At 64.2% G+C, this 56,351-nt stretch carries 48 protein-coding genes, 2 tRNA genes and 2 pseudogenes (1 of these 52 running past the window's edge); 18 read left to right on the top strand and 34 right to left on the bottom strand.

Translation table 11 applies throughout. From position 1 onward, the window contains the following. From A7A08_RS05390 to glnT (A7A08_RS05380), 3 genes are all read right to left on the bottom strand, one after another. A protein-coding gene (locus A7A08_RS05390) for an aldo/keto reductase (RefSeq protein WP_069094492.1) crosses the window boundary here: on the bottom strand, positions 1 to 689 show its 5' portion. Its footprint begins 187 nt before the window's first position; the window shows 689 of its 876 coding nt (coding positions 1-689); its start codon is at positions 687 to 689; its stop codon lies beyond the left edge, outside the window. 269 nt (positions 690 to 958) lie between these two features. After that, positions 959 to 2,305, bottom strand: coding sequence for a type III glutamate--ammonia ligase (glnT, locus tag A7A08_RS05385; protein WP_208430574.1), 1,347 nt, complete (start codon positions 2,303 to 2,305; stop codon positions 959 to 961). Positions 2,306 to 2,354: 49 nt separating this feature from the next. Continuing rightward, positions 2,355 to 3,710 (bottom strand): type III glutamate--ammonia ligase, encoded by a 1,356-nt coding sequence (gene glnT, locus A7A08_RS05380; RefSeq protein ID WP_069094490.1) that lies wholly within the window; start codon positions 3,708 to 3,710, stop codon positions 2,355 to 2,357. Between the two features lie 231 nt (positions 3,711 to 3,941). Between glnT (A7A08_RS05380) and A7A08_RS05375 the strand changes: the two genes are divergently transcribed. Further along, positions 3,942 to 4,799: a TetR/AcrR family transcriptional regulator gene (locus tag A7A08_RS05375; protein WP_083226482.1), complete on the top strand. Its 858-nt coding sequence runs from the start codon at positions 3,942 to 3,944 to the stop codon at positions 4,797 to 4,799. Positions 4,800 to 4,936: 137 nt separating this feature from the next. Here A7A08_RS05375 and A7A08_RS16155 read toward each other — a convergent pair whose 3' ends face one another. Beyond that, on the bottom strand, positions 4,937 to 6,541 hold the full coding sequence (locus tag A7A08_RS16155) for a L,D-transpeptidase family protein (RefSeq protein ID WP_069094489.1): 1,605 nt from the start codon (positions 6,539 to 6,541) through the stop codon (positions 4,937 to 4,939). 428 nt (positions 6,542 to 6,969) lie between these two features. Between A7A08_RS16155 and A7A08_RS05365 the strand changes: the two genes are divergently transcribed. The 4 genes from A7A08_RS05365 to A7A08_RS05350 all read left to right on the top strand — a co-directional run bounded on the left by A7A08_RS05365 (position 6,970) and on the right by A7A08_RS05350 (position 11,709). Continuing rightward, positions 6,970 to 8,109: a mechanosensitive ion channel family protein gene (locus tag A7A08_RS05365; protein WP_069094488.1), complete on the top strand. Its 1,140-nt coding sequence runs from the start codon at positions 6,970 to 6,972 to the stop codon at positions 8,107 to 8,109. Between the two features lie 149 nt (positions 8,110 to 8,258). Next, positions 8,259 to 8,870, top strand: coding sequence for a LemA family protein (locus A7A08_RS05360; protein ID WP_069094487.1), 612 nt, complete (start codon positions 8,259 to 8,261; stop codon positions 8,868 to 8,870). Between the two features lie 24 nt (positions 8,871 to 8,894). Continuing rightward, positions 8,895 to 9,674 (top strand): TPM domain-containing protein, encoded by a 780-nt coding sequence (locus A7A08_RS05355; protein WP_069094486.1) that lies wholly within the window; start codon positions 8,895 to 8,897, stop codon positions 9,672 to 9,674. Positions 9,675 to 9,705: 31 nt separating this feature from the next. Further along, positions 9,706 to 11,709, top strand: coding sequence for an MFS transporter (locus A7A08_RS05350; RefSeq protein ID WP_245290823.1), 2,004 nt, complete (start codon positions 9,706 to 9,708; stop codon positions 11,707 to 11,709). Here the strand turns inward: A7A08_RS05350 and purH are convergent. The 4 genes from purH to htpX all read right to left on the bottom strand — a co-directional run bounded on the left by purH (position 11,706) and on the right by htpX (position 17,864). Further along, the gene (gene purH / locus A7A08_RS05345; protein ID WP_069094485.1) at positions 11,706 to 13,292 is read right to left on the bottom strand and encodes a bifunctional phosphoribosylaminoimidazolecarboxamide formyltransferase/IMP cyclohydrolase; all 1,587 of its coding nucleotides are present in this window, start codon (positions 13,290 to 13,292) and stop codon (positions 11,706 to 11,708) included. The genes A7A08_RS05350 and purH overlap by 4 nt on opposite strands. Positions 13,293 to 13,430: 138 nt before the next feature. Beyond that, positions 13,431 to 15,191, bottom strand: coding sequence for a heparinase II/III family protein (locus A7A08_RS05340; RefSeq protein WP_069094484.1), 1,761 nt, complete (start codon positions 15,189 to 15,191; stop codon positions 13,431 to 13,433). Positions 15,192 to 15,406: 215 nt separating this feature from the next. Further along, positions 15,407 to 16,774, bottom strand: a complete 1,368-nt coding sequence (locus A7A08_RS05335) for an RsmB/NOP family class I SAM-dependent RNA methyltransferase (protein WP_069094483.1) — start codon at positions 16,772 to 16,774, stop codon at positions 15,407 to 15,409. A gap of 118 nt (positions 16,775 to 16,892) precedes the next feature. Further along, the gene (gene htpX, locus A7A08_RS05330) at positions 16,893 to 17,864 is read right to left on the bottom strand and encodes a zinc metalloprotease HtpX (protein WP_069094482.1); all 972 of its coding nucleotides are present in this window, start codon (positions 17,862 to 17,864) and stop codon (positions 16,893 to 16,895) included. Between the two features lie 208 nt (positions 17,865 to 18,072). On the opposite strand from htpX, the gene A7A08_RS05325 reads away from it, so the two are divergent. Beyond that, positions 18,073 to 18,528, top strand: a complete 456-nt coding sequence (locus A7A08_RS05325) for a globin domain-containing protein (RefSeq protein ID WP_141693852.1) — start codon at positions 18,073 to 18,075, stop codon at positions 18,526 to 18,528. Here A7A08_RS05325 and A7A08_RS05320 read toward each other — a convergent pair. The 7 genes from A7A08_RS05320 to tsaD all read right to left on the bottom strand — a co-directional run bounded on the left by A7A08_RS05320 (position 18,525) and on the right by tsaD (position 25,065). Beyond that, positions 18,525 to 19,616, bottom strand: coding sequence for an acyltransferase family protein (locus A7A08_RS05320; RefSeq protein ID WP_069094480.1), 1,092 nt, complete (start codon positions 19,614 to 19,616; stop codon positions 18,525 to 18,527). The genes A7A08_RS05325 and A7A08_RS05320 overlap by 4 nt on opposite strands. A 53-nt stretch (positions 19,617 to 19,669) precedes the next feature. Further along, positions 19,670 to 21,628, bottom strand: coding sequence for an acetate--CoA ligase (acs, locus tag A7A08_RS05315; RefSeq protein WP_069094479.1), 1,959 nt, complete (start codon positions 21,626 to 21,628; stop codon positions 19,670 to 19,672). Between the two features lie 97 nt (positions 21,629 to 21,725). Continuing rightward, positions 21,726 to 22,115 (bottom strand): DUF1761 domain-containing protein, encoded by a 390-nt coding sequence (locus A7A08_RS05310; RefSeq protein ID WP_069094478.1) that lies wholly within the window; start codon positions 22,113 to 22,115, stop codon positions 21,726 to 21,728. Between the two features lie 38 nt (positions 22,116 to 22,153). Then, complete coding sequence (locus A7A08_RS05305; protein ID WP_069094477.1) at positions 22,154 to 22,585, bottom strand: EVE domain-containing protein; 432 nt, start codon at positions 22,583 to 22,585, stop codon at positions 22,154 to 22,156. A 4-nt stretch (positions 22,586 to 22,589) separates the two neighbouring features. Beyond that, on the bottom strand, positions 22,590 to 22,880 hold the full coding sequence (locus A7A08_RS05300; RefSeq protein ID WP_069094476.1) for a YciI family protein: 291 nt from the start codon (positions 22,878 to 22,880) through the stop codon (positions 22,590 to 22,592). Between the two features lie 37 nt (positions 22,881 to 22,917). Beyond that, a complete protein-coding gene (locus A7A08_RS05295) occupies positions 22,918 to 23,913 on the bottom strand; it encodes an NAD(P)H-dependent glycerol-3-phosphate dehydrogenase (protein WP_069094475.1) in 996 nt (331 codons plus the stop codon). An 84-nt stretch (positions 23,914 to 23,997) separates the two neighbouring features. Continuing rightward, positions 23,998 to 25,065 carry a tRNA (adenosine(37)-N6)-threonylcarbamoyltransferase complex transferase subunit TsaD gene (tsaD, locus tag A7A08_RS05290; RefSeq protein ID WP_208430584.1) on the bottom strand — a complete coding sequence of 356 codons (1,068 nt, stop codon included), beginning with the start codon at positions 25,063 to 25,065 and terminating at the stop codon, positions 23,998 to 24,000. 62 nt (positions 25,066 to 25,127) lie between these two features. On the opposite strand from tsaD, the gene hemC reads away from it, so the two are divergent. From hemC to A7A08_RS05270, 4 genes are read left to right on the top strand one after another with little or no spacing between them, the layout of a single operon-like run. After that, positions 25,128 to 26,051 (top strand): hydroxymethylbilane synthase, encoded by a 924-nt coding sequence (gene hemC, locus A7A08_RS05285; protein WP_069094473.1) that lies wholly within the window; start codon positions 25,128 to 25,130, stop codon positions 26,049 to 26,051. Continuing rightward, positions 26,051 to 26,767, top strand: coding sequence for a uroporphyrinogen-III synthase (locus tag A7A08_RS05280; RefSeq protein ID WP_069094472.1), 717 nt, complete (start codon positions 26,051 to 26,053; stop codon positions 26,765 to 26,767). The genes hemC and A7A08_RS05280 overlap by 1 nt, the downstream gene beginning before the upstream one ends. Before the next feature lie 42 nt (positions 26,768 to 26,809). Then, positions 26,810 to 28,210, top strand: a complete 1,401-nt coding sequence (locus tag A7A08_RS05275) for a COG4223 family protein (RefSeq protein ID WP_069094471.1) — start codon at positions 26,810 to 26,812, stop codon at positions 28,208 to 28,210. Between the two features lie 59 nt (positions 28,211 to 28,269). Beyond that, the gene (locus A7A08_RS05270; protein ID WP_069094470.1) at positions 28,270 to 30,138 is read left to right on the top strand and encodes a heme biosynthesis protein HemY; all 1,869 of its coding nucleotides are present in this window, start codon (positions 28,270 to 28,272) and stop codon (positions 30,136 to 30,138) included. Positions 30,139 to 30,161: 23 nt separating this feature from the next. On the opposite strand, the gene A7A08_RS05265 is transcribed toward A7A08_RS05270, so the two are convergent. Continuing rightward, positions 30,162 to 30,902: a DUF4336 domain-containing protein gene (locus tag A7A08_RS05265; RefSeq protein ID WP_069094679.1), complete on the bottom strand. Its 741-nt coding sequence runs from the start codon at positions 30,900 to 30,902 to the stop codon at positions 30,162 to 30,164. Positions 30,903 to 31,026: 124 nt separating this feature from the next. On the opposite strand from A7A08_RS05265, the gene A7A08_RS05260 reads away from it, so the two are divergent. Together A7A08_RS05260 and A7A08_RS05255 are read left to right on the top strand one after the other, a co-directional pair. Further along, positions 31,027 to 31,102, top strand: a tRNA-Thr gene (locus tag A7A08_RS05260). A 282-nt stretch (positions 31,103 to 31,384) separates the two neighbouring features. Then, entirely contained in the window at positions 31,385 to 35,005 is a 3,621-nt protein-coding gene (locus tag A7A08_RS05255) for an autotransporter outer membrane beta-barrel domain-containing protein (protein WP_069094469.1), read from the top strand. Between the two features lie 9 nt (positions 35,006 to 35,014). On the opposite strand, the gene A7A08_RS05250 is transcribed toward A7A08_RS05255, so the two are convergent. Both A7A08_RS05250 and A7A08_RS05245 read right to left on the bottom strand, forming a co-directional pair. Beyond that, a complete protein-coding gene (locus tag A7A08_RS05250; protein ID WP_069094468.1) occupies positions 35,015 to 35,893 on the bottom strand; it encodes a diacylglycerol/lipid kinase family protein in 879 nt (292 codons plus the stop codon). A gap of 49 nt (positions 35,894 to 35,942) precedes the next feature. Beyond that, complete coding sequence (locus tag A7A08_RS05245; protein WP_069094467.1) at positions 35,943 to 36,683, bottom strand: extensin-like domain-containing protein; 741 nt, start codon at positions 36,681 to 36,683, stop codon at positions 35,943 to 35,945. 123 nt (positions 36,684 to 36,806) lie between these two features. Here A7A08_RS05245 and A7A08_RS05240 point away from each other — a divergent pair, with 123 nt between their 5' ends. Then, a complete protein-coding gene (locus A7A08_RS05240) occupies positions 36,807 to 37,769 on the top strand; it encodes an NAD(P)/FAD-dependent oxidoreductase (RefSeq protein WP_069094466.1) in 963 nt (320 codons plus the stop codon). 5 nt (positions 37,770 to 37,774) lie between these two features. Here the strand turns inward: A7A08_RS05240 and ligD are convergent, their stop codons facing one another. The 4 genes from ligD to A7A08_RS05225 form a co-directional block, all read right to left on the bottom strand. Next, positions 37,775 to 39,802: a DNA ligase D gene (gene ligD, locus A7A08_RS05235; RefSeq protein WP_245290822.1), complete on the bottom strand. Its 2,028-nt coding sequence runs from the start codon at positions 39,800 to 39,802 to the stop codon at positions 37,775 to 37,777. Continuing rightward, the gene (locus A7A08_RS16735) at positions 39,787 to 40,362 is read right to left on the bottom strand and encodes a DNA polymerase ligase N-terminal domain-containing protein (protein ID WP_245290821.1); all 576 of its coding nucleotides are present in this window, start codon (positions 40,360 to 40,362) and stop codon (positions 39,787 to 39,789) included. Before A7A08_RS16735 ends, ligD begins: the two co-directional genes overlap by 16 nt. 6 nt (positions 40,363 to 40,368) lie before the next feature. Then, positions 40,369 to 41,253 (bottom strand): non-homologous end joining protein Ku, encoded by an 885-nt coding sequence (ku, locus tag A7A08_RS05230; RefSeq protein ID WP_069094465.1) that lies wholly within the window; start codon positions 41,251 to 41,253, stop codon positions 40,369 to 40,371. Positions 41,254 to 41,369: 116 nt separating this feature from the next. After that, on the bottom strand, positions 41,370 to 42,365 hold the full coding sequence (locus tag A7A08_RS05225; protein WP_141693850.1) for a hypothetical protein: 996 nt from the start codon (positions 42,363 to 42,365) through the stop codon (positions 41,370 to 41,372). Positions 42,366 to 42,522: 157 nt separating this feature from the next. On the opposite strand from A7A08_RS05225, the gene A7A08_RS05220 reads away from it, so the two are divergent. Together A7A08_RS05220 and A7A08_RS05215 are read left to right on the top strand one after the other, a co-directional pair. Next, entirely contained in the window at positions 42,523 to 43,416 is an 894-nt protein-coding gene (locus tag A7A08_RS05220) for an SDR family NAD(P)-dependent oxidoreductase (RefSeq protein ID WP_069094463.1), read from the top strand. 29 nt (positions 43,417 to 43,445) lie between these two features. After that, positions 43,446 to 43,789 (top strand): annotated as a pseudogene (locus A7A08_RS05215) (DMT family transporter). A gap of 139 nt (positions 43,790 to 43,928) precedes the next feature. Here the strand turns inward: A7A08_RS05215 and A7A08_RS05210 are convergent. After that, positions 43,929 to 44,003, bottom strand: a tRNA-Ala gene (locus tag A7A08_RS05210). Between the two features lie 304 nt (positions 44,004 to 44,307). Between A7A08_RS05210 and A7A08_RS05205 the strand changes: the two genes are divergently transcribed. Continuing rightward, on the top strand, positions 44,308 to 44,604 hold the full coding sequence (locus A7A08_RS05205) for a YggT family protein (RefSeq protein ID WP_069094462.1): 297 nt from the start codon (positions 44,308 to 44,310) through the stop codon (positions 44,602 to 44,604). A gap of 24 nt (positions 44,605 to 44,628) precedes the next feature. Beyond that, on the top strand, positions 44,629 to 44,943 hold the full coding sequence (locus A7A08_RS05200) for a DUF167 family protein (protein WP_069094461.1): 315 nt from the start codon (positions 44,629 to 44,631) through the stop codon (positions 44,941 to 44,943). Positions 44,944 to 44,951: 8 nt separating this feature from the next. On the opposite strand, the pseudogene pyrF reads toward A7A08_RS05200, so the two are convergent. The 7 genes and pseudogenes from pyrF to A7A08_RS05165 all read right to left on the bottom strand — a co-directional run bounded on the left by pyrF (position 44,952) and on the right by A7A08_RS05165 (position 51,855). Then, positions 44,952 to 45,682 (bottom strand): annotated as a pseudogene (gene pyrF / locus A7A08_RS05195) (orotidine-5'-phosphate decarboxylase). Then, positions 45,679 to 46,245 carry an NADPH-dependent FMN reductase gene (locus tag A7A08_RS05190; RefSeq protein WP_245290820.1) on the bottom strand — a complete coding sequence of 189 codons (567 nt, stop codon included), beginning with the start codon at positions 46,243 to 46,245 and terminating at the stop codon, positions 45,679 to 45,681. Before A7A08_RS05190 ends, pyrF begins: the two are co-directional and overlap by 4 nt. Before the next feature lie 103 nt (positions 46,246 to 46,348). Then, entirely contained in the window at positions 46,349 to 46,588 is a 240-nt protein-coding gene (locus A7A08_RS17100; protein WP_069094459.1) for an AI-2E family transporter, read from the bottom strand. Further along, positions 46,573 to 47,424 (bottom strand): AI-2E family transporter, encoded by an 852-nt coding sequence (locus tag A7A08_RS05180; RefSeq protein ID WP_069094458.1) that lies wholly within the window; start codon positions 47,422 to 47,424, stop codon positions 46,573 to 46,575. Before A7A08_RS05180 ends, A7A08_RS17100 begins: the two co-directional genes overlap by 16 nt. Before the next feature lie 71 nt (positions 47,425 to 47,495). Continuing rightward, on the bottom strand, positions 47,496 to 48,653 hold the full coding sequence (gene dnaJ / locus A7A08_RS05175) for a molecular chaperone DnaJ (RefSeq protein WP_069094457.1): 1,158 nt from the start codon (positions 48,651 to 48,653) through the stop codon (positions 47,496 to 47,498). A gap of 110 nt (positions 48,654 to 48,763) precedes the next feature. After that, a complete protein-coding gene (gene dnaK, locus A7A08_RS05170; protein ID WP_069094678.1) occupies positions 48,764 to 50,689 on the bottom strand; it encodes a molecular chaperone DnaK in 1,926 nt (641 codons plus the stop codon). A gap of 317 nt (positions 50,690 to 51,006) precedes the next feature. Continuing rightward, the gene (locus tag A7A08_RS05165) at positions 51,007 to 51,855 is read right to left on the bottom strand and encodes a methyltransferase domain-containing protein (protein ID WP_069094456.1); all 849 of its coding nucleotides are present in this window, start codon (positions 51,853 to 51,855) and stop codon (positions 51,007 to 51,009) included. Positions 51,856 to 51,944: 89 nt separating this feature from the next. Here A7A08_RS05165 and A7A08_RS05160 point away from each other — a divergent pair, with 89 nt between their 5' ends. Continuing rightward, positions 51,945 to 52,538 carry an alpha-ketoglutarate-dependent dioxygenase AlkB gene (locus A7A08_RS05160; RefSeq protein WP_425348998.1) on the top strand — a complete coding sequence of 198 codons (594 nt, stop codon included), beginning with the start codon at positions 51,945 to 51,947 and terminating at the stop codon, positions 52,536 to 52,538. A gap of 58 nt (positions 52,539 to 52,596) precedes the next feature. On the opposite strand, the gene pyrE is transcribed toward A7A08_RS05160, so the two are convergent. The 4 genes from pyrE to olsB all read right to left on the bottom strand — a co-directional run bounded on the left by pyrE (position 52,597) and on the right by olsB (position 56,026). Then, positions 52,597 to 53,130, bottom strand: coding sequence for an orotate phosphoribosyltransferase (pyrE, locus tag A7A08_RS05155; RefSeq protein WP_069094677.1), 534 nt, complete (start codon positions 53,128 to 53,130; stop codon positions 52,597 to 52,599). A gap of 93 nt (positions 53,131 to 53,223) precedes the next feature. Next, positions 53,224 to 53,895 (bottom strand): nucleotide exchange factor GrpE, encoded by a 672-nt coding sequence (gene grpE / locus A7A08_RS05150; RefSeq protein ID WP_069094454.1) that lies wholly within the window; start codon positions 53,893 to 53,895, stop codon positions 53,224 to 53,226. Between the two features lie 78 nt (positions 53,896 to 53,973). Further along, a complete protein-coding gene (hrcA, locus tag A7A08_RS05145) occupies positions 53,974 to 55,071 on the bottom strand; it encodes a heat-inducible transcriptional repressor HrcA (RefSeq protein WP_069094453.1) in 1,098 nt (365 codons plus the stop codon). Between the two features lie 97 nt (positions 55,072 to 55,168). Further along, positions 55,169 to 56,026 carry a l-ornithine N(alpha)-acyltransferase gene (olsB, locus tag A7A08_RS05140; protein WP_069094452.1) on the bottom strand — a complete coding sequence of 286 codons (858 nt, stop codon included), beginning with the start codon at positions 56,024 to 56,026 and terminating at the stop codon, positions 55,169 to 55,171. Positions 56,027 to 56,351: the final 325 nt, after the last annotated feature.

The raw sequence follows: 56,351 nt of genomic DNA, 5'->3' as shown, positions 1-56,351 counted from the left end.
CGCTTGGCGATGCCGTCCAGCACGGACCCGTCCTTGGCGAGATCGCCCGCGGCGAGCGGGAACCAGGGAATGAAGCCGATCCCCTGCTTCTCGCAGAAATCGAGGACGTCTTCGCTGCTCCGGTCCACGAGATTGTATTTGTTCTGGACCGTGACCACGGGGAAATGCTTCTGCGCCTGCTTGATCTCCTCGACGGAGACCTGGCTCAACCCCACATGGCGGATCCAGCCCTCTTTCTGCATTTCTGCGATCGCTTGGAATTGCTCTTCCGCCGGCACTTTCGGGTCGATGCGGTGGAGCTGCCAGAGGGCGATCTGCTCGACCCCCAGGCGGCGCATGCTCATCAGCACGCATTGCTTCAGATATTCCGGCCGGCCGAGTTGTTCCCAGATCGCCGGTCCGAGGCGCGTGAAGCCGCCCTTGGTGGCGATCACCATGTCTTTGTACGGATAGAGCGCCTCGTGAATGAGATCCTCGCTCACGAACGGGCCGTAGCTGTCCGCCGTATCGATGAAGTTGACGTCGAGTTCCGGCAGGCGCTTAAGCACGCGCTTGGCCTCTTCCGGATCTTGTGGATCGCCCCACACGCCTTGACCGGTGATGCGCATGGCGCCGAAGCCCAGGCGGTTGACCGTGGTGTCGCCGATTTTGAATTTGCCGGAAGCGGCCGCCGATAGTGTCGTCGACATGGGCTATCTCCTCGGAATACTCGGTGAACGATGCTGTTTGGGTGGGCGGTTGCCGCATGGCGCGGACCGGCTCTGCTCCACAGGTAGGCATCGGCCGGACGCCCCGCAATGGTGTTGCGGTCTTCCGGCGCGGCGCGAGGCGTTTGGCGGTGAGGAGTCCTTCCGAGGCTCTGACCCTTCCGCCTCACCAAGGGAGCGCGAGAGCGGAAGGGTCAGCCAAGCGGCGCCGTTCGGTGACGGCAATGAGGGCGCCGCCCAAAGCGAACCGATCAGAAGAACTTCAGGTAGCGCTCTTTCTCCCAGTCCGAGACGTGGTTCATGTAGGCGAGCCATTCCTGGCGCTTGAAATCGAGCCAGGAAGAGAACATCGCCTCGCCAAACACCTGTTTCGAAAGCGGGTCGGCCTCAAAGGCGTCGAGCGCCTCCTCCAGGGTCTTGGGCAGCATCTCCACGCCCATGGCGGCCAGCTCGGCTTCCGATTTCAGGTACATGTTCTCGGTGTGGGGCTCGCCTGGATCGAGATCGTTCGCGATACCGTCCAGCCCTGCGGCCAGGACCATCGCCCCGCCGAGATAGGGGTTGCAGGAGCCGTCCGCGGCGCGCAGCTCTACCCGCTTCCCCTCGAGAGGAATGCGCAGCGTGTTGGTCCGGTTGTTGTCGCCGTAGCAGCAGAAGATCGGCGCCCAGGTGAAGCCCGACATCGAACCCTGCTTCACCAGCCGCTTGTAGCTGTTCACCGTTGGCGCAACGACGGCGCAGATAGCCGGCAGATGCTTCATAACGCCGGCGATGAACTGGTAGCCGAGCTTGGAGAGATTATTGCCCCGCGGATCGTGGTCCGTGGCGAACAGGTTGTCGCCCGACTCAAGATCGTAGAGCGACATGTTGTAATGGGCGCCGCAGCCGCTCCGCTCGCTTAAGGGCTTGGGCATGAAGCTGGCGAAATAGCCGTGCTTCCGCGCGATCTCGTTCGCCATCATGCGCAGGAAGACGAAATTGTCCGCCATCTCCAGCACCGGGAAATAGGTGAAGTCGAGCTCCACCTGGGCGACGCCGTCCTCGTGGTCGAAGGAATAGAGGCCCCAGTCGAAACCTTCGACGGCTTCTACGATGTCCCGCAGCCATGCCTTGTTGTCGAGCAGCCGCACCAGGTCGTAGCAGGGCTTGTCGAGTTGGGGCCGCTTCGAGACAGGCTCGAACCCGCCGTCGGCGGTGTCCTCGAAGACGAAGAACTCCGCCTCCATGCCGAGATTCATGCCGAGTCCCCGCTCGGCGGCCTTCTCCAGGGTGCGCTTCAGGATGTTGCGGCTGCCCGCTTCGAAAGGCCGGCCTTCGCAGCGCAGGTCGGACGCGAACCAGGCCACCTCCGGATCCCACGGCAGAATCTTCACCGATGCCGGATCCGGCACCGCGGCGACTTCCTCGTCGCTGACCTCCTGGGGCACGCCATCGAGGGCCGCCCCGGTGAACAGCTCCGAGCCTTCCATCATCCGGTCGTAATGATGGATCGGCACCATTTTCGCTTTGGACACGCCGTGCATGTCAGCGAAGCTGGCGGCAAGATATTTCACGCCGGCTTTTTCGAGCGCGTCCTTTGTCGAGTAGGCTTTCGTCACACTGATCTCCCTCGGAATTGTCTGCCTCTGGCCCCCTAAAGAGCTCCGCCTAGAAGAATTTCAGATACCGCGCCCGCTCCCAGTCTGAGACGTGGTTCATGTAGGCGAGCCACTCCTGACGCTTGAAGCCGAGCCACGAAGCGTGCATCGCGTCCCCGAAAACCTCCTTGGTAAGGGGATCGGCCGCGAACGCATCCAGCGCGTCGTTGAGCGTCTTGGGCAGCATCTCGATTCCCGCCGCCTCCAGGTCCGCAGGCGTCTTGAGATACATGTTCTCCGTATGGGGCTCGCCGGGATCGAGTTCCTGCTCGATCCCCTCCAGCCCCGCCGCCAACACCAGCGCGGCGCCGAGATAGGGGTTGCATGCGCTATCTGCCGCTCGCAGCTCCACACGTTTTCCTTCCAGGGGAATGCGCACCGTGTTGGTCCGGTTGTTGTTGCCGTAGCAGCAGAAGATGGGCGCCCAGGTGAAGCCCGACATCGAGCCCTGCTTCACCAGCCGCTTGTAGCTATTCACAAACGGTGCCACGACGGCGCAGATCGCCGGCAGGTGCTTCAGGACCCCCGCCGTGAACTGGTAGCCGAGCGTGGAAAGGTGGTTGCCCCTGGGGTCGTCGTCAGACGCGAACAGGTTGGCGTCGGACTCCAGATCGTAGAGCGACATGTTGTAATGGGCGCCCGATCCCGCCCGGTCGTCAAAGGGCTTCGGCATGAAGCTGGCGAACGCCCCGTGCTGGCGCGCGATCTCGTTTGCCATCATGCGGAAGAAGATATAGTTGTCGGCCATCTCCAGGGCGGGGAAGAATTTGAAGTCGAATTCGACCTGTCCGATCCCGTCCTCGTGGTCGAACGAATAGAGTCCCCAGCCGAGGTTGTTCATCGCTTCGGCCAGAGGCCCGAACCACGCCTTGTTATCCAGCAGCCGTGCCAGATCGTAGGCCGGCTTCTCCAGGTGATGGCGCCGGGAGACCGGTGCGTAGCCGCCGTCCGGCGTGTCCTCCAGGACGAAGAACTCAGCCTCCATGCCGAGATTCAGCCCGTATCCCTGATCTTCGGCTTGCGCGAGCACGCGCTTCAGAATGTTTCGGCTGCCCGCTTCGAACGGCTTCCCTTCGCAGCGCAGATCAGACGCGAACCAGGCCACCTCCGGATCCCAGGGAAGGATCTTGGCGGACGCAGGATCCGGCACCGCGGCCACCTCTTCGTCGCTCACCTCCTGAGGTACGCCGTCCAGCGCTGCCCCGGTGAACAGCTCCGATCCTTCCATCATGCGGTCGTAATGATGGATCGGGACCATCTTGGCTTTCGACACGCCATGCATGTCGGCGAAGCTCGCCGCGAGGTACTTCACGCCCGCAGCTTCGAGCGCATCCTTGGTAAGCGGGGGAGTGGTTGTCTGGCTCATGGCATCCCTTCGTTTGCCGGGACCATCCCGGGGCTTGACGACCAAGGGCGTAGCAACCGGCGTGCCAGGAGCGAGATCAATTAATTCATTAATTAATGTCGCCTCCACCTCCGCTTTGCCCGGAATTTCGGCAGCAACTGCCCATTGAGCGGGCGGTGTGAATTTCGCAGTCACATTCGGTGGAAATTCGCCGTCGCTTCGCTAGGGTGGAGGCCAGTGGGCGGAAACGGAATGCACGGCAAGAACGTGAGAACGATCACAGGCGCCGGTCAGCCGGCGGCGACGGAAGCCGGACGCGCGTCGGCGAAGAAGCGTGACGGGCAGCCGCCGGCAAGTGGACAGGCGACAGCCACCAAGGCTCAAGTCTCGAAGCCTCAAGTCTCGAAGCCTCAAGTCTCGAAGCCTCAAGTCTCGAAGCCTCAAGGCTCGGAATCTCAGCCGAAACGACAGCCGGGCAAACCTGCGCCGCCGCCGGGCAAAGACAAATCCGCGGGCCGCAGCGGAGCGCGAGCCTCGAAGAACGCCGCCCGTATCCGCGATATCGCTCTGGATCTCTTTGCCCAGAAAAGCTTCTCGGCCGTGACCATCAAGGAAATCGGCCAGGCCGCCGGCCTGAACACGGCGATGATCTACTACTATTTCGACGACAAGGAAGATCTCTTCCGCGACACGGTCGAAACCGCCGTGCAGCGCGCCATGGAGGCCTTCGAGTCTCGCCGCGCTCCCGAGGGCGACCCCGAAGCCGTGGTGACGAATTGGCTCGAGACCCACATCGAGCAGATCGATCTAATCCGCAAATTCGTGAAGATCAGCGTGGACTATGCGAGCTCGGATGCCCGGGTCGACAGGATCGACGAAGCTATCAAGCGGTTCTACGAAGGCGAGCATCACATTCTTGCCGACGCCTTGCGAACGCGCACGGGCGAACGCTTCACCGATTCGGAAATCGATCGGCAGATCGAGCTCTTCTCCACCTATCTTGACGGCGTAATGGTCCGATCCATCATCGCACCGGGCTTCGATGCGGAAGCCGCCATCCGTAGCTTGCTGGACTACATTCTGACGATGATGCGCGGCTCGGGCGGATAGCATCGTCTCCGCGCCACCCGCCATTCTGCCCGTCGAGGCCATTTTTGCCCATCGAGATTGAGCGCCAACGAAAAAGGCCTGACGCGGAGCGCCAGGCCTTTTGAAGCTTCGGGGGCTCGCTGAGCCGAACCGGCCGCCTAGTAGCGGAACCAGAAGGGCCCGCCGGTCCTGCGGCGCTCGCGCCGCCGTGGCTCGTAGCGCGGTTCGTAATACCGGCGCTGTTCGTACTGATACTGGGGCCGCGGGCTGGCGCTGACCGGCCGGGCGGCTGGCTTGCCGGGATCTTCGGCGAGCACGACATAATCGGCGCCTTCCGGCAGGGCCGCCGTATTGATAGCGGTATCGGCGACGATCAGGGACGAGCCTGGCGTCAGACGCTCCGAAATCCACTGGCGGGCGTCTTCCGGAATCTCCACCCGGTCCAGAGCCGCATAGGGATCGCCGCCATTGGTGCTGACAGCCATCCAGCGGGTCTTGGTATCGCCGGACGAGAAATTCATCGCGGTGAACACATGGGTCCCCAGATCGGTAGCCGGCATTGTGATCTCGGCCGGCACGTCGTAGACCCGGTCGAATTCCCGGCGCACGAAGAGGTGGCCGTTGGGCGGCGTATCCTTGCCGTTGGCCTTGTAGATCGCGCTGACGACGTCATCAGTCACCGCGCCAGACGGCGGCATGTCGTGGTCGCGCTGGAATTCCTTGATCGCATCGATGGTCAGGCTGCCGAACGTGCCGTCGAACATCTGAGGCGTCAGATAGCCCAGATCGGCCAGCTGGAACTGCACACCGCGGATGCGGTCGCGCTTGGTGGCCTTGGTGATGAGGATGCGAAGCGGTGCCTCGTTGCGCGGCTCGGCCGCTGCGACCGCGGCGCCGAGACCGCCTTCGTTCAGCTTCTGAGCGGCGAACGACATCGGGCGGTCGACATCCACTGCGTGGTCGCTGTCGACGTCCTCCGCGGCGGCCTGATCGGCATTGGCGACCTGATAGGGATCGATGGCGTGAACGCTCGCCGGAGCCTTGTCGGCAGCACCGGCGGCATCGTCGGCCGGCATCTTGGCATTGGCGAGGATCACGGGGCTAGCCGCATTGGCGAAGCTTTCGTTGTCGCTGCGCTCCAGTCCGGCCTTCTGCTTGTCCCGGTCGGCCTTGGAGACGACGGGCGGGGTCGGCATGGGCATCGGCTGGAACAGCTTCGGATGCTCGATGATCTGCGGTTTCGGACGATCGCGCGAAACCACGACGTTCTCGCCCACTTCCGTCATTTCGAAGAGCTTGGGCGCGAAGCTATACGGCAGACGAATGCAGCCATGAGACGCCGGATAGCCCGGGAGCGCACCGGCATGAAGCGCCGTGCCCGACCAAGTCAGGCGCTGCATCCACGGCATCGGCGCGCCGTTATAGAGATTGGAATAATGCTTGCGCTTCTTCTCGAGCACGCTGAACACGCCGGCCTTCGTCGTATGGCCCCGCATGCCCGACGACACGCTCGAGCTCGTGATCAGCTCGGTGCCCCGATAGATGTCGACCTTCTGCGCGTCGAGGCCGACGATCAGGATCATCGGCTCGTTGCTCGCGGCGGCCTCTTCGACCGGGTCGGCCTTCTTGTCCGCCGCGAAAGCCTTGTCGTGCATCGGCACCAGCGAAATTGCGGCCGCCAGCATGCCCGCCGAGGCAAGGGAACCGATATTGCGATAGCTGCCGTTTCGGGCGGCCCGGATAGCCGCTTCAATCACCGTCATGCGTCCTAACACCCCAATCCCTCCAGACCCGCTTTGCGCGAGGGAAACTAAACTCGTGACTCATGGCTCGAATGTGAAGACCCATTCTGTCTTCAAGGAATCTGACGATTCCCGGATCTTTCCGGTCCAGACGCTTTCTCCACCCCTGCAGCGAGACGCAAGTTACGGAAAACTTTTACAATCTGGACACAATCGTTCCTCTAAACAATTGCATATCCATGTGAACGAGACCTGAACGGCACCGTTCCCCGAGCAAGAAACTTTCTCCTTGTTTCCTTCTAGCAACAGTTGTTGCGGCCCCGTCGGACCCGCACTGCCCGAATCGCATCCGCGGCGTTCGACCTCGCGCAACTTGCACCGACACGCCCTGCTGTGGGAGGAGAGAGCCAATCCGGGGCGGGGTTGCAGAGCGAACGCATAGGGAAGTCATGCTTCAGTTCCTGGAAAATGAGATCTACGGCAACATCATCACGCTCTGGATCATGGCGGCGATCATCATCGCCGTGACGGCCAGCGCCCTGATGGGCTTGCGGATCGTGCTGCTGAAGCGGCTCCCGAAGCCGCGCCCGGAGGCCGACATGGCCTGGGCGCACATCTTCGCGGACCTCGTCGAGCGGCTTTCTACGATCTTCATCGTGATCGCGTCGATCTATGCGGGCAGCACGGTGCTCGCGCTTCCGAACGCATCGGAAGACCTGATCGAGACCGTCTTCGTGATCGCGCTCTTCCTGCAATGCGCCCTGTGGGCCGACCGCATCGCGCGCGCAGGCCTTGTCTGGCGCTTCGCCTCCACCAGGACGAAGGCGCCGATCCGCAGTGCGATCTCCCTGATGCAGGCCCTGGCGCGGGTGACCATCTGGTCCCTGGCGCTGCTCCTCATCCTCGACAATGTCGGCTTCGATATCACTGCCCTGATCGCCGGTCTGGGTATCGGCGGTGTCGCCGTGGCGCTCGCCGCCCAGAACGTGCTCGGAGACCTGTTCTCGTCTCTTGCCATCGTGCTCGACCGCCCCTTTGAGGTGGGCGATTTCATCGTGTTTGGCGACCAGGCCGGCAATGTCGAGAAGATCGGCATCAAGACCACCCGCATCCGCAGCCTGTCCGGGGAGCAGATCGTCTGCGCCAACTCCGATCTCATCACCACGCGGATTCACAACTACAAGCGCATGGCGGAGCGTCGGATCGTGTTCGCGGTCGGCGTGGTCTACGACACCCCGCCGGATACTTTGGAAGCGATCCCCGGGATTATCGAGGAGGTCATCGAGAACGCCGACCGCGCCCGCTTCGACCGGGCTCATTTCGCCTCCTACGGCGATTCCTCCCTGAATTTCGAGGTGGTGTTCTACGTCCTGAGCGAGGACTACAACGTCTATATGGACGTGCAGCAGGCGATCAATTTCGGCATCTTCCGCGCATTCGGCGAACACGGGATCGATTTTGCCTTCCCGACCCGAACCCTGCATCTGCAGGCCCTCGATTCAGCGCTTCAGAAGGCGGGCGGCCGCGTTCCGGTCCATCTCCAGCCCGCCCTCGACGGCGCTGGCGAGAAGCGGCAATCGCGGGCCTGACAGGCTGTCCGCCCTCCGCAAAACCGCTTGCCTTGGCGGTTTTCGCCCCATACATCGGAAAAGGGCCGGGACGCCGCGAACGGCGCGCCCTAGGCCGGCTGGGTGATCGCGTAGACACGATCCCCACCGAATTCCGAGGGAGGGAATGGATGTTGGCTATCTCGCAGGCGCCGCGGCGCATTGGTCTTCGGGCGGCGGTTATCGGTCTTGCCGCGACGCTTCTCGCCGGTTGCGGCATCAACACCATCCCGACACTCGAAGAACAGGCCAAGGCCGCCTGGAGCCAGGTCGAGAACCAGTATCAGCGCCGGGCCGATCTCATCCCCAATCTCGTGGAGACAGTGAAGGGCTCCGCCGCCCATGAGCGCGACGTGTTGACCGACGTTGTCGAGGCCCGCGCCAAGGCGACCCAGATGCAGATCCCCGACGACATCACCACAAATCCGGAGGCCTTCCAGAAATTCCAGGAAGCCCAGGGCGAGCTTTCCTCCGCTCTCGGCCGGCTGCTGGTCGTGGTGGAGAACTACCCGGACCTGAAGGCCAACAAGAACTTCGTCCTGCTCCAGTCTCAGCTCGAAGGCACGGAGAACCGGATCGCCGTCGCCCGCCGGGATTATGTCGAGGCGGTCCGCGCCTACAACACCGAGCTTCGCACCATCCCAGGCCGCTGGTGGCGCGCTCTGATGTATCCCGACTCAGAGCCCATGCAGAACTTCTCCTCCGCGCCGGAAAGCAAAGAGGCTCCCAAGGTCAGCTTCTAGCGGAGGCGGAATCGGAGGGTCGCCATGCCGTATCGTGGCCGGCAGCTGTTCCCGAGAACGCTCCAGATCGCAGGCCTGCTCGCAGCGCTTCTTACGCTCGCTTGCCTCGTTCCGGCAGCAGCCCAGCAAGCCGGGATCGAGTTTCCGGCCCTGACCGGCCGTGTCGTGGATGACGCGAACCTGCTCGATCCTGCGCAGGAATCCTCTCTAACGGCCAAGCTGAAAGCCCTCGAGGACGAAACCACCGACCAGCTCGTGGTCGTCACCCTGCCGAGCCTGCAGGGTCAGAACATCGAAGACTACGGCTATCAGCTCGGCCGCCATTGGGGCATCGGCACCAAGAAGCTCGATAACGGGGCGTTGCTCATCGTGGCGCCCAACGAGCGCAAGGTGCGCATCGAGGTGGGCTACGGACTCGAAGGCAAGCTGACCGACATCCTCTCCCAGATCATCATCGACAACAGCATCCTGCCCCGCTTCAGGAATGGCGACTTCCCCGGCGGCATCGAGTCCGGCGTCGACGACATCACTCTCGCCCTCACCGGCCACAAGGATGAGCTCTATCAGCGCGCCGTTCCGCCGAGTCATGGCGACAACGAGGTGGACTGGATCAGTATCATCGTCTGGATCGTCATCATCCTCTATGTGATTTACATGCTCCGTGGCGGACCGGGGCTCGGCACAGGCGGCGGACGCCGGTCGAGCTGGGGCGGATCCAGCAGCGGCGGCGGGTTCTCCGGCGGGGGAGGCTTCTCCGGCGGTGGCGGCAGCTTCGGCGGTGGCGGCGCCTCGGGGGGCTGGTAGACATGAGACGGAAAGCGAAAGGGCGGCCGTCGTGGCGAAGCTAGACTTCACCCAGCAGGAACGGGCGGAGATCGCGCAAGCCATCTCCCGTGCCGAATCCCGCACCTCGGGCGAGATCGTCGTCATCGTCACCGATGCGTCCGACGGCTATCGCTCCTTCACGGTGCTCTGGTCCGCGCTGATCGCCCTGGCCGTGCCCCTGCCGTTGATGATCTTCACCGACTGGGGCCTCGATATCGTCTATTCAATTCAGCTTTTCACGTTCCTGGCGCTCCTGCCCATTACACAGGTCTTGCCGATCCGCATGGCCCTGGTTCCGCGCAGGATCAAGCACGCCCGCGCCCACGCCAAGGCGTTGGAGCAATTCCTTGCCCAGAACCTCCATACGACCATGGGGCGAACGGGCGTCCTGTTCTTCGTCTCGGTGGCCGAGCGTTTCGCCGAGGTGATCGCCGATGAAGCCGTCTACGAGAAGGTCGAGCCGCAGACCTGGAAAACCATCATCGATGGCTTCACCGCCCGCATCGGTCAGGGCGACCGGATCGATGCCTTCAATGAGGCGATATCAAGCTGCGGAGACGTCCTGGCCCGGCATTTCCCGCCGGGCGGCATGGAATGCGATGAACTGCCGAACCATCTGATCGTGCTCGATGGCGCAGCTCCGAGCAGTAGCGGCCCCGTCCGCGCAAGAGGACTGTTCGGCTGGGTCATGTTCGACTGGGCGACCCAGCCCTTCTACACCCTGGTCGTAACCTTCCTCTTTGCGCCCTATTTTGTGAACGGCTTCGCGGCGGAGCCGATCCTCGCGGCGAGCCTCTGGGGCTATGCCACCGGCTTCGGCCAATTGTTTGCGGCGCTCCTTGCCCCAATCCTGGGTGGCTACGCGGATAGCCATCATCAGCCGCGCAAGCCCTGGATCGCGCTCTTCTCCGCCGTGCTTATCGTCAGTCTTTGCGTTCTATGGCTTGCCGATCCCGTCCACCCCGATCGCGCTATTCTTATCCTTGTGGCGTTCGGCATAGCGCTGATGGCTGCCGAGCTCGCCACGGTCTTCAACAACGCCATGATGCCGGACCTCGTGACGGGCCGCAGCCTGGGCAAGCTCTCCGGCACCGGATGGGCCGTCGGATATGTGGGCGGCCTCGTGAGCCTGGTCATCGTCGCAGGCCTCCTCGTCTCCGATCCCGCGACAGACAAGACCCTACTTGGCCTCGATCCGCTCCTGCCCCTCGACGCGGCGTCACGAGAAGGCGACCGTCTCATCGGCCCATTCTCCGCCTTGTGGTATCTTGTCTTCGTCCTGCCGCTCTTCTTTTTCACGCCGGATCGTCCCCGCCGCGAACGGAAAGCCGCGCCCGTGCCGCAGCCCGGCCTTTACACCCGCCTGCGCCAGCTCGTGAAGGACCACCCCCAGACCGCTCTCTTCCTTCTGGCCCGCATGCTCTACGCCGATGGCCTGGGCGCCATATTCGCCTTTGGCGGGATCTATGCGGCCAGCGTGTTCGGCTGGCAGGCCGCCGAAATGGGCGTGTTCGGGATCATCCTGGTCGTCACCGCGGCGCTCGGCGCTTGGATCGGCGGGCATCTCGACGACCGCTTCGGGCCGAAGCGGGTCATCGCCGCCATGCTTCTTCTGCTGATCGTGGGTACCGTCGGTGTGCTCTCCATCGACAAGGACGAGATCCTGTTCGTCCTTCAGGTGCCGCCCAAGGAAACCGGTGCAGCCCTTTTCGCCTCGGCTGGCGAGAAGGCCTATCTCGTCTTCGCCATGCTCATCGGCATCGCATCCGGCCCCATCCAGGCCGCAAGCCGCACGCTCATGGTGCGCGTGACGCCAGCCGGTCAGATCACCGAATTCTTCGGCTTCTTCGCTTTCTCGGGAAAGGTCACCGCCTTTGCGGCCCCGCTCGCCATCGGCGCGGTGACCTATCTCGCCGACAGCCAGCGCGTTGGCATCGCCACCTCCGTGGCGTTCCTGCTCGCAGGCCTCTGGCTACTGATGAAGGTCAGGCTGCCGGCGAGTGCCGCGGGCTAATGGCGGAAGTGCCGCAGACCGGTGAACACCATGGCGAGGCCGAGCCGATCCGCCGCTTTGATCACCTCGTCATCGCGCATGGAGCCGCCCGGCTGAATGACCGCCGTGGCGCCGGCTTCAGCAAGCACCTCGATGCCGTCGGCGAAGGGGAAGAAGGCATCCGAGGCGACCACGGCGCCCTCGGTCAGTCCCTCTTTCAGGCCCAGCGCTTCCGCCGCGGCTTGCCCTTTGCGGAAGGCGACGCGGGTCGAATCCACCCGGCTCATCTGACCTGCACCGATCCCCACCGTTGCCCCGTCCTTGGCATAGACGATGGCGTTGGACTTCACATGCTTGGCGACCGTGAAGGCGAAGATCATGTCGGCGAGCTGCACCTCGCTCGGCTGCGCCTTGGTCACGACTTTCAGATTCGACGGATCGAGGGTCCGGTTGTCCCGGCCCTGCACCAGGAAGCCGCCGGCCAGCGACCGGAAGGTCAGCCCGGCCTCGCCCGGATCGGGGAGCCCGCCCGCCAGCAGGAGCCGTAGATTCTTCTTCTGGGAGATGATCTCCTTCGCTTCGTCGCTTGCATCGGGGGCGATGATCACCTCCGTGAAGATCTTTACGATCTCTTCTGCAGCGTCGGCGTCCAGCGGCCGGTTGGCGGCAACGATGCCGCCGAACGCGCTCACCGAGTCGCAGGCGAGCGCTTTCTCGTAGGCCTCATGGAGAGTGGCCGCCTGAGCCACGCCGCAAGGATTGGCGTGCTTGATGATGGCGATGGCGGCCGCCTTTTCCGGGTCGAACTCCGCCACCAGCTCGTAGGCTGCATCGGTGTCGTTGAGATTGTTGTAGGAGAGCGCCTTCCCCTGCACGAGCTCTGCACTCGCCACCCCGAACCGCTTCTCGCCGGTCTTGTAGAACGCGGCATCCTGATGGGGGTTCTCGCCATAGCGGAGCGCCGAAGAGAGCTGTCCCGAGAATGTGCGGGTTTGCGGGGTGTCGTCGCCGATCTGCTCGGCGAACCAGCGCGAAATGGCCGCATCATAGGCTGCTGTATGGGCATAGGCCTTGGCCGCCAGCTCCTTGCGCAGCGAGAGCGGCGTCGCGCCGTCGTTTTCGTCCAGCGCCGTCAGCAGCCGCGCGTAGTCGCCCGGCTCGACCACCACCGCGACTCCGTCGTGGTTTTTCGCCGCCGCCCTGATCATCGCCGGCCCGCCGATATCGATATTCTCCACTGCCGTATCGTAATCGGCGCCGCCCTCCACCGTCTTCACGAAGGGATAGAGATTGACCGCGAGCAGATCGATGGCGGGAATGTCGTGACTTTGCATGGCGGCCGCGTGGTCCGCATCGTCCCGCTTGGCCAGCAATCCGCCATGCACCTTCGGATGCAGGGTCTTCAACCGCCCGTCCATCATTTCCGGGAAGCCCGTGAGGTCTGAGACGTCCTGGACTTCCAGTCCGGCCTCCTTCAGCGCCCGGGCCGTGCCGCCGGTGGACACGAGTTGCACACCGCGCTCCGCGAGGCCGCGAGCAAGGTCGACAAGCCCCGTCTTGTCGCTGACGGAGAGAAGCGCGCGGGCGATCTTTCGCTGGTCCATATGGTGGATAGTCCCAGAAGGCTGGAAGGCAGAACCGGAGGCCGGAAAGGGGCGGTTATCACGAATCCGGGAAGCGGCAAAGCCGGGCGCGCTCCCGCGCCCGGACAAATCGGCTCACCGCCACAGCAGGCGTCGCCCTTAGACCAGCTCTGGAGTGCGTGCGGCTGTCTCTGCGGTCCGCCTTGCCGATGCGCTGACCCGCTCGATAGACCACGATATCCGCGTTTCCTTGTCGCCGACGGAGCCTGAGAGCACCACCTGCAGGCTGTCCCGTGGACCCCGCTCGTCGCCGAAATAGAGGCTGGATTCCAGCCCCACCTCCTTGGCATTTGAGGAAAGCTGCCAAACCTCGCCGTTCCGCAAGACGAGCTCGATGCTCCGCCCGCCCGGCATCAGGGAGGCGCGCACCTCCGGGTGCAGGTGGAAGCGGACCGCAAAGGTCAGCGGCCCCACGGGCACGCCCTTCGCGCGCGGACCGACCGGGCTCAGGGTGTCCCGCCCACTGACAAGGGCGCCAGTTGCCGCCAGCACGATCTGGCGCGAATGGGCCAGTCCGAAGGTCTTCTTGTAGCCTTCATGGCGGCCTTTCAGCTCCAGAGCCTCGCCTTCGTCGATCACTTCGCCCGAGACCTCCGGCGGACCGATCAGCGTGGCGTCGGCCCGCACCGGTGCGGATTGTCCGGCACGCTCGAACAGGCCCGAGGAGTCCTCTTCCACCGTCACCGTGGAGTGAGCGGACGTCGCCCGGGCCGTAGCGGCGAATTCGCTGTTTTCCGGACCGGGCGCGCCGCAATTGACGATGACGGGATGGCCGTCGACCACCAGCTCAAAGGACAGGCAACCGGCTGCTGCTTGGCGGCTCACGGTGATCGGCGGCGCGGCGCCGATATCCGCCAGCAGCACCGAGCTGCCCCGCTCGAGCCGACCATATTTCCCGACGGTCGCGGCGCGGGGCGGGTGGGCCTGTGCCTCGTCATAGGCCAGCAGGGTGGCCAGCGCGTCGGAAGGGGTCGCACCCGTCCCGTTGAACCGGCCGAGATCCCCGTCCCGGAACCGGAAGAAGCGCAACGCGGTCATGGCCCTGTCGATCGCGCTCGTGAGTTCCTCCGGCGGCGTGTAGTCCCGCGCGACGAAGCATTGCCGCAGCGGCAGGAGATCGAGCAGCAGCTCCACCAGAACGATGGGATTGCGTGAGATATGGCTGCCATCGGGGAGAATCTGCCGTTCCAGCTCCTTCGCAAGCGGGCGCGTGTATCGCTTGGTCACGGCCTGCTGCTCGGCGATGCAAAGCCCGCCATAGACCAGCGCCATGACCGAGACCAGCCGCGGCGCACCGTCCGGCGCCTCCCGATGGGTGGCAGACAGGTAGCGAAGATGGCTGGTCAGCTCCCGCATGAACCCGTGATAGGCGTCCGCATTTTCCGTATCCAGCACGACCATGCAGTTGGCGAGCCAGGAGATCACCCGGCGGGCCACAACGTCCGGCCGCCATGCGAGCCCCGTGAAGCTGCGATTCTGCTTCACCCACTCGGTGAACAGGGTTCGCGCCTGCTCCTGGGCCAAGGCGTTGCCGGCGGCCCTCAGATTGCGCAGCCAGCCGAAGCCGTGCAGCTCGCGCGCCCACGCCTCCGACGGCGCCATGATGGCGAACGGCGAATGGCTCCCGATCACCGCATGGGTGCCGGCCAATCCGAAATGTCCGTTGTAGATCTCGGTCGAAAAGCTGGGGTCAGCAGTGCGCAAATCTTGCGGCGCAAGCAGAAGTTGTTCCGCTTCGCTGCCCGGATACCGCAGCCTGGCAACCCCACTCAGCATGAGCCGGCGAAACGCGCCGGGTCCGCGATAGGATTGACCGCCGCTCACCATGCGCCCCTGCACGGCGAGAAGTTCAGCCCCCATCGTACGTCTTCCCTACTCGCTCCGGGACCCGCTACCCCTAGAGGTTCCCCGAAACTCGAGATGATTGTCGAAGCTTCCATGACGGTTATCAAGACTAAATTCCGTGCGCTCCAAAGACTTTCCGTTTCCAATAAGAAATAGGTATCGAACCCGGTACGAACCAGGGGAGATCCTGAGGAAAACCTGTGGATATAATCGGGATAAAGACTTGTCGTCTAGCTTGCGAGCACCAGCCGCGCGGCGAAAAAGCCATCCATGCCGCCGAGTTCGGGGGCATCCATCTTGAAGCTTGGGGGAAGAGTTCGGAGTGTGCCCGTCTGAGTTATCCAGGCGGAATGGCCGAAAACCTCATCGGGCTGGATCCGATCGATGTGCAGCCTGCCGTGGGTGCTTAGGAGGGAAGCGATCTGTCCCTCGCCCTCTTCCGGCTCCAGCGAGCAGGTCGAATAAACAAGCGTGCCGCCGGGCTTCAGCAGCTTCGCCGCGTTGTCTAGCAGCCGCCTCTGGAGGTTCACCATCGACGGCAGATCCTCTTCCGTCTTCAGATAGGCGATATCCGGATGGCGGCGGATCGTGCCGGTCGACGAGCAAGGCGCATCCAGCAGGATCGCGTCGAACCGCTCCTCCGAATACCAGGTGGCCGCGTCGCCGAGGGCCGTATCGCAAGGGAGGTCGAGGCGCTTCAGGTTTTCCTTCAGCACCTTCAGCCTGTTTTCGGAGATATCGAGCGCGAGCACCGATGCGCCGGCGGCGGCGAGTTGCGCGCTCTTTCCGCCTGGCGCGGCGCAAAGATCGAGCACCCTCTTGCCCGCGATGTCCTTGAACAGCTTCGCCGGGAGCGATGCGGCGAGGTCCTGCACCCACCAGGCGCCTTCGTCATAGCCCTCGATCGCCTCGATGCGGCCCTTGGGGATCAGCCGCACGCCGCCGCCTGGAAGCACGTGGCCGTCCAGGCGCTTCGCCCATCCCTCCGGATCGCTCTTGACGGTCAGGTCCAGCGGCGGCTCGAGCATGTTCAGCTCGGCGATAGCCCGGGTGTTCTCTTCCCCGTAATATCTCGACCAGCGCTCCCACAGCCAATCGGGCGTATTCACCTTGGCCGCGTCCATCTCGTCCGCCAGCGCCTTTCCCTGCTGGGAGACCTTGCGCAGTACGGCATTGGCCAGCTTGTCGAAGCGTTTCGCCTGGGCGTCGTACCGGGTGAGCGTCACCGCCAGATCGATCGCCGCGTGGGCCGGGGTCTCCAGCAAGACGAGCTGCGCCGCCGCCGAAAGCAGGATGGCATAGAGCGTGCCGGATTTCGGCGGAAAGCCTTTCTCCAGGAACCGCAGCAGGATGGCGTCGAGCTGTCCCTTATGGCGCAGGCTCGCCATGACGATGGCCCGGGTCAACGCCCGGTCTCGCGGCGGCAGATTGGCCATGTGCCCGGTCGAAAGCGATTTACCGAGTGTGAGATCCAGCGGCTGTTTCTTCACGAGGATCGCCGTCAGAACATCGGCCGCCGCCCGGCGGGCTGCCAAACCGACCTGGGCGTCGCTTGCGCGGGCCTCGCTTGCTCTGGAGGGTGCTGCTGGGGATGCCATCGGAATCGCTTTTTTTGAACTGCAAAGGAGAGGAGCGAACTGCTCCGCCATCGGGCCACCGCGGTCAACCCCCAAAGGGTCGCCCCTCCAAGGGTCCTCTCCCGTATGTCTGGGCCTGCTAACCCCAAGGACCGCGAGAGGAAGGACCACGAGAGGAAGGACCGCGGCCGCGGGTCTCGTTCCCCCAGGGGCCGGAATAAGTCTCGCCGGCCGGCGCATCGATCGGCTCCGCCGCGCGCGTTCCAGTGAGCCCCCATTCCCTTGCGTACTCGTTGAGACGGGCGATGCGGTTCTCGACATTCGGGTGGGTGGAGAAGAGATTGTCCATCCGCGCGCCGGAGAGCGGGTTCACGATAAAGAGCGAGGCGGAAGCCGGATTGCGCTCCGCCTCACGGTTCGGAATACGGTGGGCGGCACCCGCGATCTTCTGCAGCGCCGAAGCGAGCATCAGCGGCGCCTTGGAAATCTCGGCGCCCATCCGGTCCGCCTCGTATTCCCGGGTCCGGCTGATGGCCATCTGCACGATACCGGCAGCCAGCGGCGCCAGGAAGATCATGGCCAGGGTTCCGATCAGCCCCGCGCCGTTATTGTCCCGCCCACCGAAGAACAGGCCGAAATTCGCCAGCATGGAGATGGCACCGGCGATCGTCGCCGTGATGGTCATCACCAGCGTGTCGTGATTTTTGATATGCGCCAGCTCATGGGCCACCACGCCGGCAAGCTCCTCCCGCGACAGAGTCCGCAGGATGCCGGTGGTGACCGCCACCGTGGCATTCTGAGGATTGCGGCCCGTGGCGAACGCGTTCGGCTGCTCGTTCTGCATCACATAGACCTTGGGCATCGGAAGCCCGGCAGCCTGGGAAAGCTCCCGGACCATGCCGTAGAGCTCCGGCGCGGAGCCCGCATCTACCGGCTGCGCGCCATACATGCGCAGCACCATCTTGTCCGAATTCCAGTAGGCGAACAGGTTCATGCCCGCAGCCACCAGGAAGGCGATGACCATTCCGCCCTGACCGCCGATCAGGAAGCCCACTCCCATGAACAGCGCGGTGAGCGCCGCCAGAAGCATCGCCGTTCTCAAATAGCCCATCACAGCAGTGAATCTCCTCGAGAAACGCCGGAAAACGCCTGTTCCGGCACACCGATATGTTGGGTGGGCCGGTCGCGTTCTCAAGAGTTTACGAAGCGCCCAGCATTCTGAGTTCGCTCGGAAAAAATCGTTAGGGCCGCGCTTACCTTAACGGTTGGTCAAGGTGCGGCAGCGATAGTGATCCGAACAATTTACGGAGTTGCTGCTCATGTCCGCGTTAGCCCTTTCGTCCACGGTCACCGAAGTCGATTTCAGCGAATTCAGCCTCAGCACGTCCGAGCGCGAGCTCGTCCGGGCGAGCTTCAACCGGCTGGAGCCGGCAGCCGAGCTTGTCGGCATCCTGTTCTTCCTTCGCCTGTTCGATGTCGACCCGTCGATGCGCAATCAGTTCGAGGGCCCGATCAAGCCGCACGCCATCAAGATGATGTCCACGATGAGCCTGGCCGTCATTTCCCTGAAACAGCGCCAGGGCGCCAAGTCGGCCCTGCGCCTGCTCGGCACGCGCCTGCGCCAGAAGGGACTGAAGGCGGACGACTACAACACCATGGCCGACGCGCTGATCTGGACCCTCGAGAAGTCCCTGGACGACGAGTTCACCTATAGCGTCCGCCGCGCCTGGAAGGTCTATCTCTCCCAGATCACCAGCGTCATGGCTGCGGCCTAAACAGTCTGCCGTGCCTCGGTGTCCTCAAGCGGGGGCGCCGGCGGCGCCGCGCTGTGCCGGGGCCGCAGGCGCCGGGAGAGCAGCAAAGCGGGCTTCTCGATCAGCCGGAAGTAGATAAACGCCGCGACGATCGAGGCTGCGAGCGAGACCGCAAGCGTCACCAGATCGCCCGCCAGGCCCGGAACCCGACCGCCTAAGAGCTTCGCCACCACGGCGAGGCTCAACACATGGGTGAGATAGAGCGAATAGGAGATCGTGCCGAGGAAGCTCAGCGCGCGACTCGTCACCCAACGTCCATCCGCTTCCAGGAACATCAGCCCGGCGACGAGTGCCGTCGCCGGCAGGCCGTAGAGCAGCGTCCGCGCGGGCTCGAACGCCTCCGGCGGATGCAAGCCCACGATGCCGACGCTCACAACGGCCACCCCCGCGAGCGCCGCCGCCCAGATCCCGGGCATCCTGAAGCCCGACAGGTAGAAATGGGCGATCAGGATGCCGAAGCAGAACTCCAGCAGGATCGGCTGGGTGAAGAACCACGCCACGCTCTGGCCCTGGGGCAGGTCCAGCAGGAACCCGACGATCACTAGGGAGGCGAGGGCGCAGCAGATCAGGGCGGACCGGCTCGCCGGCAGGATCACCAGCGCGATCGCCATCACAACGTAGAACAGCATCTCCAGGCACAGGGTCCAGCCGGGCTCCAGCATCGGAAAGATCGATCCGTCCCGCAGGATCGTGGGGACGAAGGCAAGCGAGAAGAAGAGGTCGCTGCCCTCCCAGGCGAAGCTCCGGAAGGCGGAAGGCATCACGATCGTCGCTACGGCGAGCGTCAGGATGATGGACCAATATGGCACGCCCACCCGCGCGAACCGTCCCAGCATGAAATCCGACCCTGAAGTCGGCTTCTGGGTCGCGATGGTCAGAATGAACCCGCTGATCACGAAGAAGATGTCGACGCCGGCCTCGCCGATTCGCACGGCTTCCGGGGAAATTCGGCCGCTGCCATAGCCCGCGACGAACCCGCAGGCGTGAAACACGAGCACGCCGAGCGCCGCAATGCCGCGCAGGTAATGGATCGACAGGAAGGTTTTCATGCCTGTTACTTGGCAAGATATGCGCCAAGCACGGAGGCGCAGAAAGCCGCTCCTTACGCCTTGTGTTGCCGGTTCTCGACCAGATCGTCGACCACGCCCGGATCCGCAAGCGTCGAGGTGTCGCCGAGATTCGAGAAATCGTCCTCGGCGATCTTGCGCAGGATACGCCGCATGATCTTTCCGGACCGGGTCTTGGGCAGGCCTGGCGCGAACTGGATCTTATCCGGCGAGGCGATCGGCCCGATTTCCTCGCGCACCCATTTGCGGAGCTCCAGCCGAAGCTCGTCGGAGCTCACTTCGCCCTCCATCAGGGTCACATAGCAATAGATGCCTTGCCCCTTGATATCGTGGGGGTAGCCCACGACCGCGGCTTCGGAGACTTTTGGATGGGACACCAGCGCGGATTCCACCTCGGCCGTTCCCATCCGGTGGCCGGAGACGTTGATCACGTCGTCCACGCGCCCGGTGATCCAGTAATAGCCGTCGTCGTCGCGCCGGCAGCCGTCGCCCGTGAAGTATTTGCCCTTATAGGCCGAGAAGTAGGTCTCCACGAACCGCTCGTGGTCGCCGAAGATCGTGCGCATCTGGCCCGGCCAGGAGTCGAGGATCACGAGGTTTCCGGAAGCCGGACCATCCAGGACGTTGCCGTCCGCATCCATCAGCGCAGGTTGCACGCCGAAGAAGGGCAGGGTGGCGGAGCCCGCTTTCAGATCCGTGGCGCCGGGGAGTGGCGTGATGAGGATGCCGCCGGTTTCCGTCTGCCACCACGTATCGACGATGGGGCAGCGCTCCTCGCCGACCTTCTCGTAATACCAATCCCAAGCTTCCGGATTGATCGGCTCGCCCACGGACCCAAGCAGCCGGAGCGACTTGCGGGAGGTGCCGTCAAGGAACTTGTCCCCCGCGCCCATGAGCGCGCGGATGGCGGTCGGCGCCGTGTAGAAGATGTTGACGTCGTGCTTGTCGACGACCTGCCAGAAGCGGGCCGCATCGGGATAGCTCGGAACGCCTTCGAACATCAGCGTGGTCGCGCCATTGGCGAGCGGCCCATAGACGATGTAGCTGTGGCCCGTGACCCAGCCGACATCGGCCGTGCACCAGTAGACGTCGCCGTCGTGATAATCGAAGACGTATTGGTGGGTCATCGACGCATAGACGAGATAGCCGCCCGTCGTGTGCAGCACGCCCTTGGGCTTACCTGTCGATCCTGACGTGTAGAGGATGAACAGCGGATCCTCCGCGTTCATCTCCTCAGGCGCGCAGGTTGGCGCCACCTCTTCGCGGGCGCGGGAGTAATCCACGTCGATCCCCGGATTGCTCGCCATCTCCGGATCGAGACCGCCCGTGTGGCGGACGATGATCACTTTCTCCACCACCGGCGCGTGCTTGAGCGCCGTGTCGACATTCTTCTTCAGGGACACCCGCTTGCCGCCGCGCAGACCCTCGTCGGCGGTGATCACCACCTTGGAGCCGCAATCCTCGATGCGTCCGGCCAGGCTTTCGGCCGAGAAACCGGCGAAGACGATCGAGTGGACCGCGCCGATCCGCGCGCAGGCCAGCATGGCGTAGGCCACCTCAGGGATCATGGGGAGGTAGATTGTGACCGTGTCGCCCTTCTTCACGCCGTTGGCGAGCAGCACGTTGGCGAACCGGCAGACCTCCTCGTGGAGCTGCTTGTAGGTGATGTGCTTCGCGGGCGTCTCCGGATCGTCCGGCTCCCAGATGATCGCCGTTTGGTCGCCGCGGGTCTCCAGATGCCGGTCGACGCAATTCTGGGAGACGTTCAGCACCCCGTCCTCGTACCATTTGATCGAGACGTCGGGGTACTCGAAGCTGGTGTTCTTCACCTTGGAGTAGGGCTTGATCCAGTGCAGCCGCTTACCGTGCTCGCCCCAGAACCCCTCCGGGTTCTCGACGCTTTCCTGGTACATCGACTGGTAGGCGTGCTTGTCGATGAAGCTGCGTTGCTTCACCTCGTCAGGCACGGTGTAGATCTTGTTCGCCGTCGTCATTTTGGCGCCTCCCTAAAGCCACCTTACGCTACGCGGCACGGATTTTTTGTTCTTCCGCTTCCCGCTACTCGCTCTCCCGCGGATGCTTCTCCGCATCTTAGGCTGGGCCGAACCCGCCGAGGATCCCGCCGATCGCCACCATCACCACGAGCCAGTGGCCGGCATCGATCGCTATGACGGAGGCCGGCCGGCCCTGGAAACTCTGATTGACGGTCACCGTCGTGAGCACGAAGCCGGCCCATAGCAGGGCCGCGCTGATGATGCCGCCACGTATCGTCCACATTCCGGTATGGAACAGAACGCCCGAGAAGATCACCGCCATCAGCAGATTGGCGACAGCCGCGAAGACATAGGGAGCCGGCCTGTGCTGCAGCTCGAGATCGCCGACGCCGCGCTGCCAGACCTTGCCGAATAGGGCGTACCAGCCCCATCCGATCAGAAAGCCGGCGACCGCGGCGCTCACAACCGCGAGGATGTTCACCGACATAGTATCCTCCCTCGTCTCCTTGTGCCCCTACCGCGGGCTCACGACTTCGGCAGCTTCTTCAGGCCGCCCATCCGGCAGACGATCTCCCATTCTTGAGCCGAAACGGGCTGGACTGAAAGCCTAGAATTGTTCACGAGCACCATTTCTTGGAGTTTCGGCTCGTTCTTGATCTCGTCGAGATGCACCGGGTTGGCGAGATCGCAGACCTCGACGAGGTCGACGCACTCCCATTTTCCCGTGTCGTCGGTCGAATCCGGATGCGCCTCCGCGCTCACTTTCACGATGCCGACCACCTGCTTCTCCTTCACCGAGTGATAGAAGAATCCGAGATCGCCGACCTTCATGTCGCGCATGAAATTGCGCGCCTGATAGTTCCGGACTCCATCCCATTCCGTGCCCTTTGCGCCAGCCGCCTTCTGGTCGTCCCAAGACCAGGTGCCCGGCTCCGATTTGAAAAGCCAATATGCCATCGGGTCAGCCGTTCGGATTGTTGAGCGTCCACTTCCAGGGACGGATCTCGATCTTCTCGAACACGCCGTGCACGAAGAACGGATCTTTTTCGGCCAGCGCTCGCGCTTCTTCTGCCGACTCTGCCTCGATCACCACCAGGCTGCCGTTCATGGTGACACCGTCGTCCTCGGTGAAAGGGCCCGCCAGCGCCAGCTTGTCTCCCAGGCCTTGCAGATGGGCCAGATGGTCGGGGCGCTTTTCCTGCCGCAGCGGCAGGCTCCCCGGCTTGTCGGTGCAGATCACTGCGTAGAGCATCGGCTCTCGTCTCCTCTTCTTATCGTTCCTTGCGAGCTTATCCTTCCGACCGCAACGGCCGTGACAGCAGCCCTTCGATCGCTTCGTCCACGGTCTGCAGCCCGGCGATCACCCCATGCACCGAATGGCAGATCGGCATGTCGATCCCCTTGGCGGCGGCGATCTCGACCACCGCACCGGCGGTGAACACCCCCTCCGTCACCGAACTCCGGCTTTTCAGCACGTCGCCCAGAGTGCGGCCTTGCCCGAGTGCGATGCCGAGCGACATATTGCGCGACGCGGCGCTTCCGCAGGTCAGGATCAGATCGCCGAGCCCCGAAAGCCCGGCCATGGTCTCCCGCTTCGCCCCGAGGGCGATGCCGAGCCGGGTCAGCTCCGCAAATCCCCGGGTCACCAGCGCCGCATGGGCCGAAGCGCCGAGTCCTTTGCCCTGAACGATGCCCGCCGCGATCGCCAGCACGTTCTTCACGGCGCCGCCGAGCTGCGCCCCGATCACGTCTGCGCTGGCATAGCACCGGAAGGAGGGATGGCTGAAGGTCTGCGCGAGCTCTGCCGCCTCATTCTCGCCCGCCATGGCGAGAGTGACGGCGGAGGGAAGGCCGCGGGCGATCTCGTCGGCGAAGCCAGGCCCGGAAAGCGCGCCGATCTCGGCAGCGGGCGCCACTTCGCCGACCACCTCCGACAAAAGCTTGCCTGTCTGCTGTTCCAGCCCCTTGGCGCAGATGATGAGGATCTGGTCGGGCCGCAGGTGAAAAGCGAGCTCGCCGGCGATCGAGCGCACGTGCTGGGCCGGCGTCACCAGCAGGATCACGTCGCACGCCGCAACGTCCTTCAAGCTCGTCGTGGCGCGGATGTCATCGTCCAGCACGACGTCCGGGAGATAGGCGCTGTTCCGGTGGCTCTCGTTGATCTCGTCGACGACGCTCGGCTCGTAGCCCCAGATCGTCACGTCCCGCCCGGCGCGCCGCGCCGTCTGGGCCAGAGCGCAGCCCCAGGCGCCCGCCCCCACGATGCCGGCTGACTGAAGGTTCATTCTGCTCCTTGCCCTGCTTGCATATTTGGCGCGTTCCTCGCAGCCGAGTGTAGCGGTCGCGTCCGTCCGGGACCAGAGGCGGCGCTACGCCTTGACCCCGGCGCCGATGGCCGGCGGCGCGTCGGGATCGAGCGGCCATCGCGCCCGTGCTTCGGCCGTCATGTCGTCGCGCTCGCCCCGGGCGAAATGCTCCAGCCCCGCCCAGGCGATCATCGCTCCGTTGTCGGAGCACAGCGCAAGCGGCGGCGCATGGAGCGTGAAGCCTTGCGCATGGCACAGCCGGTCCAGCGCCTCCCGCAGCCGTTGATTGGCTGCGACGCCGCCGGCCACCACGAGCTGCCGTGGTGCGTCCTCGCCGAACTGATCCAGATAGAGCGCCATGCCGCGCCCGGTCCGGTCGACCATGATCTCCGCCACCGCCTCTTGGAAGCTTGCGCACAGATCCGCAACCACCTGGTCGGAAAGCGGCGCCCGCTGCTGCGCGGCCTGACGCACGGCGGTCTTCAGCCCGGCCAGGGAGAAATGCGGCTCTGCCCGTCCGAGCATCGGCCGGGGTAGGGGAATGCTCGCATCGCCGTCTTTCGCGAGCTTCTCCACTTCCGGGCCGCCCGGATAGGGCAACCCCAGCAGCTTCGCCGTCTTGTCGAAGGCCTCGCCCAGCGCATCGTCCAGTGTGGTCCCGAGCCTGCGATAGCGCCCGACACCCTCCACTGCGAGCAGCTGGGTATGTCCTCCGGAGACAAGCAGCAGCAGATAGGGAAAGCCGATCCCGTCCGTGAGCCGCGCGGTGAGCGCATGGGCTTCCAGGTGATTGACCGCGACGAAAGGCAGCCCCCGGGCGAGCGCGATGGCCTTGCCCGTCACCACGCCGACGATCAGCCCGCCGATCAGCCCGGGCCCCGCCGTGGCCGCCACCGCATCGATCTCTTCGAAAGTCAGCCCGGCGTCGTCCAGGGCCTGGGCGATAGCGGCGTCCAGCAGCTCCACATGGGCGCGCGCCGCGATCTCCGGGACCACGCCGCCGTACCGCCGGTGGAGATCCAGCTGGTCGCGCACCACATTGGAGAGGATGGCCGCGCTGCCGTCGCTCTCCCGCCGCACCACCGCGGCTGCGGTTTCGTCACAGCTCGTCTCGATGCCCAGCACCGTCAATTGGTTCACGCTTTTCGTCATAGGCCTCTTTACACCGCAGCCGCGTTTCGATTGAAGAACGAATGACCCATCGCACCCTTCATATCGGCACCCGCGGAAGCCCGCTCGCTCTGTGGCAGGCGGAGCATGTGCGCGATCTGCTCAAGTCCGGCGGTTTTTCCGGCGACATCGACGTCGACGTTTTCTCCACCGCCGGCGATCGCATCAAGGACAAGCCTCTGCGCGAATTCGGTGGCAAGGGCCTGTTCACCAAGGAAATCGACGACGCTTTGCTTACAGGCGCCATCGATCTTGCAGTTCATTCCATGAAGGACCTGCCGACCGAGCTGCCTGCCGGCACCATCATCGCCGCCATCCCAGAGCGCGGCGATGTGCGCGACGCGTTCATCAGCCATAAGGCCAGGACTCTTCAGGATCTGCCCGAAGGCGCGCTGGTCGGCACGGCGAGCCTTCGGCGCCAGGCCCAGGTCAAGCGCATACGGCCCGATCTGAGGGTCGAGACGTTCCGGGGCAACGTCCAGACCAGGCTGCGCAAGCTGGAGGAGGAGAAGGCGGACGCCACCCTCCTTGCCTATGCCGGCCTGACGCGCTTGGAGCTGACCCGGCATGCCACCGCCGTCATCGAGCCTGAAGAGATGCTCCCCGCCGTCGGACAGGGGGCGCTCGGTGTCGCCTGCCGCAGCGAAGATCAGGAGGTGATCGACTGGTTGAAGCCGCTTCACCACCGGCCGACCGAGATCGCGATATCCTGCGAGCGTGCCTTTCTGGCAAGGCTCGACGGCTCATGCCGCACGCCGATCGCCGGTCTCGCCGAGCTGGATGGAGATCGGATCACCTTTCGGGGCATGATCCTGAAGCCTGACGGCTCCGAGTGGTTCGAAACCTCCCGGGAAGGCGAGCACATCCATGCCGCTGCCCTCGGCACCGACGCCGCGGCGGAGCTTCTGGAGCGGGCTGGGCCGGACTTCCTGGTAGACCTCGACTGATGCGCCTGCTCGTGACCAGGCCGGAATCGGACGCCGAGATTCAGGCGGCTCTCTTGCGGGAACATGGGCACCAGCCCGTCGTCTCTCCGCTGCTCGAAATCGAGTTTCTGGGCCCTCCGATGGATCTGTACCGGGCGCAGGCGCTGATCGCCACCAGCCGCAACGGCCTGCGCGCGCTGGCCAGGCTCTCCCAGCGCGATGTCGCCCTGCGGCTTCCGCTCCTTGCGGTGGGAGCCGGCACGGCCGCTATGGCGCGCGACATGGGGTTCGAGCAGGTCACGGAAGGTCCGGGCACCGGCGAAGAGCTCGCCCGCATCATCGTCGACAATCTCGATCCCGCCGGCGGAAAGCTCATCCACCTCGCCGGCGAGACCCTCGCCTTCGATCTGAAGCGGGCGCTTGAGCGCTACGACTTCGATATTGAGGCGCCTGTGCTCTATCGCTCGGTGCCGGCCAAGAGCCTCACGCCGGAAGCCGCCGAGGCCCTCGCCGGCCGGACCATGGACGGCGTCATCCTCATGTCGCCCCGCACGGCGCAGATATTTGCGCGCCTGAACAGGAACAATGCCGCCGAGCTGGCGTCTCTTTACTGTTTTTGCCTTTCGTCCGCCGTCGCAACCAATGTGGAAGGTTTTGGCCTGAAGCTGCGCGTGGCCGCGAAGCCGAGCCAGGAAGAACTCCTTGCGCTCATTGCGGCGGAGGCGGCATCCTCCTGATTGAACGAGATCGAAGGCGCGGGGCAAGTAGCGGGTAGGGTTATGGCCGATCCTTTTGGCGACAAGAGCAAAGAGACCGACGCCGACAAGCGTCCTGCTCACACCATAGAAGGCACGGCGGAAGAGGTGCCCTCCGAAGCGGAGGCGCCCAACGACGATCAAGCGGCCGCCGCCTCTGACGAGACCTCCGAGACGGAGCCCGTGGGAGATGCGGGCGATGCCGTCTCCGACGATCCCGAATTGAAAGAACTGGACGAACTGTCCGACCATGAGCGGGAAGCCGTGCCGCCTTCCGCGCGTTCCGGCGGCGGATTTCTCAGCCACGTCCTCGCCGGCGTGATCGGCGGCGTCATCGGCGTTGTCGCTCTTTTCCTCGCCGTGACCTACTACCCCTCTCTCGCCACGAGGTCCGCACCTGAACTGGAAGCGCGGGTGGCTGAGCTGGAAAATCGGAAGCCGCCCGCCGCGGAAGTCACCCGGAACGATCTCTCGGGCCTCGAAGATCGCGTGGCCAAGCTGGAATCGACGATCGATTCCATGGCCGACCAGGCCCAGAAAGGCGGCTCTGTCGCCGATGCCGCAGCCGTCAGCCAGCAGATCGGCGATGCCGAGAAGCGGTTGGAGAACAAGATCGACGAGCGTCTGGCCGAGCTTCCCGAGGCCGGCAGCGACGGAGCGGAGAGTGGCGCGGCCAAGAAACAGGTCGCCGATCTTCGCCAGCAGATCGACGGCTTGAAGAGCGAAGTGGCGACCCTGTCCCAGACTCAGGCGAAGGTGAATGCCGCCGATGCCGTTGGCGAAGCGGATCTCGATGCCGTGAAGACGCGGGTGGCCAAGCTGGAAGACCAGCTGCCCGACATCTCCTCAGCGGTGAAGCAGTCCGCCTCCGAAGCGCGCAGTGCCGCCATGACCGCCTCGCTTGCCGATCTTCGCACTGCCGTTCAGAGCGGCGGGCCGTATAAGTCCGAGCTCGATGAGTTCAAGGGGATCGCTCCCGCCAGCACGGAGCTCACGCCGTTGCCGGCCCATGCCGCGGACGGCATCGCGACCATGCCCGAGCTCATCACGGCCTTCGAGCCGGCACGCGACAAGGCGCTCGCGACCGAGGTCGAGCCCGCAGAAGAAGGCTTCTTCGATACGCTTCTCTCCAGCGCCGGCTCGGTGGTGAAGGTTCGCCGTCTCGATGGGGCGGGCAAGGGCAACAGCACCGAAGCGATCCTGACCCGCGCCCGGGCCGCTCTCGATGAGGGCGATCTCGCCAAGGCGATAAGCGAGGTCGAAAGCCTGAAATCCGAGCCCAAGCAGGCCATGGAGGACTGGCTCGCCGCAGCCCAGGCGCGCGCCGACGCCCAGTCCACCCTGAAACGTCTGTCCGCCGCCGAGGCGGGTAATGCCTCCGACACTGAGACCGGGGCCGACAGCGCCGGCTCTTCCGGCCTTTGAGTGTGTGATCCCATGCCGAAGGTCCCCGTCATCGATCCAGCGCAAACGATCCTTAGCCAATGATCCGAGTTCTCGTCTTCATCGTTGTCGTCGCGCTGGCCGCTCTCGGTCTTGCATGGCTCGCCGATCAGCCCGGCACCATACAGCTGCAGTGGTTCGGTTATCAGATCGAGACGTCGGCCTTCGTGGGAGCCCTCGGCGTCATTCTGGCGGCTGTGCTGCTCATCGCCATCTGGGCTTTGTTCTCGTTCCTGATCACGAGGCCCGGCGCCATCGCCGCCCGCATGAAGCAGCGCCGCCGCCGCCACGGTTTCGAGGCGCTGACCGGCGGCTTGCTCGCCATCGGCATCGGCGACCGGGCAGGCGCGGAGCACAACGCCGCCACCGCCCGCCGTCTCCTGCCCAACGAGCCGCTCACCGCGCTCCTGCGTGCCCAGACGGCGCAGCTGAAAGACGATCGGGAATCGGCCCGCCGCGCCTTCGAGGCCATGCTCGACAATCCCGACACGGAGCTTCTCGGTCTTCGCGGGCTGTTCCTCGAGGCCAAGCGCCGCAACGATCCGGAGGCCGCACGCCATTTCGTCGAGCAGGCCGTCGAGCGCAATCCGAACCTCGCCTGGAGCGTCAACGCCCTGTTCGATCTTCAGGCCCGCAGCGCCGACTGGGAGGGCGCGCTGGGCACGCTTGCCGTCGCCCGCAAGCACGATCACATCAATGCCAAGGACGCGCTTCGCCGCCGCGCGGTGCTGCTCACTGCCGAGGCCCGCGAGCTCGAATCCGTCGATCCCGACCAAGCTCTCGCTCTGGCGACCGAGGCCCACCGTCTCGCATCCGACCTTATCCCCGCGGCGGAGATCGCCGGCCGGATCCTCGCGTCCAAGGGCGACGCCAAGCGGGCCGGCAAGGTGATTGCCAAAACCTGGAAGCTTTCACCCCATCCGGATCTGGCGCTGGTCTACGCCTATGCCGATCCGGGCGCGTCCCCGAAGGAACGCCTCAAGCGGGTGAAGTATCTCACCACCTATAATCCGGAAGATATCGAGGCCCCCCTCGCCATCGCCAACGCGGCCATCGAGGCGCAAGGGTGGGAGGAAGCCCGCCTGTGCCTGCAGCCCTATCTCGAGGACCGGCCCTCCGCCCGCATCTGTGCCCTCATGGCGCGCATCGAAGCCGGCGAGTTCGGCGACCGCGGCCGCGAGCGCGAATGGCTCGCCCGCGCCATGCGCGCGCCCCGCGACCGTGCCTGGGTGGCCGACGGCTACATTTCCGACCGTTGGATGCCCGTCTCGCCCGTCACCGGCCAGGTCGATGCGTTCCAGTGGCGCCAGCCCGTCGACGCCATCGGCAAGGTCGACGAGAGCTTCGTCATTGAGGAGCGCCCGGCGCCGGCCGAGGAAGCGCCCGGAGATACGGTGCATCAGACGGCCGCCGCGCCGGACCCGAAGCCCGTGGTGGACCGCCCAGCCCGGGAGCCCGTCGAGCCTGCCGAGCCGGAACACCCCCATGCCGAGATCCTGCCCCCCGAGGGCCGCGAGGATCAGGTTCGGACGGGATCCTTCGCCCAGCCGGTCGTAACGCCGCCCCCGCCGACAGAGGAAGAGCTGCGCGCCGAAGAGGAGGAGAAGCGGAAGGATGCCGGGTCTCAGTCCAGGCCCGTCGAGCCCGAACCCATCGTCGCCCAGTGGGCCGGCGTCAGCGACCGCGAGCCCGAGCCGACGGCGGAGAATGCCGACCCGGAGCCTGCCGCCGAGACCAAACCTCCGGAGCTGAGCAGAGACCTGCCCGCCCAGGGTATGGTCGATCGGGGCGATCGGAATACGCCGGGGGAGGAATATGTCCCTTCGCGGCCGCCCGACGATCCGGGTATTGCCGATGACGAGGACGACGAGACCGATCTGGACCGTTACCGGCGCGCCCATATCCGATGAGGCTACGGCCCGCCCCGGCGCCTCTAGAGCACCCAGCGAAACGCCCGCTTCAGTTCGCTCACGGCATCCATGTCGTAGCAGCGCCCGTGAGCGATGACGATCTGCTCCGGCGCCCAGGCGATCATCTGCTCCGCGGCCTTCCGCACCTCTTTCCGGTGGCGCAGGAAGCTGAGCTGCATATCGTAGGGCGCCTTCCCGTCCGGATCTGCCGCGCCGAACGTCTTCAGTAGCCAGCGATACATTCTTGAACGCACCCGCTCCGGCTCGAAATTCTCGATCAGATCGGTGAGCACCAGGGTGCGCGAGGCGTGATGGAAAAAGTCTGCCTCGGTGATCAGATCGCCCGGCACCAGCACTTGCGCGATATGGCCGTCCCAGGCCGCGGGAGCCGTCTCGCCCAGTGTATGGTCCACCCGCAACGCGCGTTTGGCGGATTTCTCCAGCCCCGGCACCGCCCAGACGTGCGCTTCGGGAAACAGCTCCGCCCAGTCCGGAATCCACCAGTAATGGATCGTGTTGGGCGCGATGAGATGCCGGACCGCGCCCAGGCTGCGGATCTCATCCAGCAATCCCTCCTCCGGCTCCGTGGGCGAATGGATCCACAGGCTGCGATCCGGAAATCGCACCACGGTCATTCGCGTCGGGAAAGGCAGCTTCATGCCGAGATAACCGAACTCGATCTCCGGCCCGTCGACGATCCAGATATCCGGACCGAACGGCTTCAGCCGGTTCAGCGGCAGGTAGGGCGCGTAGGACTCGGTCATCTTACCGCTATACCATTTGCAGCCTGGCGCCGCCTTCGCCTTGCATCGATCCGCCATTGGCAGTAATGACGGGCGCACTCGGTGTTATAGCTATGTCGTCCGGTTTGCCGGGCGCCGCACCTAGGCCGCTTTAGCTCAGTTGGTAGAGCACATCATTCGTAATGATGGGGTCGCGTGTTCGAGTCACGCAAGCGGCACCACCCCTTCCTCATCTCGACGCCATACCACGCTGTCATCTTTCACCGCTCCTGTGGAGAAACCCGCGTTTTCCAAGGATTGTGTGGATTACCCGCCGGTCCAGCGCGACATGCGGACGCTCCTTTGCCTATGGTCTCGGCCTGATCCGCCATTCAGGGGGGCTGATCGGATGTAACGAATGAAGTAGTCGGCGCCCGGGACCCACCCGGCGACGCCGTCGCGCTGTGTTGGGGGCGGGAATGCGCAAAATGCAGGGGGCATCTGGCTCCGGCTGTCGAAAACTGGTGGCCGGTTGTCTTTCAATCGCGGTTCTGGCAGCAGCTCAGCTCAGCACGGCAGCGCCCGCGGCGGCGAATACCATCATCTTCATCGACGACTCGATCGACATCGAGATCGCCGCCCGTTTCAACGCCTTCAAGCGCTTCAACACGCTGAACGCCACGATCCTCAACAACGGTCCGGTCCATAGCCTGAGCCGGGTGATCGCCAATGCGAGCGTCTCGCCGATCACTCTGTTTTCCCGTCAGAGGATCCTTCACCAGCAAGGCACGCTTCAGGACAACGACGTCCTGGTGATCAATAGCGGCGCCATCGACCCGGCGATCGCCATCAACGCCCAGATCACCAACCAGAACAACATCGAGTTCCTGAGCTTCGCAGACGATTCCAATATCGATGCCGGTATCGCCACCGTCAGCCTGGGGCAGCGCCTCACCCATTATCAGGATCATCTGTTGGCCAACGCCGTCATCGTCCGCAACAGCGGCGCCTTGACCGCCGGACAGACCGGCATCGCGGCTGGAATCACCAACCGGAATTTCTCCCAGTTCTTCACCGACGCGCTGAACAACAACACCCACCTCGGCGCCCTGACCGTCGACCTGGAGCAGTCGATCACCGTGCGTCAGCGATCGCGGATCGCCAACGTGCTGTCGGTGACCAACCGCGGCGCCATCGACGCCGGCGCCAACGGCATCCAGGCCGAGATCCTCAACAGCAACATCGCGCTCTTCCGCAACCGCGCGTCCACCCGGAACGTGAGCAACGGCATCATTGGCCGGAACCTGAGCCAGTCCCTGACCCGCACCAACCGCACCGAGATCGGCAACGCCATCGCCATCGACAATACCGGCGATATCGACGCCGGGACGATCGGCATCGGCGCGGCGATCGAGACCTCGGACCTGCCGGAACTGCAGAACACGACCTTCGACAGCAACAGCAACACCGAAGACCTCAGCAGGAACATCTCCCAGAGCCTCGATATCGGCCAGGCGCACGAGATCGGCAGTGCCCTCGTTATCCAGAACGCGGGCGACGTGAAGGCCGGGGGCGCAGCTCTCGCGGCGGAGATCGCAAACAACGACATCGACCGGATCGAGAACACCTTCCGGTCTGCTCATATCAACGATAATTCCGGCAATGCCGGGCGGGGCCTGACCCAGAGCCTGGCCTATGATCAATCGAACCTGATCGACAACGCGGCGGTGATCTCCAATTCCGGTGCGTTATCGTCCGGCGGAGGCTACGCCATCGCCGTCAGTGTCGAGAACACCGATTTCGGCCTGATCGCAAACAGGACGGACCAAACGAACCAGAACAGCGGCAACACCGCGCGCAACCTGACCCAGACTTCCTCGTCCAGCCAGTACAACGGCATAACCAACCTCGTCGCCATCGAGAATACCGGCGCCATCAGGGCTGGCCAGGGCGGCATCGCGGTGGCGGTCGAGACCGACAACATCCTGCTCTCCAACATTGCCGACATCACGAACGCGAACAGCGGCGGTTCGGTTGGCGGTAACCTGGCCCAGTCCATCGACCTGGAGCAGACCAACGCGGTGGAGACCAGCGTTCTCATCTCCAATACGGGCAAGATCGATGCGGGCCAGATCGGCATCGCCGCCGAAATCGAGAATGGCGGGATGCGCCTGACCAACGATGCCACGCTCACCTTGAGCAACGCAGCGTCGGTGTCGGGAAGCGCCTCCCAGTCATTGAACGTTGCCCAGACGAACCGCGTGACCAGCGAGATCGTCATCGCCAACAGCGGCGAGGTGAACGGCGGACGCCGGGGCATCTACGCCGCGATCGAAGAGCCGTCTCTCGCCACCACCAACACGGTGACCCCAAGCACCTCGCTGTCGGGTGCGACCGTCAACACGAGCGCGCAGAACGTCGTCGAGGCCAGCATCGACATTGAGAACACCGGCTCGATCACCGCCGACAATCTCTTCGCCATCGAAACGGAAGGCGCCAGCACGACCATCTATAATCATGGGGGCGGCACCATCACCGGCTATGTCAATCTGAGCGACAAAGCCGACCGCTTCGAGAACGGTCCGGGCGGCACCTTCTTCGCACGCCGCACCAGCGATTTCGGCGCCGGCAACGACATCTTCGTCAACCAGTCCGGCGGCGTGGTCCAGGCCGCCATGGATCGGACGACGCGGGAAGCCACCAGCCTGATCAATCTCGACCGCGTCGTGAACCGTGGCGAGATCACTATCGTCGACGGCGGCACGGGCGACGTGCTGACGCTATCCGCCGACCGTGGCGGCGACGGCGTCACCTATATCGGACAGGGCGGCGCCAAGCTTGGCATGGACGTCTTCCTGAACGACGACGGCTCCAGCCGGGACAAGCTCATGATCGAAGGCACGGTCCTGGGCAGGACCAGGCTCGTGGTCAACAACACCAACCTGAACTCCGGCGTATTTAACCCCGACGGCATCCCGATCATCTTCGCCACCGGCAAGACGCCCGACGCGCTCGGATTCCATATGGACGAACCGGTGGATGCGGGCTTCTTCGACTACGACCTATTCTTCGTGCCCACGGGCTCCGGCTATTGGGAGCTGAAGAGCTTTGCCGGCGGCGGCGCGCGCATGCTGCCCCAGCTCATGACCGCAGCTCAGGATGCCTTCCACATCACCAACCAGACCTGGTTCGACCGGAGCGCCGATCTGCGCGTGCTGCTGCATCGCCAGCAGAGCGGCGCCCATGCCCAGGCGGGGCAGAACTATGGTTATGGCGCAGGGGATCCGGGCGCAGACCAGCCCTTCGTACCGGCCCTTTGGGTAAAAGGCGGCGGGGCCTGGATGGAGCAGGAGGACAGCGACACCGCGCGCGCCTATGGCCGGACCTACGAGTACAATCTCAATCGCGACCTGAATGTCGCCGATATGCAGATCGGCCTCGATTTCGGCACCGAGAACGTGCTGAGCGATGGCGACATGGTGATCTTCGGCTTGCTCGGCGGCGTCAATCTCGGCGAGCTGGACTACCATGCGATCAACCGGGAGTTCGACCTGAAGGGCGGCGAGTTCGGCGCCTACGCCACCTATCTGAAAGGCAACCTCTTCGTCGATACGCTGCTGAAGGGCCAGTACCTTTCCTACGATGCGAACGGCGCCCGCGGCTTCCCGGACAGCTTCGACAGCATAAGCTGGGGCGGCAGGACCGACGCGGGCTACCGCTTCGGCGGCTATTCGCGCGGCCTCTTCGTCGAGCCGCTGGCAACCCTGGCGCTCGCCTGGACCGATCTTGAGGATCTCTCCAACGGCGGCAACACGGTCGACTTCAAGGACAACGAGAGCGTTCGCGGCCGGCTGGGCTTGCGAGTCGGCACGACCTACGAAGTCTGGGAGAACACGATCGTCGAGCCCTTCGTGATCGGAAGCTACTGGAAGGACTTCACCGACTCCAACGAGACCACCCTGGTTTCCGTCGGACAGACCTTCGACTTCTACGATTCGGTTGCCGATGGCTGGGGCGAAGTCTCCGCCGGCCTGAACCTGTTCAATCCCGACGCCAACACGGCCGTCTTCGCCAAGGCCGATTTCATCTTCGGCGACGAGGTCGACGGCGTCGCGGGCCGGACCGGCATTCGGGTCAACTGGTAGGTGGACAGGCTAGCGGTTAGGGGGCGGCACCAGCACTTGGAAGGGCTCGTCTTCCAGGCTGATGCGGATGATCTGGGCCTTCTCCGGCTCAAACCAGACATTGTCGTCCCGCCGGAGGACGCCGCCTTCGGTAACCACCGACACGCATCGGCCCTGGGTCCGCTTCAGGGGCATAGGGCCTTCCAGTTCATCTTGCTCGAGCCAGCGCGTCATCGCCACGCGGTCGTCCACCGGAAGATAGACGATATCCAGAAGCCCGTCGCCGGGCTCGGCGTCTGAGCTGAGCAGGAGAGCGGGGCCGGTGCTTCCGATATTGATCACTTCGACGAACAGGAAATCGCCGACGATCTTCTCGCCGTCGACATCGATCTCGAACCGCTCGGGTCTGCCTGCGACGATGGCGTCGCGGAGCATGGCCCGGGCGTCGGCGAGCTCTTCTTCCCGCGTATCGCCTTTCGCCTTGCCGTCCAGATGCTTGGCGAACGCGCCGAAGCCTATTCCCTCAAGAAAGCGCTTTTCGCCCCAGGGGCCGGTGGCGATACCCACATTCAAAGGCTTCGTCGGCGCCCCCGATAGGTGCTTGGCATGGACTTCGGGCGCACCCTCGATGCCGAGCGAGCCGGCGATATTGTTTGCCGTGCCGGCCGCCAGAATGGCGATGGGCACGGATCGGTCCGGCGCTCGCGCGAGCACTTTGGAGATCGTCCCGTCACCGCCGACGATGACGATCAGATCGGTCTTCTCCGTCTCGATCGCCTTCTTATATTCGTCTTCGTCGGTGGAAAAATACGTCGGCTCGTAACCCGACTCCCGCAAACCCTCGCAGATCAGGGCCTTCGGATCGTCGCCGTCGCCGGACGTCGGGTTATGCATAAGGAGAGCACGCATCTGAAGGCCGAACGCCGGCCGAAGAGCTGCAGTTCCGGTGGGCGGTGTCCTATTGCCCGAAGGACAGCGGATTGATCGGCTGCTGCGCGCCCGGCACCGACGCCATGGGTGTCTGGGGCGCATAGCGCAGATCGGGCACATTCTGCTTGCGGGGCCGGCAATAATTGCTGCCGTTGGCACCGTTGCTGATCAGCAGGTCGATATGGATGTGGTCGCCGTGATGGCGGTCGCCGCCCGGCCCGAGCACCGTGTGGAACATATCGCAGGCGCCGTTATAGACCTCCCGCAAAAAGGCCCGTTGCGCGGCTGAGCCGCGGCTCCAGTCCCCTTTCACGGAGATCGTGCTGCCGTCGGCGAGCGTGAATCCGCCGACATCCAGCGCATTGCCGAACGCATGTTCGGAGGCCTTTGCCCCCCGCACGCCGTTCCGCGAGCGGCAGCTATAGGAGGCCATCTGCTTGATCTCCACCACCGGCTGGCGGAACCAGCGATTCGCCGCCGGCTGCACCACCTTGTAGACCCATTCGTCGACCTTCACGGTCACCGGGCAGTTCATGGTGGCCGCGGGCTCAACCTTCACCCTGCCGCCGACCAGCGCCGAGACCCGCAGCGGGCGGTCCATGCCGCACGCGCCGCCGCCCTTCACGTTGCCGATTTCCTGTATATAGGGGGATCGCTGCACCACGCCGCTCGCCATGCAGCGTGCCTCGCCCTTGCTCCGCCACTCCCCACGGCTCGCGCCGAACGGATTCATGGAGCAGCCGGCCAGGATCGCCCCGAGGCCGAGCAAGAGAAGTCCTACCGCCCTCACGGCGGTTTTGTGCGTAGCGCCACCCGTCATGTCGCTAAAATGCGCGGGATTCAGTGAATAAATTTTCAATGCTCAGCGGCCGCAATCGCTAAGCCGGAGTAAATGAAGATGCCGGATTGGGACGCAGTGATTATCGGGGGCGGGCCGGCGGGCCTAACCGCCGCCATCTATCTCGGCCGTTTCCGCCGGCAAGCGCTCGTGATCGACGACGGCACAGGCCGGGCCGAGCGAATTCCGAAGACCCATAATCACCCAGGGTTCCCCGGCGGCATCGAGGGCGACACGCTCGTTGCCCGAATCCGGGAACAGGCGGCGGAGTACGGCGCAAACTTCCTGAAGGCCTGCGTGACAGACCTGAAACGGGAGGACGCGGGGTTCTTATTGGAAACGTCCCAAGGAGAGATCCGCGCGCCCTTCGTCATCCTCGCCTCGGGCTCCAAGGACAACGATCCCGCCTTGCCCGGCGTCGAAAGCGCCGTCGACCGCGGGCTCATACGTCTCTGCCCCATCTGCGATGCCTACGAAGTGATCGGCAAGCGAATCGGAATTCTGGGCAACGGACCGAAAGGCGTCCGCGAGGCCCAGTTCCTCACCACTTATTCCGACGACGTCACCCTGATCCATCTCGATCCCGAGAATCCGCTCTCGCCGGACGACAAATCGACATTGGAGCGCGAGGGAATCGCGCTCATGGAATCGGTGATCGATGCGGTTCATATCGAGAACGACGCCATCGAGGCCTTCGATATCGGCGGCGAAGAGCATCGCTTCGATGTCATCTACGGCGCCCTCGGCCTCACGCCCCGCAGTGAGCTCGCCCACCGGGCGGGCGCGGCCACCACCGATGATGCCTGCATGAAGGTCAATGCCCACCAGGAGACGAGCGTCAGCGGACTCTATGCGGCAGGCGATCTCGTCCTCGGCCTGAACCAGATCTCGATCGCCCAGGCCGAGGGGGCCATCGCCGCCACTGACATTCATAACAAGCTCCGCGCAATGGAGCGTGAGGATGGCCGCATCCGCGAGCCGTTGCCGGACGAATGTCCGCCACAGAAAGCCGGGTGAAAGGCCTACTCCAGCCCGAGATCCTTCTTTGCCTTCTTGGTGATCGACTGGCGAGTCGTGAAGAACCCCTCCCACGGGTCCTCCTTCAGCGCCGCCAGACGCTTCGGCAGCGTCTCCACCGAATAGGGCGAGGGCGATTTGAGCCCCGCCAGTTCGTTCCACCGTAAGGGGCAGGCGACAGGCGCGCCCTCGCGCGAGCGAGTGGAGAAGTTGACGATCGCCGAGCCACCCCGCTGGTTGCGCAGATAGTCGACGAAAATCTTTCCCTTGCGCGCCTGCTTGGACATGTTCGCCGTATAGCGGTCGCCCCGTGCCGTCACCAGCGCATCGGCCACGGCCTTGGCGAAGGCCTTCACCTCGTCCCAGCCGGAGCGTGCGGTGATCGGCGCCACCACATGCAGGCCCTTGCCGCCGGTGGATTTCAGGAAGCTCTTCAGTCCCAGATCGGCGAGAAAATCGCGGGTCTCGACAGCGGCCGCCTTCAGGGTCTCCAGATCGAAGCCTTCGTCGGGGTCGAGATCGAACACCAGCCGGTCGGGCTTGTCGGGCTTCTTGATGGAGACGCCCCAATCGTGGATCTCTAGCACGCCGATCTGCACCAGGCTGAACAGCCCCGCCGCATCGTCGATATACAGATACTTCTTCTTCGTCTCGCCGCCGGGGATCGCGATCTCCTTGATCGCCTTGCTCATCCCCTTCATGGCGTGGCGCTGAAAGAAGCACTCCTCGGTGCGCCCCTCGGGGCAGCGCACCAGGCTGATCGGCCGGTTCACCACGTAAGGAAGCATGGCCTCCGCCACGCGCTCGTAATACTCGGCGATGTCGCGCTTGGTCAGGCCAAGCCGCGGAAACAGCACACGGTCCGGGCTGGTCAGGGTGACGCCGTCGAAACTGTCCTGCTCCTTGCCGCCCTTTTCCTGCACGGCTTTCGCCGGCTCCTCAATCGTGCGGTTCGCCATGTCGCCGACCTCCTTTTCCGGCGGATCGCGGGTCACATCCGCGGCCGGCTTGTCCTCGCGCAAACCCTGATAGCTCGGATGGCGCAAGCGCCCATCCCTGGTCCATTCGGTGAAGGCGATCTCGCAGACGAGCTTCGGCGTCAGCCACACCGCATCGCGCTTGTCGGCGGCCGGCACGTCGGTGAAGGGCGAGGTCTTTCGCGTCAGGGATGAGAACCTGTCCGCGAGCCGCTTCATGTCGCCGCTGTTGAACCCGGTCCCCACCTTGCCGGCAAAGACGAAGTCGCCGTCCTGAAACGTCCCGAGCAGGAGCGATGCGAAGGGCCGGCCCTTGGCGCTCGATTTGGAGTAGCCGCCGATCACGAATTCCGCCCGGCGCCCGCACTTGACCTTGAGCCAGGTCTTGCTGCGGCCGGACTTATACGGCGCGTTTGCCCGCTTGGAGACGATACCCTCCAGCTCCGTCCGGCAGGCCTGGCCGAAGAAGGCCTCCCCCTGGCCCTCGATATGATCGGAATAGACCAGGCGGTCGGGCAGCCCCTTCTTGCTGAAGAGCTTCCGGAGCTTTTCCTTCCGCTCGACCAGCGGCTCCTTATTCAGCTCCTTGCCGTCGAGCTCCAGGAGATCGAAGGCGTAGTAGCGGATGGCCGGATGATCCGTGTCGATATGCTCCTGCAGCGATTTGAAATCCGTTATGCCGGACTCGAGCACGAAGGCGGCCTCGCCGTCGATCAGCGCCTTCTTGGCCGGCAGTTTCGTCAGAGCCTGCGCAATCGCCGGAAACCGTGCCGTCCAATCGAGCCCGCTGCGGCTATAGAGCGTGACTCTGTCGCCATCCTTGCGCGCCTGGATGCGATAGCCGTCGAACTTCACCTCGTGCAGCCAGTCGTCGCCCTCCGGCACTTCGTCGTCCAGGGTTGCCAACTGGGGCGAGATGAACTCGGGCGCTGTGGCCTTGCGGCTGGGCGGCGGCGGCTTGCCATGCCAGCGCTTGGCGCTCGCCTCTGCGCCGCGCGGCTTTTTCGATTTGTCGGAAGACCAGACGGCGCTTTCGCCGTTCAGGATCTGATCCATGCTCCGCCCGCTCTCGACGCTCGTCTCGTACTCCTCCGTCGGCTCGGTGCCTTCCGAGGCGTGATCGTCGGACGCTTGATCAGAAGCCAGTTCTCGCGCTTGCCCCCGTTTCGGTCCTTCTTCATGCGGACGAGATGCCACTCGCCCTTCAGCCGCTCGCCATGAAGGATGAAATCGAGATGGCCTTTCTGAAGACCCTTATGGGGATCGCCGACCGGCTCCCAGGTACCGCGGTCCCAGAGCATCACCGGCCCGCCGCCATACTCGCCTTTGGGTATCACGCCTTCGAACGTGCCGTAGGCGAGCGGATGATCTTCCGTCCGCACGGCCAGACGCTTCTGCGCCGTATCGAAGCTCGGCCCCTTGGTCACGGCCCAGCTCTTCAGCACCCCATCCAGCTCGAGCCGGAAATCGAAATGGGTTCGCGTCGCCGCATGCTTCTGGATGACGAAGCTGTTGCCGGATTTCTTTTTCCGATCCGCCTTCGGTTCCGGCGTCTTGCCGAAATCCCGCCGGGCCCGGTACTCGGCGAGAAGGTCCTGATCGTCGAGGCTCGCCATGGCCGCTTACGCTGATTTCTTCCGCGGAGACTTGCTCTTGTTGTCGTTCTTGGCCGTGCTCTTGGTGGATTTGGATTTCGTGGAGCGCGATTTCGTCGAGCTCTTCTTGTTGTCCTGGTCGCTGACGCTCTTCTTCAGCGCGTCCATGATATTGATCACCTTGCCGGAAGCCGGCGTTTCGGCGATGAACTCCGGCTCGCGCTTCTCGATCTTGGCGTGGATCAGCTCCCACATGGCGTCGGTGTAATCGTCCTTGAACTTCTCCGGCTCGAACGGGCCGGTCTTGCGCTTGATCAGCTCCTCACCCAGCTCCAGCGCTTCCTTGTCGACCTTCACATCGGGAATCTCGTCGAAGAATTGATCGGCGGAGCGCACCTCGTCCGCCTGACGCAGCATCTCCAGCAAAAGCCCCTTGCCGCAGGGCTTGATGCCCACGAGGCTGCTCTTGCCCCGCATCACCACTTGGCCGAGCCCCACCTTCTTGGCTTCGCTCAAGGCCTTCTGGATGACCGCGTAGCCCTCCTCGGCGTTCTCCCCGTCGGGCAGCACGTAGTAGGGCTTCTCGAAATAGCGCGGATCGATCTCCGACTGCTCCACGAACCGCACCAGCTCGATCGTCTGCTTGCTCTCCAGCTTGAGCTCGTCGATCTCCTCCGGCTCGAGCAGGACGTATTTGCCCTTCTCGTATTCGAAGCCCTTGATGATCTCGTCCGTGTCGACGGGGCCGATCCCGGGCGCGACCTTCTGATAGCGGATCCGCTTGCCCGAGGGCTCGTGGATCTGGTGCAAGGCGATCTGCTTGTCGGAGCTTGTGGCCGAGTAGAGCTTGACCGGAATGGTCACGAGAGAAAGCCGCAATTGGCCGGTCCAATAGGGGCGGGGCAGCGCCATGACGCAAGAACTCCTCGACAGCTGGAATTGGCGCGCCTCCATCAGAGGACGCCGAAAAAAGAGTCAACGGAGCTGCAACCGCCCGGTTCCCGAGCGGCGTGCCGGATTTCCGTGCCTCAACCGCCGATTTTGTACCCGTTTTCCCTAAGAACCCGTTTGAGCATTTCGGGATAGGTGAGGGTAACTTCCTCGCCGGGACAGACGCCCGCATCGGTCAGCGGCTGGTCGCAGGTCTGAAGCCCCCAATCGTCGTTCTTATCGTAATGCTGCTCCATCAGGGTCCAGGCCTCGTCGCCTTCCCCCAGAAGGCTCTTCTGGGCAACATAGCCGGCGAGATAGGCGTTCACGTCGTCGTCCCTGGCGATGTCGACCAGCTGCTTCATCCAACTTTTCTGCACGGCTTCATAGGCTGGGTCCGCGCTGACATTCTTCACTTCGCCGCCCTCCACGGTCAGCACCACCTGGGGCGCGACGGAGAAGGCATAGGCGCCGAACGTGTAGAGGAAGGCAGCGTCGTCGACGATGAATTCGGACCGGCCATTGCCGTTGTAATCCTTGGCGATGGGCGGCTCGCCGTCGAACTCGCCCAGATCGACCACGGACCACGTATCGGCGTCCGCGCTCTTGGTGGCCACCCGGGGCACGCCGCAGCAATGGGCGCCGCCGGAATAGGTGGAGACCACGACCTCCGGGGTGTCGTTGGCCGGATCGATCTCGACGATCTGCACAGTGTAGGGAAAGCGGGTGTTGAACTCGTCCACGTCGAGCTCGGCGACCTTCTCGCCGCCGGAAAGCACCGTCACTTTCGAGGTGAAGGCCGCATCCTCGCCGGGCTGGGTTTCCTGGTAGGAAACCTCCGCCGAGACGTCCCCCATGGAGATCGAGACCGGCTGCGTCGGCTCGTCGATGGATCCCGCCTCGATGCTGACGCCCTTCGTTTCGCCTTCCACGTCCGGCGCCTCGAGATACTTGCCGCTCTGGGCGAGCACGGCTTCGCGAAGGCTCGTGTCCGCCGCGTCCGCTGCGCCGGCGCAAAGTCCCAACGTCACCCCAAGGGCCGCGGCGGCAGCGAATGCGCCCAGTCCAGGTCGTGTGCCTACCGTCCGCTCCATGGAAACGTTTCCTTCTCTAAGCTTTATTCATTTCGCTTTGCGACATTAGAACATTGTGGCGGAAGCGCTGAAAGGGCAGATGACATGGCCTATAACGCCTGAAGCCGCTCCGGGGTCGACCGGGCGAAGATTTGAAGCCGAGATGCGAGGGAGCCTTATGGAAAGTCCGCCCCAGGCGAAGAGCGACACGCGACCGGTCGCCGTAATCACCGGCGGCACGGAGGGGCTGGGCCTGGCATACGCCAATCTCTTCGCCAAGGATGGTCACGACCTCCTGCTCGTCGCCCGCAGCCGGGACAAGCTCGAGCGCGCGGCGGAGGAGCTGGCGAGAACTCACGGCGTCACGGTCGAAACGACGGCTCAGGATCTCAGCACCGAAGAGGGCCGCGCCGGCGTCGAGCGGGCCCTGGAGGACAAGGGACTTCATGCGGAGTATCTGGTGAACAACGCGGCCCTGGCCCTGGGCGGGTTCTTTCAGGACGGCGACCGCGAAACGCTCCTGAAGATGATCGATCTCAATGTTGGCGCCGTGGTCGATCTCACCCGGCGCCTCATGATCGGCATGCTGACGCGCGGCAGCGGCCGCATCATGAATATCAGCTCCATGACCGCCTTCCAGCCCACGCCATACGAGCTGAACTACGCCGCGTCCAAGGCCTTTGTCGTCTCCTTCAGCCGCGCGCTCGCCTATGAGTGCATGTATACCGGCGTCACCGTGTCGGTGGTCGCGCCGGGGGTCATCGCCACGGATCTCCACGCCAAGGCCGGCGCCACATATTCCCGCTACCTCTACATGCTGCCGGTCATGACGCCCGAGCAGGTGGCGAGCCGCAGCTACCGTCCCTTCATGCGCGGCAAGAAGATCATCGTGCCCGGCATCCGCAACAAGCTGCTCCAGGTGATGGGCAACTTCACGCCGAACTTCGTCCTCGTGCCCTTCATGGGCATGCTGTTCCGGGTGCTCGGCGAAGACGGCGTGGCGCTGCCGCCAGGCCCTATCCCGGGCCGGGACGGTATCGAGGGAAACCCTGAGAGCGGCACCGGCTCCTAAGTCGAAGCCGAGAGCTCAAGAGCCCGATCATGCATCCCACCCTGCTCGCCTACGCGGCGCTTCTTCTCGCGATTCTTCTGGAGACTGTGGGCACGCTGGCGCTTCAAGCTCCCATCAGTTTACCAGACTCGGGCCGTCGATCGTCATGCTCGCTGCCTATGTGGCCTCGTTCTATTGTCTGGCGCTTGCGCTCCGCGCCGTGCCGATCGGCATCGCCTACGCCACCTGGGGCGGCGTCGGCATCATCCTGATCTCGATCATGGGCTACGCTGTATTCGGCCAGAAGCTCGACTGGCCCGCCGTGATCGGCATCGCCCTGATCGTTGCCGGCGTCGTCATCGTCAACGGCTTCTCGAAGGTCACCCCGCATTAGGGCGGCGCGGCCAGTACGAAGCGAATTTACGTGCGCGAAATATCGAGCGCATTAGCGCTCGCAAGGGCGACTGCCCGCCGGCCGGTCAGCGCGCCCCATCGGAGGGGTGAGCGAAGCGAACTGCAGTGAGAGAAATAAATGGTGGAGCGAGGGGAGTCGAACCCCTGACCTCAGCAGTGCGATTGCTGCGCTCTCCCAACTGAGCTACGGCCCCATGCCAGGCAGGCGTTGGTCGCCCGCGGATAATGCATCCGGAACGTGAAAACCGCTTGGGAACGGTGCGCACCGGAGATGAGGCCATATAGAGAGCGGGCTCCTTCCCTGTCAAGCGACGCGAAGGGGTAGGGCGCCGCGCCGCCGGTCAAGCTCTCGTGAAGCGCGGTGCGCCTGGTTAACGGGCGTGGCGCGGCACCACGCGCCGTTCACCTTGCTTCCTCTTGTCTCTACCCGGCTTGGCTTCCGGTCTTGCCCTGAACCGCTCCACTCCGTTACATGATGCGCGCAACCGGAGGCGCCTTATGATCCCGCTGATCAATTTTCTCGTTCTTATTATCGATCTCTATATTTGGGTGATCATCGCCAGCGCCATTTTGAGCTGGCTCATCGCGTTCAACGTGGTCAACACGTCGAATCGTTTCGTGCTCGCTATCGCCGATACGCTCTATCGCGTCACTGAGCCGGCCCTGCGCCCGATCCGGTCCATTCTGCCCAATCTCGGCGGTATCGATATCTCGCCGGTGATCCTGATCCTGCTGCTCCTCTTCTTGCGCGACGTGGTGCTGCTGGGCTGGCTTGCCCCGGCGCTGCTTCGCTAGGCGCGTCCCTTGTCCATCCCCCCCATGCCATTCCGCCGCGATTCCGAAGGCGTTCTGCTGGCCGTTCGCCTGACGCCGAAATCCGGCCGCGATCAGGTTGAGGGGATCGAGGAGTTCGATGGCGCGCCGGTCCTGAAGGCGCGGGTCCGCGCCGTGCCGGAGGACGGCAAGGCGAATTCGGCTTTGGAGAAGCTGATCGCCAAGTGGATCGGCCTGCCCCACACCAATGTCTCCGTAGAGAAGGGCGGCAAGTCCCGGCTGAAGCAGGTCCGCCTGGAGGGCGACGCCGAGACCCTCGACGTCGTCGTGCGCTCCCGGGTCAAGGATCTGGAAGCCTAAAGGGCGGATCAGGCGCCGAGCGCGGACTCTATTTCTTCGACGATCTTCTCGGCCGCGCCCCGCGGGTCCTCCGCCCGGGTGATCGGGCGCCCCACCACCAAATAGCTGGCTCCGGCCTCGATCGCGGCCTTCGGCGTCACGGCGCGGGTTTGGTCGTTGGCCTCCGCGCCCGCCGGGCGTATGCCGGGCGTGACGATCAGGAAGTCATGGCCCAGCCGTTCCCGCAGTGCACGCGCCTCCTTGCCCGATGAGACCACACCGTCGAAGCCCGCATCCTGGGCGAGTTGCGCCCGCTGAGGCACCAGCGCGACGGCCGGCTCGATAATACCCTGCTCCTTCAGATCGCCCGGCCCGAGATTGGTGAGCACGGTGACGCCCAGGAGCTTGAGAGCGGCATTGCCCCGGCCACGCACGGCGGCCTCCAGGGTCTTGCTGTCCGTGGCATGCACCGTCAGGAACGCCGCGCCGCTCTTGGCGATGGCGGCCGTTGCCCGCTCTACCGTGGTCTCGATATCCAGTAGCTTTGCATCGAGGAAGATCTTGTGGCCTTGGCCGGCCAGCTCATCCACCAGGCGAAGCCGCCGGAGAACAACAGCTCCAGGCCGATCTTGAACACGCCTGCCGCGTCGCCGATGGTTTCGATCAGCGCCTTGGCGTCGTCCGGGTCAGGGACGTCGATGGCGACCATCAGCCGGTCGCGGGCGGATTCTGGCTTTCCGTCCCCGAGCGCGGCGTTCATTCTGTCTTCCAACGTTTGGCAGCGACGGCGAGCGCCTCGACCGTGTCGGTGGCCATCTTCTGCTTGATGTCGCCCTTCAGGTGGCCAGTGTCTTCGAAGGAGTCGTGGGCCGACGGCACGATCACGTGCTGGGGCACCACATGGGCGCCGAGGCCGAGCTCCAGCACCTGGCGCAGGGTGAGCAGGCTGCGGAAGCCGCCGAAATAGCTGGGGGAGGCGCCGCCGATCGCAAAGGGCCGGGTCTTGAACACATCCTCCCCCTCCTTCACGCGCGACACCCAGTCCAGGGTATTCTTCAGGAGTGGCGTGATCGAGGAGTTGTATTCGGGCGACGCGATAAAGACGCCGTCATACTCTCCCATCAGCGCCTTGAACTCCCGGGCCGCCTTCGGCACGCCCTCGTCCTTCTCGAAGTCGCCGTTGTAGAGGGGCAGCTCGTAATCCTTGAGGCTGACGAAGATCGCCTCCACGCCATTAGCCTCAGCTATGTGCCGGCAATGCTTGGCGAGCTTCACGTTATGGGACCCTTCGCGGGTGGAGCCGGCAAAAAACAGCAGCCTCATGATCATCCTCTCTGGTTGGAACGCGTGGAGCCAACGCGTGCAGGTCCGGGAGGTTTCGTAGCAAGGGGAGGATGGGTCCGCAACGAAGCGGCCGGCGGAGAACCTAGCCCGGCGGATCGTCCTCGTCCGGGGCGCCGAACCAATGGCGGAGGGGAATGGTCGCTGCGGCGGCGATCGGCGTGGCGAGCGCGATGCCGAGAATGCCGAACAGGGCGCCCATCACGAGCTGGTTCAGGATAACCACCGCCGGCGGCAGGGAGACGGCCTTGGCCTGGATCAGCGGTGTCAGCAGATAGCTTTCCAGCCCCTGCACCAGCAGATAGAGGATCAGCACATAGAACACGAGATGGAGCTGTCCCCGCCTGCCACCAGGAGGATCGGTACCGCGCCGATGATCGGCCCGAGATAAGGCAGGAAGCCCGCCAGCGCCGCAAACAGGGCGAGCGCGAACGCCATGGGCACGCCGAGGATCAGCAGGCCGACATAGGTCAGGGCGCCGATGGCCGCCATGGCGATGGCCTGACCCACGATCCAGCGGCGCAAGACGTCCCCGGTCTCCTTCAGAAGCGCCCGCGTATTCTTCCGCTCGCTGGGCGGCGCCACCTGGGAGAGGAGCTTCACGTGGGTCTGCGGATCGGCCGCGACGTAGATGCCGAAGAACAGGACGATGAATGCGCCCGCAAGAACGCCGAGCACATTGCCCGCGACCGCCGTGGCGCCCGAGGCCAGGCCCCAGGGCTGCAGGTCGTTGAGGATGTCCTGGATCTTGAAGTTCTTGAAGAGGGTCTCGCCCTCTTCCAGGTCGAACAGCTCCTGGGAGAGGTTGGTGATGCCCGACCCGATGCTGTTCACAAGCTGGCCGGTCTGGTTGACGATGGTCGGTCCGGCAGAGGCGATTACCGTCGCGACGCCGCCGATCGCCAGGACCACCAGCAGACCCAGGGCGAGCATGCGAGGCATCCCGGTCTTCGCATGCAGCCATTCGCTGCCGCCATGCAGCACGATGGCCAGCAGGACGCCTGCGAAGGCGAGCAGCACCGGCACCCGCGCGATCCACAGGATCAAAGCGAGCACCGTGACGATGATCACCCCGGCGGTCGCCATCATAGCGTCCCGCAAGACGGGCTTACGCTGCAAATCTTTCGACAGCTGGCTCTTTTCGCTCGAGCTGGCGGCCATCGGCCTCTCCCCCTGCAGGCGCGGAGGATTCCGCGCGAGGTTGCGTTCGAGGGAAAGCCGGAATAGTCCGGCTAATCCTCTTTCGAACCTTCGCCGATGCTATCGAAAAAGTCTTTCATCCGAGCAAAAAAACCGGTGGATTCCGGATTTGTCTTGTCGTTCGACGCCTCTTCGAACTCTTTCAGCAGCTCTTTCTGACGCTTGGTCAGATTCTTCGGCGTTTCGACTTCCGCCTGGATGTACAGATCGCCCGTCTGCCGGGACCGCAGGATCGGCATCCCCTGGGACTTCAGCCGGAACTGACGCCCGCTCTGGGAGCCTTCGGGGATCTTCACCCGGGTGGTGCCGCCGTCGATGGTGGGCACCTCGATCTCGCCGCCAAGGGCGGCGCAGGTCATGGCGATCGGCACACGGCAGAACAGATCCGCCCCGTCCCGCTGGAAGAACTCGTGGGGCTTTATGGACAGGAAGATATAGAGGTCGCCCGGCGGTCCGCCGCGCATGCCGGCCTCGCCCTCGCCGCCGAGGCGGATACGGGTGCCGTCCTCGACGCCGACCGGAATGGTGACCGACAATGTGCGTTCGCGGGTCACGCGGCCCTGGCCGTTGCAGGCGCCGCAAGGATCCTTGATCACCTCGCCGCGGCCGTCGCAGGTCGGGCAGACGCGCTCGATGGTGAAGAAGCCCTGGGTGGCGCGCACCTTGCCCATGCCGCCGCAGGTATCGCAGACCGACGGCGATGAGCCAGGCGTCGCACCCGCCCCTTCGCAGGTCTCGCAGACCACCGAGGTCGGCACACGGATCTGCGCCGTCTTGCCCTCATAGGCCTCTTCCAGGGTGATCTCCATGTTGTAGCGGAGATCGGCGCCACGCTCGCGTCCGCTGCGCGGCCGGCGCTGGCGCGGCCCCATGAACTCGCCGAACAGGTCGTCGAACATGGCCGACATGGAAGCGGAAAAATCGCCGCCGAAGCCGTGGGCCCCGCCGCCGCCGAAGCCGTTATTCTCGAACGCGGCGTGGCCAAACCGGTCATAGGCCGCCCGTCGCTGAGGATCTTTCAGCGCCTCGTAGGCCTCGTTGACTTCCTTGAATTTCTGCTCGCTTTCCGGATCGTTCCGGTTGCTGTCGGGGTGGCATTCCTTCGCGAGCTTGCGGAACGCCGTCTTGATCTCTCGATCACCGGCGCTGCGGGTCACCCCCAGAGTTTCGTAATAGCAACGTTTCGACATCGCCCCTCCGGACTTTGCGCTTCAGGCCAGGGACACGCGGCCCGGCGCAGTCTCTTTTGGCAGGATGAGGCCGGGGCTCTGGCGAACCCCGGCCGTCTCTCGGACTAGCGTCACGCTGACTTCTTGTCGTCGTCGTCCTTGACCTCTTCGAAGTCGACATCGACGACGTCCTCGTCGCCCGAGCCGGACGATGCGCTGCCCTCGGATCCGGCGTCTGCGCCACCGGCGTCCTGATTGGACTGGTACATCGCCTCGCCGAGCTTCATGGAAGCCTGGGCCAGGGCGTCGACCTTCTGGCTGATCGCGTCCTTGTCGTCGCCCTCGAGCGCGGTCTTGAGCTCTGCGAGAGCGGACTCGACCGTGCCCTTGTCTTCCGCCGAGACCTTGTCGCCATGCTCGGCGAGCATCTTCTCGGTGGAGTGGACAAGCGCTTCGGCCTGGTTCTTCACCTCGACGGTCTCGCGGCGCTTCTTGTCTTCTTCCGCGTGGCTCTCGGCTTCCTGGACCATCTTCTCGATGTCGTCATCGGAAAGACCGCCGGAGGCCTGGATGCGGATGGACTGCTCCTTGCCGGTCGCCTTGTCGGAGGCGGAGACGTTCACGATGCCGTTGGCGTCGATATCGAACGTCACCTCGATCTGAGGCACGCCGCGCGGAGCCGGCGGGATGCCGACGAGATCGAACTGGCCGAGCATCTTGTTGTCGGCCGCCATCTCGCGCTCGCCCTGGAAGACCCGGATCGTCACCGCGTTCTGATTGTCTTCGGCGGTGGAGAAGGTTTGGCTCTTCTTGGTCGGGATCGTGGTGTTGCGGTCGATCAGCCGGGTGAACACGCCGCCCAGGGTCTCGATACCCAGCGACAGCGGGGTCACGTCGAGCAGCAGAACGTCCTTGACGTCGCCCTGCAGCACGCCCGCCTGGATCGCCGCGCCGATGGCGACGACTTCATCCGGGTTCACGCCCTTATGGGGCTCGCGGCCGAAGAAGTTCTTCACCGCCTCGCCGACCTTCGGCATACGGGTCATGCCGCCGACCAGGATGACCTCGTCGATCTCGGCAGCCTTCAGCCCGGCGTCCTTCAGCGCGTTCTCGCACGGCTTGATGGTCCGCTGGATCAGGTCGTCGACCAGGCTTTCCAGCTTGGCGCGGGTCAGCTTCAGGGTCAGATGCTTCGGACCGGACTGGTCGGCCGTGATGAACGGCAGGTTGATCTCGGTCTGGGAAGCCGAAGACAGCTCGATCTTCGCCTTCTCGGCGGCTTCCTTCAGCCGCTGCAGCGCGAGCTTGTCGTTGCGCAGGTCGATGCCCTGCTCTTTCTTGAACTCGTCGGCCAGATAATCGACCAGACGCATGTCGAAATCCTCGCCGCCAAGGAAGGTGTCGCCGTTGGTCGACTTCACCTCGAACACGCCGTCGCCGATCTCCAGGATCGAAATATCGAACGTGCCGCCGCCAAGGTCGTAGACGGCGATCGTCTTGCCGTCCTTCTTGTCGAGACCGTAGGCCAGGGCCGCCGCGGTCGGCTCGTTGATGATGCGCAGGACCTCGAGACCAGCGATCTTGCCGGCGTCCTTCGTGGCCTGACGCTGAGCGTCGTTGAAGTAGGCGGGAACCGTGATGACCGCCTGCTCAACCTTCTCGCCGAGATGGGACTCCGCGGTCTCCTTCATCTTCTGGAGGATGAAGGCGGAGATCTGCGAGGGAGAATACTTCTTGTCCCGGGCTTCGACCCAGGCATCGCCATTGTCGCCTTTGACGATGGAATAAGGGACCAGCTTCTGATCCTTCGCCACCGTCGGGTCGTCGAAGCGGCGGCCGATCAGGCGCTTGATCGCGAATAGGGTGTTCTCAGGATTGGTGACGGCCTGGCGCTTCGCCGGAAGACCGACGAGCCGCTCGCCATCCTCGGTGAACGCGACCATCGAAGGCGTGGTGCGCATGCCTTCGGCATTCTCGATGACTTTGGGATCTTTGCCGTCCATGACCGCGACACAAGAATTCGTCGTGCCGAGGTCGATGCCAATTACTTTCGCCATGTTCAAACCTCTCTTCTCTGGCAGACCGTCCGGGCCCGATGGCACCCGGTGAACGCGTCCGTTATCGAAACTCTCCGCGGACGCACGGTCCCCTAAATTCATTTAGGCGAGCCAGCCGAAATCCGACTGGGTTTCCGCGGTTATATAGGGGCCGGCTTTGTTGCCCGCAAGGCGAGTGGCTGCCCAAAACCCCATACGAACCCAAGGGATTTAACCCATAGAACCCGAGGGATTAGCCCGATGGGAAGCTTAGGGATCTGCGGGGGTTCCGCCCCTTGAGAGGCTGTGAGTTCTACGAAGCAATCCTTAACGAGCAATCACGCGACGACCGCCCAGACGGCGATCAGGGATGGTGTGAGGCAGAAATAGTCTCCGCTCTCACTCGCCGCCCGCAGATCGGCCTCGAATTGCTCCTTTTGGGCGTCGTCCACGAGCCCGAGCTCCCGGCCCGCATCGAACAGGCTGCAATAGACCCCGAGCAGCATGCCGGCCATTTCGGAAAGGGGTAGGAAGCGGACCTCCGAATGCGTGTCCGAAAGCGTCTCCATGCCGGCCGCGGCAAATTGTGCGGGCAACTCCCGGCCCTCGTGCATCCGTCGCCCGTGCGCATCGAACACGCCCTCGAACAACTCCGAGAACGCCGCCATGGCGGAGCAGTCGGGTTCCACCGCGAAGCTGCCGAAATCGTACTCCTGGGCGATCACCACGCCGCCGGGCTTGGTCCACGCCCGCATCTTGGCAAGCACCTCGGCGGGATCGGGCATATGCATGAGGAAGCAGCGGCAGAATGCGAGATCGAACGGCGCGCCCGGAATTTCGTCGAGGCCGTTGATGTCGCCTTCAACGATCTCGAAATTTGCGCCGCCCCGTCGTTTCAGCGCATCGCGCCCCATCGAAACGAGACCCGGATCGATCTCGATCCCCGTCACCGCGCCTTTCGGCCCGACGCCTTGAGCCATGATGCTCATGACAGAGCCGGGTCCCGCCCCCACATCGAGACAATGCATGCCGGGCGAGAGTCCGGCCTTCTGGAGCACCCGGCGCGTCGCCGATTCCCACATCTGGGCTTGCTTGCGCAGCCGTTCGTACTCTGCCATGTCGCGGGAATGGACGTAGCCGTCCAGATTGACGCGAGCGTTTTGGTTTTCGTCCGCGAGTTGGGTCACGCTGATCGGGGCCTGAAGCTTGGAACTGCCGCAGGCCGCAGACTATCCCGGATCGCGCCTGCGGGACAGGGAGGAGCCGCAAATTGCCTGTGAAACATTTGCAACAGAAGCTCGATCGACCCGCTCAGGAGTCCTTGCTTGCCGAGCTGCGCAGCGTCATCGCCGCCGCGCCCTTCTACACGCCCACAATGCCGCGCACGGGCAAGCCCATGTCCGTGCGCATGACCAATTGCGGCAGCCTCGGGTGGCTCACGGACAAGGCGAAGGGTTATCGTTATGAGCCCGTCCACCCGGAGACTGGTGAGCCCTGGCCACCGATTCCGGACCTTCTGGTGAAGCTGTGGGAGGAGGTGGCGGGGTTTGACGCGCCGCCGGAAGCCTGTCTGATCAACTACTACGCCAAGGGCACCAAGATGGGCCTGCATCGCGACGAGGACGAGCAAACCTTCGAAGCGCCCGTCGTCTCGGTCTCCCTGGGCGACACGGCCATGTTCCGTATCGGTGGACTGACCCGCAAGGACCCGACGAGGCGTATCGAGCTGGAGTCGGGCGATGTGGTGATCTTCGGCGGCGAGGACCGGCTGATCTATCACGGCATCGACCGTATCGTCGCCGGCAGCTCGGACCTGATGCCCGAAGGCGGACGTATCAATCTCACCTTGCGGCGGGTGACGCCGGCCTGACTTGGCATTGCGCGGGTGCAAACCCGGCAATCACGACCGCATAAGTCGACAGACCCGCCTAGCCAGTGAAATCCGTCTGCTGGAAAATCGAGATCAGCGCGATGCCATGCTCTTTCAGAGCTTCCGTCGCGCCTTCTTCGCGGTCCAGAACGGTCACGACATGCTCGACTTTGCCGCCCATCTCGCGGACCGCCTCGACCGCCTGAAGCGCCGAGCCGCCACTCGTCGTCACGTCCTCGACCACCACGATGCGCTTGCCTTCGAGGCTCTCATCTGCGGTCAGCCCTTCCAGGCGCTGGCGCGTGCCATGATCCTTGGCCTTCTTTCGCATGATGAGAGCCGGGAGGGGATGTCCGAGGGCAAAGCTCCGCGCCGTGACCGCGGCAGCGATCGGCACGGCGCCGAGCTCCAATCCGCCCACGTAATCGGCATCGAGCTTGGAGATCTCGTCCAGCAGCAATGCCGCCGAAAGAAACGCCCCTTCGGGATGAAGCATGGTCGGCTTCATGTTGAAGTAGGTATTGCTCTGGCGCCCCGAGGCGAGGGTGACGCTGACCCCGAAAGCGTAGGACCGCTCGCGGATGATCTCCATGAGACGCGCGCGCTCTGCAGCCGCGTCTCGCTCTTTCGCTTTCAAGGGCACGTTCTACGCCTCGTCTTCTTCTTGCCTGTCTTTGGAGGCGTATCAGCCCTTGCGGAGCCCTTCATCCTCCACCGCTTCGCCATCCTCGCCGGACCCGTCCGGATAGTCGTCATTGGCCGGCTTGGAATTGCCTTGCGGCTGATTGCGCGCACCGCCCTTCGACACGGCGACCAGCGCCGGCCGCAGGCAGCGATCCCCAATGGTATAGCCTGCCTGCATCACGTCCACCACCGTACCTTCAGGGACCTCCGGATTCGGCACCTCGTACATGGCCTGGTGATTATTCGGGTCGAAGCGCTCCCCGAGCGGGTCGAGCTTCTTCACGCCGTGGCGCTCGAGCATGTTGAGCAGCTCGCGCTCCGTCAGTTCCACGCCGTCCAGGAAGCTCTTGAGCGCAGGATCCTTGGAGGCCGCCTCGGCCGGCACGTGTTCGATGGTCCGGCGGAGATTGTCTCCGACCGTGAGCACGTCGCGGGCGAAACTGGACACCGCGTATTTCGAGGTGTCGGATTTCTCGCGCTCGGTCCGTCGGCGCAAATTCTCCATATCCGCCATGGTCCGCAGAAGCTGATCGCGCAGCTTCGCGTTCTCGGCCACGAGGTCCGCGTCGTCGCGCCCCTCGGAGGTCTCTGCCTCGGTGCCATCGTTGGCCGCCTCGGCGTTGTCCTTCATCTCCTCGTCTTCGTCGCGAGGCTCGGTCGTCTCGTCAGTCATAGCCGCACCGATCGTTTTCTAAAGCTGGAGTTGTCGGGGATATCGACCGCAAAGCCTAATAAATCAAGGCCGCAAAGGTTAAGGAACCAGTCGGCCGAGCAGCCTCGCGGTGTAATCCACCATCGGAATGATCCGACCGTAGTTCAACCGGGTCGGTCCGATAACCCCCAATACGCCGACGATCCTCTGTTCGGAATCCTCGAAGGGGGAGACGATGAGGGCCGAGCCGGACAGCGAGAACAGTTTGTTCTCCGAGCCGATGAAGATGCGCACGCCCTCGGCGCGTTCCGCGAGGCCAAGCAGGCGGATAAGCTCTTCCTTGGCGTCCAGGTCCTCGAAAAGCAGGCGCACCCGCTCCAGATCCTCCATCGCCCTGACGTCTTCCAGGAGATGCGCCCGGCCGCAGACGATGAGCGACTTCCCGCCGTCGCCTTCGCCGGACCACGTGGCCAGCCCCTCGGTGACCACATGGGCGGTCAGCTCGTCGAGCTGCACGCGCTTCTCCTCGATCTCCGTCTCGATTCGCTTGCGCGCATCCTGGATCGTGGCGCCCGCGATTCGGGCGTTGATGTAGTTGGAAGCTTCCTGCAGCGAGCTGACGGGCAGATCCGCGGGAACCGAGATGATCCGATTCTCCACCTCGCCGTCTTCGCCCACCAGCACGACCAGCGCCCGGCCGCCGCCGAGATTCACGAACTCGATCTGCTTCAGGGCTTTGGTGTGCTTGTCCACCAGAACAACGCCCGCGCAGCGGGACAGGCCCGACAGCATGGCGCCGGCTTCGGTGAGGAAATCCTCGACGGCCCGGTGCTTCCCGTCGCCGGAGATTTGGCGCTGGATCTGGTCGCGTTCGGCGGGGCTGACATCGCCCACCTCGAGCAGACCGTCCACGAACAGACGCAGGCCCGTCTGGGTCGGCATGCGCCCGGCGGAGGTGTGCGGCGCGTAGATCAGTCCGAGCGCTTCCAGATCGCTCATGACGTTGCGCACCGAGGCGGGCGAAAGCGTTATGGGCAGGGAACGGCTGAGATTGCGGGAGCCGACCGGCTCGCCCGTGGCGAGATAGGTCTCCACGATACGTTTGAAGATCTCGCGCGACCGCTCATTCAGCCGGGTCAATCCGTCCTGGGCGCCCTGCGCGGCACCGAGCGCCGCGCTGATATCGTCGTATCGCATGAGTTGAAATCTAGGCACGCCGGTTCGGCGCGTCAAACCCGTAACGCGCCGAACAACCGCCGATCGCCGTCCTCGAGCAGGCCGGCGAAGGAAAACCCTAGTTCAGGGCGCTCCCGGTGGGCAGCAGAACCGAGCCCAAGGAGTCCGGCGCTCCGAAATGGCTGAAATAGCGCGACCGGATCGATTCCACCGGCAGGACGATCAAAACGTCCGTGGTGCCGAACTGACGGTCGATTACCGCGCCGTCGCCCACATAGGCCCCGAGCCGCAGATAGCCCTTGATCAGGGGTGGCAAGGCCTTCATCGCCGCCTTCATATCCACCTGCTCCGGCGGCAGGATGTCCATGTCCACATGAAGGTGGTCGTGGGCGCGGGCGCGCCATTCTTCCGGTGCCAAGGCCGTGTGATGCAGGAAGCTCAGGGCTTGGGCATGGGCATTCGGATCGATGCCTTCGAAGCTTGCACAGCCCAGCATCACGTCGACGCCGTTCTCGCGCACATAGGACCAAAGCCCGTGCCACAGGAGCTCCACGGTCCGGCGCGTGCGATAGGGTTTCAGCACGCAGGAGCGGCCGAGCTCCATGAACTTGTATTCCGGGCTCTTGGCCTCGATCAGCGGGGCGATGTCGTATTCCTGCTGGGTGTAGAACCCCTCGTGGCGGTCCGCAACGTCCTGGCGCAGCACCCGGTAGGTGCCCACCACCTGAGGGCGCCGCCAGCCGCGGCTGGCCATGGCGGTGGTGTGGTCCAGCACCAGCAGATGGTCGAAGATGGGATCGTAGGGATCCTCGTCCCGGCGCGACAGCATGGTCAGCGCGTCGGCTCGGGCCGACATCTCTTCGTAGAACACCTTGTAGCGCAGCCGCTGGGCGCGGCGGATATCGCTCCGCTTGCGCGCAAGCCGGACCTCCAGCGGCCCAATACGGCCATAGCTCTTCGGCGGCTCCCGAAGCATCAATGCCTGGAAGGCTGAGGAGTGAACCGTTTGCGGCCGACGAACGCTTGCCCGCCACCATAGGCGGGCCGGAAAGTCAGTCCTGGAAACATCATGCCCCCGCGCGATCTTTAGCGCCTAAATCGGTTTCGGCTGCGGCGGCCCATTCCACGGGTCGTTCCATGGAAAAGTGGGGATCGCCACCTCAATGGCCAAATCCATAATCCCAGGGTTCACGAGGCACGCACCTGAGGAGAACGATTCGGCCACAACGACGCCCCGATAGCAATCCTCTTAGAAGCCTATATGACAGATTTTACCGAGGCTGTGCATGGAGGTCGGGTCC

Source organism: Methyloligella halotolerans, from assembly GCF_001708935.1.
GTDB lineage: Bacteria > Pseudomonadota > Alphaproteobacteria > Rhizobiales > Methyloligellaceae > Methyloligella > Methyloligella halotolerans.
The sequence above is the reverse complement of the archived record's forward strand: the minus strand, read 5'-3'. Positions and strand labels throughout refer to the sequence as shown.

Excerpts from the sequence above, each read along its gene's own strand:
- A7A08_RS05305 (WP_069094477.1), bottom strand. The coding sequence starts at position 22,585 with ATGGCATATTGGCTTTTCAAATCGGAGCCGGGCACCTGGTCTTGGGAC.
- A7A08_RS05335 (WP_069094483.1), bottom strand. The coding sequence starts at position 16,774 with ATGGCATCCCCAGCAGCACCCTCCAGAGCAAGCGAGGCCCGCGCAAGC.
- dnaJ (WP_069094457.1), bottom strand. The coding sequence starts at position 48,653 with ATGTCGAAACGTTGCTATTACGAAACTCTGGGGGTGACCCGCAGCGCC.
- A7A08_RS05250 (WP_069094468.1), bottom strand. The coding sequence starts at position 35,893 with ATGCGTGCTCTCCTTATGCATAACCCGACGTCCGGCGACGGCGACGAT.
- glnT (WP_069094490.1), bottom strand. The coding sequence starts at position 3,710 with ATGAGCCAGACAACCACTCCCCCGCTTACCAAGGATGCGCTCGAAGCT.
- ku (WP_069094465.1), bottom strand. The coding sequence starts at position 41,253 with ATGGCGCTGCCCCGCCCCTATTGGACCGGCCAATTGCGGCTTTCTCTC.
- pyrE (WP_069094677.1), bottom strand. The coding sequence starts at position 53,130 with ATGGAGATCATCCGCGAGCGGTCCTACGCTTTCGGGGTCAGCGTCACC.
- A7A08_RS05340 (WP_069094484.1), bottom strand. The coding sequence starts at position 15,191 with ATGGGGGCTGAACTTCTCGCCGTGCAGGGGCGCATGGTGAGCGGCGGT.
- A7A08_RS05365 (WP_069094488.1), top strand. The coding sequence starts at position 6,970 with ATGCTTCAGTTCCTGGAAAATGAGATCTACGGCAACATCATCACGCTC.
- A7A08_RS05180 (WP_069094458.1), bottom strand. The coding sequence starts at position 47,424 with ATGGCCGCCAGCTCGAGCGAAAAGAGCCAGCTGTCGAAAGATTTGCAG.
- A7A08_RS05355 (WP_069094486.1), top strand. The coding sequence starts at position 8,895 with ATGCCGTATCGTGGCCGGCAGCTGTTCCCGAGAACGCTCCAGATCGCA.
- hrcA (WP_069094453.1), bottom strand. The coding sequence starts at position 55,071 with ATGCGATACGACGATATCAGCGCGGCGCTCGGTGCCGCGCAGGGCGCC.
- A7A08_RS16735 (WP_245290821.1), bottom strand. The coding sequence starts at position 40,362 with ATGGCGAGCCTCGACGATCAGGACCTTCTCGCCGAGTACCGGGCCCGG.
- htpX (WP_069094482.1), bottom strand. The coding sequence starts at position 17,864 with ATGGGCTATTTGAGAACGGCGATGCTTCTGGCGGCGCTCACCGCGCTG.
- A7A08_RS05205 (WP_069094462.1), top strand. The coding sequence starts at position 44,308 with ATGATCCCGCTGATCAATTTTCTCGTTCTTATTATCGATCTCTATATT.
- A7A08_RS05325 (WP_141693852.1), top strand. The coding sequence starts at position 18,073 with ATGTCCGCGTTAGCCCTTTCGTCCACGGTCACCGAAGTCGATTTCAGC.
- A7A08_RS05275 (WP_069094471.1), top strand. The coding sequence starts at position 26,810 with ATGGCCGATCCTTTTGGCGACAAGAGCAAAGAGACCGACGCCGACAAG.
- A7A08_RS05375 (WP_083226482.1), top strand. The coding sequence starts at position 3,942 with ATGCACGGCAAGAACGTGAGAACGATCACAGGCGCCGGTCAGCCGGCG.
- acs (WP_069094479.1), bottom strand. The coding sequence starts at position 21,628 with ATGACGACGGCGAACAAGATCTACACCGTGCCTGACGAGGTGAAGCAA.
- olsB (WP_069094452.1), bottom strand. The coding sequence starts at position 56,026 with ATGCTTCGGGAGCCGCCGAAGAGCTATGGCCGTATTGGGCCGCTGGAG.
- A7A08_RS05240 (WP_069094466.1), top strand. The coding sequence starts at position 36,807 with ATGAAGATGCCGGATTGGGACGCAGTGATTATCGGGGGCGGGCCGGCG.
- hemC (WP_069094473.1), top strand. The coding sequence starts at position 25,128 with ATGACCCATCGCACCCTTCATATCGGCACCCGCGGAAGCCCGCTCGCT.
- purH (WP_069094485.1), bottom strand. The coding sequence starts at position 13,292 with ATGGACCAGCGAAAGATCGCCCGCGCGCTTCTCTCCGTCAGCGACAAG.
- A7A08_RS05310 (WP_069094478.1), bottom strand. The coding sequence starts at position 22,115 with ATGTCGGTGAACATCCTCGCGGTTGTGAGCGCCGCGGTCGCCGGCTTT.
- A7A08_RS05190 (WP_245290820.1), bottom strand. The coding sequence starts at position 46,245 with ATGAGGCTGCTGTTTTTTGCCGGCTCCACCCGCGAAGGGTCCCATAAC.
- A7A08_RS05220 (WP_069094463.1), top strand. The coding sequence starts at position 42,523 with ATGGAAAGTCCGCCCCAGGCGAAGAGCGACACGCGACCGGTCGCCGTA.
- A7A08_RS05225 (WP_141693850.1), bottom strand. The coding sequence starts at position 42,365 with ATGGAGCGGACGGTAGGCACACGACCTGGACTGGGCGCATTCGCTGCC.
- grpE (WP_069094454.1), bottom strand. The coding sequence starts at position 53,895 with ATGACTGACGAGACGACCGAGCCTCGCGACGAAGACGAGGAGATGAAG.
- dnaK (WP_069094678.1), bottom strand. The coding sequence starts at position 50,689 with ATGGCGAAAGTAATTGGCATCGACCTCGGCACGACGAATTCTTGTGTC.
- A7A08_RS05280 (WP_069094472.1), top strand. The coding sequence starts at position 26,051 with ATGCGCCTGCTCGTGACCAGGCCGGAATCGGACGCCGAGATTCAGGCG.
- A7A08_RS16155 (WP_069094489.1), bottom strand. The coding sequence starts at position 6,541 with ATGACGGTGATTGAAGCGGCTATCCGGGCCGCCCGAAACGGCAGCTAT.
- A7A08_RS05200 (WP_069094461.1), top strand. The coding sequence starts at position 44,629 with ATGCCATTCCGCCGCGATTCCGAAGGCGTTCTGCTGGCCGTTCGCCTG.
- A7A08_RS05360 (WP_069094487.1), top strand. The coding sequence starts at position 8,259 with ATGTTGGCTATCTCGCAGGCGCCGCGGCGCATTGGTCTTCGGGCGGCG.
- A7A08_RS05300 (WP_069094476.1), bottom strand. The coding sequence starts at position 22,880 with ATGCTCTACGCAGTGATCTGCACCGACAAGCCGGGGAGCCTGCCGCTG.
- ligD (WP_245290822.1), bottom strand. The coding sequence starts at position 39,802 with ATGGATCAGATCCTGAACGGCGAAAGCGCCGTCTGGTCTTCCGACAAA.
- A7A08_RS05265 (WP_069094679.1), bottom strand. The coding sequence starts at position 30,902 with ATGACCGAGTCCTACGCGCCCTACCTGCCGCTGAACCGGCTGAAGCCG.
- A7A08_RS05270 (WP_069094470.1), top strand. The coding sequence starts at position 28,270 with ATGATCCGAGTTCTCGTCTTCATCGTTGTCGTCGCGCTGGCCGCTCTC.
- A7A08_RS05295 (WP_069094475.1), bottom strand. The coding sequence starts at position 23,913 with ATGAACCTTCAGTCAGCCGGCATCGTGGGGGCGGGCGCCTGGGGCTGC.
- A7A08_RS05320 (WP_069094480.1), bottom strand. The coding sequence starts at position 19,616 with ATGAAAACCTTCCTGTCGATCCATTACCTGCGCGGCATTGCGGCGCTC.